Source organism: Streptomyces natalensis ATCC 27448 (genome assembly GCF_000935125.1).
Lineage (GTDB): Bacteria > Actinomycetota > Actinomycetes > Streptomycetales > Streptomycetaceae > Streptomyces > Streptomyces natalensis.
Genome location: NZ_JRKI01000003.1, coordinates 513,941 through 571,291, shown reverse-complemented (window position 1 = coordinate 571,291; position 57,351 = coordinate 513,941). Strand labels below are relative to the sequence as shown.

Genomic DNA, 57,351 nt, shown 5'->3' with positions numbered 1-57,351 from the left:
AGAGTGATCTCCGCCTTCGACGGCTCAGGCTCTTTGAGGATGCGCGCCACGCTGCCGATCGCCATCGACAGATGCGCGGCCAGCTCGCGCACCGTCCACTCACCCAGCCTGGTAGGCAGCGCGAGCTGACCAGGCGTCAGATCGCTTACGGCCGCGTGCACATGGTCGAGCTGCGCGACCACGGCGGCACGGGTCTTGGCGGAGTCGTACGTGCGGGTGCGGGACTTGCTGCGGGTGGGAGCCATGTGCCGAGGCTACTGCGGCCGTACGACACCCACGGAGTTATCCACAGCCCGAAGCCACACCGGCCCACCGTCACACCCCGAAGCCGCCCACCGGCCCACCGTCACAGGTCGAAGCCGGCCACCGGCCCGGCGTCACAAGCCGTGGCTGCCGCGGCCCGCAGGGCGGCATGGTGCGCGCCGTGGCCGCTCGTCTGCGGCCGCTCGTCTGCCGCGGCGGCTCCGCCGCCGCAGACGCTCAAGCGCGCCCCCCGCCCCCTCCCCCTCTCCCCCTTCGGGGGAGGGGGCGGGGGTGGGGTTTGGGGGTGGGGGGGGAGGAAGCGGCACCGCGCAAACAGGCACCGCCCCCAAACGCGTCCCACGAGCGAAGCCCTCAGGCACGCCCCCAAACGCGTCCCACAAGCGAAGCCCTCAGGCACGCCCACAGACGAGGCCCTCAGGGTCAGCCGCCCCGCCCGTCCTCGGGCGATCAACTCAGGCAATCAACCCGGGGATCGTCCCCTCATACGACTCCCGCAGCTCGCTCAGCGAGATGCTGAACTGCCCCTGGACGTCGATCTCCGCGCCGTCGATCACGCCGATCCGGGTGGCCGGCAGCCCCCGCGCACCGCACATGTCCGTGAAGCGGAGCTCCTCGCTGCGCGGTACGGCGACGATGGCGCGGCCGGCCGACTCGGAGAAGAGGAACACGAAGGGGTCCAGCCCGTCGGGAACGACCAGCCGGGCGCCCTTGCCGCCGCGCAGACACGACTCCACCAGGGCCTGGACCAGGCCGCCGTCGGAGAGGTCGTGCGCCGCGTCGACCATGCCGTCGCGGGAGGCCGAGATCAGGATCTCGGCGAGCAGCTGCTCCCGGGCCAGATCGACCTGCGGCGGCAGACCGCCGAGGTGGTCGTGCACGACCTGCGACCAGGCCGAGCCGCCCAGCTCCTCGCGGGTGTCGCCGAGGACGTAGATCAGATGACCCTCGTCGGCGAACGCGATCGGCGTACGGCGGTTGACGTCGTCGATGACGCCGAGCACCGCGACCACCGGGGTCGGGTGGATGGCCACCTCACCCGTCTGGTTGTAGAGCGAGACATTGCCGCCGGTCACCGGCGTGCCCAGGGTCTGGCAGGCGTCGGCCAGACCACGGGTGGCCTCGGCGAACTGCCACATCACCGCCGGATCCTCGGGCGAACCGAAGTTCAGGCAGTCGGAGACGGCCAGCGGCTTGGCACCGGAGGCGGCGACATTGCGGTACGCCTCCGCCAGGGCCAGCTGCGCCCCGGTGTAGGGGTCGAGCTTGGCGTAACGGCCGTTGCCGTCGGTGGCCACCGCCACGCCGAGGTCGGAGTCCTCGTCGATCCGCACCATGCCGGAGTCCTCCGGCTGCGCGAGCACGGTGTTGCCCTGCACGAAACGGTCGTACTGGTCGGTGATCCACGCCTTGGAAGCCTGGTTGGGCGAGGCCACCAGCTTCAGGACCTGCGCGCGCAGCTCCTCGGCGTTCGCCGGCCGCGCCAGCTTGTTCGCGTCGTCCACCTGGAGGGCGTCCTGCCAGGACGGGCGCTCGTACGGACGGTGGTACACCGGACCCTCGTGGGCCACGGTCCGCGGCGGTACGTCCACGATCTGCTCGCCGTGCCAGAAGATCTCCAGCTGGGAGCCGTCCGTCACCTCACCGATGACGGTGGCGATGACGTCCCACTTCTCGCAGATCTCCAGGAAGCGGTCGACCTTGCCGGGCTCGACGATCGCGCACATCCGTTCCTGCGACTCGCTCATGAGGATTTCCTCGGGCGAGAGGGAGGAGTCGCGCAGCGGCACGGTGTCCAGCTCGACGCGCATCCCGCCGGAGCCGGCCGAGGCCAGCTCGGAGGTGGCGCAGGACAGCCCGGCGCCGCCGAGGTCCTGGATGCCGGTGACCAGGTTCTCCCGGAAGATCTCCAGGGTGCACTCGATGAGCAGCTTCTCCTGGAAGGGGTCGCCTACCTGGACGGCGGGGCGCTTGGCGGGCTTGGTGTCGTCGAAGGTCTCGGACGCGAGGACCGAGACGCCGCCGATGCCGTCGCCGCCGGTGCGGGCGCCGTAGAGGATGACCTTGTTGCCGGTGCCGGACGCCTTGGCCAGGTGGATGTCCTCATGCTTCATCACACCCACGCACAGGGCGTTGACCAGCGGGTTTCCCTGGTAGCAGGGGTCGAAGACGACCTCGCCGCCGATATTGGGCAGGCCCAGGCAGTTGCCGTAGCCGCCGATGCCCGCGACGACCCCGGGGAGCACCCGCTTGGTGTCGGGGTGGTCGGCCGCGCCGAAGCGCAGCGGGTCCATCACGGCGACCGGCCGGGCGCCCATCGCCAGGATGTCGCGGACGATGCCGCCGACTCCGGTGGCCGCGCCCTGGTAGGGCTCGATGTACGAGGGGTGGTTGTGCGATTCGACCTTGAAGGTGACCGCGTAGCCCTGCCCGACGTCGACGACACCGGCGTTCTCGCCGATCCCGACGAGGAGGGCGTCGTTCTCCGGGGCCTTCTCGCCGAACTGCTTCAGGTGCACCTTGCTGCTCTTGTACGAGCAGTGCTCCGACCACATGACGGAGTACATGGCCAGCTCGGCCCCGGTGGGACGGCGCCGCAGGATCTCCCTGATCCGCTCGTACTCGTCCTGCTTGAGACCCAGTTCGGCCCAGGGCTGCTCGGCGTCCGGGGTCTGCGCGGCGTGCTTGACCGTATCGAGCGTCATGCGTTGACCAGCCTCTTCAGGATCGAGGTGAAGAATCCGAGGCCGTCGGTACGGCCCGTACCGACCAGCGGTTCGACGGCGTGCTCGGGGTGCGGCATGAGGCCGACGACGTTGCCCGCCTCATTGGTGATGCCGGCGATGTCCCGGAGCGAGCCGTTGGGGTTGCCGTCCAGGTAGCGGAAGGCGACGCGGCCCTCCGCCTCCAGCATGTCGAGCGTGCGCTCGTCGGCGACGTACCGGCCGTCGATGTTCTTCAGCGGTACGGAGATCTCCTGGCCGGCTTCGTAGTCGGTGGTCCAGGCGGTGTTCGCGTTCTCCACCCGCAGCTTCTGGTCGCGGCAGATGAAGTGCAGATGGTTGTTGCGCAGCATCGCGCCGGGCAGCAGGTGGGTCTCGGTGAGCACCTGGAAGCCGTTGCAGATACCGAGGACCGGCATACCGGCCTTCGCCTGCTCGATAACGGTCTCCATGACCGGCGAGAAACGGGAGATGGACCCGGCCCGCAGGTAGTCGCCGTAGGAAAAGCCGCCGGGCAGAACGACGGCGTCGACCTGCTTGAGGTCCTTGTCGCGGTGCCACAGCGGCACCGCTTCGGCCCCGGCCACCCGGACCGCGCGCTGGGTGTCGCGATCATCGAGCGTGCCCGGGAAGGTAATGACTCCAATACGAGCGGTCATGATCCGGCCTCGGCGGGTTCATCGACGCGAACGGTGAAGTCTTCGATAACGGTGTTTGCGAGGAAGGTCTCGGCCATCTCGTGGATGCGAGCGAGGGCGGCTTCGTCGACCGGACCCTCCACCTCGAGTTCGAAACGCTTGCCCTGACGGACGTCGGCGATCCCCTCGAATCCCAGGCGTGGCAGTGCGCGCTGCACCGCCTGCCCCTGCGGGTCGAGGATCTCCGGCTTGAGCATGACGTCGACTACGACGCGTGCCACTGGCACTCCCGGTGGTGTGGTGCGTAAGGCGGTGTCCTCACAGTACCGTGTTCGAAAATCTACGCGCATAGATATACGAACCGCCCATCACGGTCAGGCATCGGCCGCAGTACGCCGCGAGAAAAATCCTCGAAAAGATCTAGGGTCCGGATTGCACAGGACACGCTGAGAAAATTAACTGGGCTTCACAATGCAATGCTCATCGCTGTACAAATGAAAAAGCATTGATCCCAATCAGCCGGATCTGCAGCATCACCCCATGTCAAGGCGGGTTGCTGCACGAAAGGACCGATATCCGTGGCGCAGCGCGTAGTAGTAACGCTCTCCGATGACATCGACGGCGGAGAAGCCGCAGAGACGGTCACCTTCGGATTGGACGGGAAGTCGTACGAGATCGACCTCAATCCCGCCAATGCGAAGAAACTGCGCGATGCCCTGGCTCCGTTCGTCGACGCGGGCCGCAAGCGGGCGAAGTCCGGCAAGGCCTACCACCGCACGGCGGTGACCCCCGACCCCGCGGCGGTCCGGGCGTGGGCCCGCTCCCACCAGATGGACGTCCCCCCGCGCGGCCGGATCCCCAAGAAGGTCTACGAGGCCTTCAACGCCGCCAACCACTGACCGACTTGCCGGCGCTCCGCGACCGCACGCAGCCGACTTGCACAGCACCCCTACTGATCAGCTAAAGTCTGGAGCACGCCGAGGGGCGAGGCCGAAAGGCCGGACCTCACGGAGTCGCGCGGGTGTAGCTCAGTAGTAGAGCGCCCCCTTTCCAAGGGGGAGGCGCAGTGTGCAATCCCTGTCACCCGCTCTGACTGCTCTGTCGGCCTCTGGTCATAAGAAGCCAAAGGATCAGGTAGAGTAGCTGTCGCGCCACCTGGTGAAAGCCGAGTGGATGCCTGCGGACGTAGCTCAGTTGGTAGAGCGCAACCTTGCCAAGGTTGAGGTCGCGAGTTCGAGCCTCGTCGTCCGCTCAGAGAAAGAAGACCCCGGTCCTTGTGGCCGGGGTCTTCTTCGTTTTTCGGCGACTCTCCGCTTACCGGCCCGAGCCGTTTCCGTAGGGCCGGGCGCTTACCGGCGTGTTCTTACCGCGAGCCCCGCGCGCGTGGCTCGTCGCCGCGAGGTTCGTCGCCGCGTGGCCCCTAACCCCGGATCTCCCCACCACGTATCTACTCGCCGCGCATCCCCTTCCCGGCTTCCGTCCTTGCGCAACTGACATTTGTCATCAGCTGCGATGACAGGACGCACTGCCGCATGCGCGGAAGCGGCGGAACGCTGGAGCCATGAACGACGGGGAGAAAAACAGCGAGCGCGGCGGGGGTGCCGACCACGGGGGTGCCGGCACCCCCGCCGCGGACGACAACGTGATCGATGTCACGGGACTGCGCAGGCGGTATGCCGGCCGTGGTCGGCGCGCAAAAGCGAGGGAGGGCTTTGAGGCGGTACGCGGGGTCGACTTCTCCGTGGCGCGCGGGGAGCTGTTCGCCCTGCTGGGGACGAACGGCGCGGGCAAGACCTCCACGGTCGAGCTTCTGGAGGGCCTGGCCGCGCCGACGGCGGGCCAGGTGCGGGTGCTCGGCCGCGATCCGTTCACCGAGCGGCACAGTGTGCGGCCGCGGATCGGCATGATGCTTCAGGAGGGCGGCTTTCCGTCCGAGCTCACGCCCACGGAGACGCTGCGGATGTGGGCGGGGTGCACCAGCGGGGCGCGGCCGGTCGCCGATGCCCTTGAGTCGGTGGGGCTGACGGGGCGGGCGGATGTCCGGGTCAAACAGCTCTCCGGGGGCGAGCGACGGCGGCTGGATCTTGCGCTGGCGCTGCTGGGGCGGCCCGAGGTGCTGTTCCTCGACGAGCCGACGACGGGGCTGGACACCGAAGCGCGGCACCAGACCTGGGAGTTGGTGCGCGAGCTGCGCGACAGCGGGACGACGATCGTGCTGACCACGCACTATCTGGAGGAAGCCGAGGAGCTGGCGGACCGCCTCGCGATCTTGCACCACGGCCGGATAGCGGCGGCGGGGCGGGTCGCGGATGTGGTGGCCGCCCAGCCCTCGCACATTTCCTTCGAGCTGCCGGCGGGATTCCACCTCGGTGATCTTCCGCCGCTGGGAGAGCTCGGCGTCGTCGGGCACGAGAAGGCGGGGCGCAGGGTCCGGTTGCGTACGGACGAACTCCAGCGGGCCGCCACCGGGGTGCTGGTGTGGGCGCAGGAGAAGGGGATAACGCTGCGCGGCCTGGATGTCCGGTCCGCCTCCCTCGAAGAGGCATTTCTGCACATCGCAAAGGAAGCGGCGGAGCAGGGCGAGTTGGCGGGCGCGAGGGAGACGGAAGGGGCGGCGGCATGAGTACGGCTGTATTGGACGCGGATGCCATCGAGCGCGAGGAAGGACGTGGGGAAGTGCGTGCGGAAACCGGTGCGGGAGCGCGGCTACTCGCCCTCGGGCGTGCGGAGTTGACGCTTCTCGGCCGCAATAAAACCGCGTTGTACATGATGCTGGTGATCCCCGTCATGCTGGCGATCGCCATGAAGCAGACCCTGGTGGGAACGAACTCGCCGGGTATGGGCCTCTCGGTGGCCGCGGCGCTGTTGCCCGCGACGCTCGGTTATGTGCTGCTCTTCGGCATCTACTCGAACATGACCGGCGCCTATGTCGCCCGGCGTGAGGAACTGGTCCTCAAGCGGCTGCGTACCGGCGAGCTGCGGGATCTGGAGATACTCGCGGGGACCGCGCTGCCCGCGGTGGTGCTGGGGCTGGCGCAGTGCGTGCTGCTGGTCCTGCTGGGCGGGATGGTGCTGAAGGACGGTCTGCCCAAGGCCCCGCATCTGCTGATCGCCGGGGTGCTGATCGGGGCGGTCGTGGTCGTGGCGTTCGCCGCGGTGTCGTCCGCCCTGGCCCGGACGACCGAAGCCGCCCAACTGGTCGTGCTGCCGCTGATGATGCTGTCGCTGGGCGGATCCGGGATGGTTGTTCCGCTGGATGCTCTGCCGGATCTGCTCGGCTCGCTGCTCGAACTGCTGCCGCTGTCACCGGTGATGGCGCTGATACGCGTCGGCTGGACCGGCGGGGCGGGTACCGGAGAGATCCTCAAGCACCTGGCCGTCGGCTTGGTGTGGGCAGGAATAGCGGTGTTTGCTGTGCAGCGGTGGTTCCGCTGGGAGCCGCGGCGTTAGCGGCGTACGGCGACGAGCGGAGCGTACGCCGACGGGGATGTGAACGGGGGCAGCGCGCATGATCGGACGGTTTCTGACGAACTGGCGGAAGCGCACCAGGGTGCAGCAGGTGGATGCGTACTTCCGCTGGACCCTGAACGCCATTCCCTGGCTGCCGGTGTTCGCCTGCCTCCAGCCGGTCGCCGATGCCGCCGAGGACCGGCCGTCGGCGCTCGCTCTGGCCCTGGTCGCTCTGGGGGCGAGCGTGGTGCAGGGATGCGTCATGATCAAGGTGCTGCGGCATGCGCTGCTGCACTACGTCGGCAAGGGCCCGGCGCCGCGTCGGCTGCCGGCCGTCTCGGCCGCGCTGACCGTGGTCGTCAGTGTCGCGCTGGGCGCGCTGATGGCGCTCACGGTGATGCACGGCAGGGACGACCGGCTGCCCATGATGGCGCTTGCGGCGATGGCCGCGGTGACACCGTTCTTCCTGGGCTACAGCCTCATCGTGTCCAAGCAGCGGTTCATGGCGACGCTGGGGCTCGTGGGCGTCGTGCTGACGGCGCTGGGCGGCCTGCTGACGCAGATGTGGGGATGGTCGCTGTTCTTCGGTGCCTATGTGGTCGGCGCCGGTCTGTGGAGCTTTGTCATAGGGCGGCCCTCGGGGTGGACGCTCAAGGTGTTCTGGGAGCTGGACGCGGCGCGCAGTACCCAGGCGCGGCTTGCGGTCGCCGAGGAACGGCTGAGGTTCGGCCGTGATCTGCATGACGTGATGGGCCGGAATCTGGCGGTGATCGCCCTGAAGAGCGAACTGGCGGTCCAACTGGCGCGGCGGGGGCGGCCGGAGGCGGTGGATCAGATGGTGGAGGTGCAGCGGATCGCGCAGGAGTCCCAGCGGGAAGTGCGCGAGGTGGTGCGCGGGTACCGGAAGGCCGATCTGGGGGCGGAGTTGGCCGGTGCACGTTCGATCCTGCGGGCGGCGGGGGTGGACTGCCGGATAGAGGGCGAGGAGGGCCTGCGGCTGGAGCCGGAGAGGGAGTCGGCGCTCGGCTGGGTCGTCCGCGAGGGCACCACGAATGTGCTGCGGCATGCCGCCGAGGTGCGCCGCTGCACCTTCCGGACCCATGTCGATGCGCAGCGGTCCGTCCTGGTGATGACCATGGAGAACGACGGTGTCGCGCCTCCCTCGTCGGCCGCGCTCCACGCCTCGCCGGCCAGTGGCCTCAAGGGGCTGCGGGAGAGGCTGGAGCCCCTGGGCGGGACGTTGGCGGCGGGGCCGCAGGACGGTGGCCGGTACCGGCTGACCGTCGAGCTGCCGGTGCCCGACGAGGCGAGGGGCGGCGACCAGGGCCGTGGCGGTGGCCCGGTCGGCACGGGCGCGGGCGCGGGTGTGGGTGTGGGCGTAGGCGCGGGTGTGAGCCTCGGAGCGGGTGACGGGGCGATAGGCGGGGTGAGTGACGGATGAGCGAGCGGGCTATTCGGGTGCTGCTGGCGGATGACGAGCATCTGATCCGGGGCGCGATGGCGGCGCTGTTGTCGCTGGAGGACGATCTGCTGGTGGTGGCGGAGGCCGCGTCGGGGCCGGAGGCCCGGGCGATGGGGCGGGCGCACCGTCCGGATGTGGCGGTGCTGGATCTTCAGATGCCGGGGGCGGACGGTGTGTCGGTGGCCACATCGCTGCGGGACGAGGTGCCGGGATGCCAGGCCATGATCGTGACGAGTCATGGGCGGCCGGGCCATCTGAAGCGGGCGCTGGAGGCCGGGGTGCGGGGGTTCGTCCCGAAGACGGTCTCGGCGCAGCGGCTGGCAGAGATCATTCGTACCGTGCACGGCGGAAACCGTTATGTCGACCCGGAGTTGGCGGCGGATGCGATAAGTGCCGGGGATTCGCCGCTGACGGTGCGGGAGGCGGAGGTGCTGGAGTTCGCCGAGGCCGGGGCGTCGGTCGCGGAGATCGCGGAGCGGGCCGCGCTGTCGCCGGGGACGGTGCGCAACTACCTCTCGTCGGCCACCGCGAAGCTGGCTGCGGAGAATCGTCATGCGGCGGCACGCCTCGCACGCGAGCGGGGTTGGCTATAGTGGACCCCGCACCGCACGCTTCGGCGGCGGGCAGGCGGACGTAGCTCAGTTGGTAGAGCGCAACCTTGCCAAGGTTGAGGTCGCGAGTTCGAACCTCGTCGTCCGCTCAGGGAAGCAACGAAAGGCCCCGGCCGGTAGTGATACCGACCGGGGCCTTTTGGCATGCCCGTGGGTGCCCGCCCCCGGCGGACCGGGGGGCGGGTGGACCGGCTTACGACCAGGTCAGGCCGGTGAGGCGCTCGTATGCCTCGATGTACTTGGCGCGGGTGCGGTCGACGATCTCCTGCGGGAGCTCGGGCGGCGGGAGCTCGCCCGTACGGTCCCAGGCGGCGGCCGGGGAGGTGAGCCAGTCGCGGACGAACTGCTTGTCGAAGGACGGCTGGGCGCGGCCCGGCTGCCACTCGTCGGCCGGCCAGAAGCGGGACGAGTCGGGTGTGAGGACCTCGTCGGCCAGGGTCAGCACCTTCTCGCCCCCGGCGCGCTCGTCGAAGCCGAACTCGAACTTGGTGTCGGCGAGGATGATGCCGCGCTCGCGGGCGATGTCGCGGGCCCGGCCGTAGATGTCGAGGGTGGTCCGGCGGAGTTCGGCGGCGACATCGGCGCCGACCTGGTCGGCGACCTCCTCGTAGGTGACGTTCTCGTCATGGTCGCCGACGGCGGCCTTGGTGGCCGGGGTGAAGATCGGCTCGGGCAGTTCGGAGCCGTCGACCAGGCCCTCGGGCAGCGCCAGGCCGCAGACCGTACGGGACTGCCGGTATTCGGCGAGGCCGGAGCCGGTGAGGTAGCCGCGGGCCACGCATTCGACCGGGACCATGGTCAGGGAGGCACAGACCAGGGTGCGGCCGGCCCAGTCGGCCGGGGCGCCGGCCGGGACGTCGGTGGAGATGACGTGATGGGGGGCCAGGTCGGCGAGCTGCTCGAACCACCACAGGGACAGCTGGGTCAGCACGCGGCCCTTGTCCGGGATGTCGCTGGGCAGCACCCAGTCGTACGCGGACTGGCGGTCGCTGGCAACCATGATCAGGTTGCCGTCGGCGTTCTGGTAGAGGTCGCGCACCTTGCCGGTGTGCAGGTGGGTGAGACCCGGGACCTGCACGGGCTCGGGCTTTTCTACGAAACCGGACACGCTGCCTCCGCGTAGGTTGATCCAGGAGTCGCCTCGATTCTCGCGTATGCGACAGCCGATCTTTGCCTCAGGGTCGGCAGGCGGGGCGGCCGGGGCGGCTGAGGCGCTCCTCGGCCCCGGCCGTGCCCGTCAGTCCCGTTTGCAGATGCGGTCCAGGAGGTTGGCGGTGGCGCGTTGGACCCGGGGGTCGATATGGCCCGGGCGGTCGAGGGCCGGGGACCAGGCGAAGGTGCCGGAGGCGAAGACCAGGGCGCCGCTGGGGGCGCGGTAGAGGGAGGTCTCCTGATGGCGGACGGCGCCTTCGCCGTCGCGGTACGGGGAGTGCGCGAGCAGGATGCGACGGGTGTGGTCGGGGAGGGCGGTGCGCGGGAAGTAGCGGTCGGCCTCGCCCGCGACCAGACCGGGGAGTTCATCGCCTTCGTGGGCTCCGGTGGCCTCCCACAGCCAGTGGTCGGCGTTGCGCACGACGAGCGACACCGGTTCGGGGACCCGGCCCGCGTACTGGATGCCCATCAGCCGCTGCTCGGGGTCGCCCAGCTCGCGCCAGAGGGAGGGCCGGCCGGGGCCCTGGCGCTTGCGGCAGTTGAGGAGGGAGTCCGGGCCGGAGGGCGAGGGCGTCAACTCGACCTGCCAGTACATGGTGTTGGCGGAGAGGAAGACCAGGGACGTGCCGGTGTCGCGGGCGCGCTCGGCGGTGCGGCGCATGGGCAGCGACCAGTACTCGTCGTGGCCGGGGAAGACCAGACCGCGGTAACGGGACGGGTCGACGCGGCCGGCGTGCAGATCGCGGGCGTCGGCGTAGGCGAGGTCATAGCCGTAGCGCTCGGCCCAGCGGATGAAGTCGTAGGCGTGGCCGACATGCAGGGGCAGTCCGGCGCCCGCGTAGGGGCGGTCGAAGGAGACGGTGGTGGCAGCGTCCTGTTCGCCCAGGAGCGCGCCCTTCTCGTCCCAGGCGTGGTAGAGGCTGGCACCCGTACGGCCGTCCTCCGGATAGAGGTTGTACGCCTGCCAGGTGATGTCCGGCAGGAGCAGCAGGAGGTCGGCGGGGTGGTCGTCGCGGACCGTGAACGGGATGTGGGAGCGATAGCCGTCGGCGGTGGTCAGCACGGCGACATAGGCGCCGAGCTGCCAGTAGGTGGGGACCTGGAGGCGCCAGGAGAGCCACCAGTGGTGGCAGGAGACGGTGCGGTCGACGGTGAGCGGGGCGGGCTGGACGATGCCGGCCAGGCGCGGGCTAGTGGTGATCTTGGAGGCGCCGGCGCCGGAGTAATGGCCGATGCGGTACACGTCGATGCTGAACGGCTGCGGCGGATCGACCGAGACGCGGAAGTCGATGGCCTCTCCGGGGGCCACCGCGCCCGTACTGGCGAAGCCCTTGATCTGCCGGCGGACGTCATCGGCGGTGCGCGGGCCGTTGTGCTTGCGCGGTGCGGGGACCCGCAGATCACCCTGGGCGACGGCGGGATCGACGTACCAGGGCACCACCCGGCCCGAATCGAAGTAGTTCTCGCTGCCTCGCAGCCAGGGCAGCGGGCCTTGCCCGAACGGGTCCGTGACCGCGTGGGCGAGTGCGCCCGACTCCCAGCGCCTGATCTGTTCCGTGCCCACCTTCCGCTCCCCTCCCGCGTCCCCCAATGGCCGCGGCCGACAACGGCCGTTTCGTTCCGACGGGTTGCGTTATGTCCCGCCGCGCGTAGACGGCCCCACGTCCAGCACATCACATTACGCACCCACTCCGTCACCCTTCGTCGTGAATTTAGAGGGCCTTGGCCCGAAACACGAACTGATGGGGAACATTCAGCCGGGGCGGCCGGGGCGGGGCGACCCCGGCTCAGACCAGCCGGACCGGCTTTTCCGGGCGTACGCCGACCGTCGTCAGCCAGCCCCGGAGCGGTTCGGCGTCGCCGTCGTCCACCAGGCTGAGCACCGGAACGCCCAGGTCGGCGCGGCGGGCGCCGTCGACCAGCAGGGCCGGGCCGTCCAGCCAGTCCAGACCCGGGGCGGCGCCCGCGGTGTCGACGGCCGCACAGCACACCATGGCGGTGAGGTGGTCGGCTAGCAACTCGCGGCCCGTACGGGGAGGTTGCAGCGGGAAGAGCGGCAGGCCGCTCTCGGCCAGGCCGTCGCCCCAGGCCACGCCCGCGGCGGCGTCCTGCGCGACGGTTCCGCGGGCCGCCTGGCGGGCCGCTTCCTCGCGCTCCTCACGGGCGACCTCCGCGCCGAGGCGGGCGGCGACAAGATCACCCGCACGGTTGTCGCGGGCCAGCCGGTCGATGACCCAGGCGAGGGTGGGGCCGGACGCGACCGCCGCGAGATCGCCGGGGGCGGACGAGGTACCGGGGGCGGACGAGGCGCCCGCGGCGAGCGGCGTGGCCTCGGTCAGCGCGGCATCGGCGGTCGGGCGGGTGCCGGGGGCGGGGGCCGTACGGGCCGGGGCGCGGGCGTACGAGCGGGCCGTGTCCGCCACGGCAGCCGTACCGGCGGCGGTCGCTGCGGCCGGGCCTGAGGCCGTGCCGGAGGCCGTGGCCGTGCCGGAGGCCGTACTGGCGGCCGTGGCCGTGCCGGAGGCCGTACCGGCAGCCGTCACCGCGGCCGTGCCGGGTACGGGGCCCGTTCCCTGGTCCGCGGCCGGGAGGTCCGCGGCGGACAGGTCTGCGGCGGACAGGTCCGCGGCCGGGAGCGCGTCCAGGACCCGGTGCAGCCGGGCGGCCTCCAGGCGCCATTTACGGTCCACGACCTCCTCCGGGTACTGCTGCCAGCCCACCGGGGACCAGTCGGGGCCGGGCTCGGCCGGGCCGCCGTGGAAGAGCCGGGCGGCCAGCAGGGAGGCGGCGCGGTCGATGGCGCCGGGCTCCTCCAGCAGATCGCAGGCGGGGCGCTCGCCCAGCCGGGAGGTGAAGCCCTCGGCGAGGCGGTCGCGGCGGGAGAGCTCGGTGAGCGCGGAGACCACCCCGGCGTCCAGCCGTGAGGGCCAGCGGCCCATCCGCCAGGCGGGCAGCGCCACCCGGGTCAGCAGCCGGTCCCAGCCCGCATACGCCAGGCCGACCTGCTCCTGGGCGACGATCCGCAGGCCGTAGTCGACGCCCTGGGCACGCTCGGAGGCGGCCGCGGCGACCCCGCGTTCCATGATCATGGCGTGATCGCGGCAGGAGCGCAGCAGCAGGCGCGCCACCTTGCCGACGAACCGCATCGGCAGCCTGCGCAGCGGCCCCTTGGCGCGGGACGAGACCGCGACGGCGGCGTCCAGGCCCCGGATGAAGCGGCGGGCGGCGGCTATGTCGGGGTGCGCGGAGGGGCCCGTACCGGCCACCACCGGGGCGAGCAGGGCGCGCAGCTCGGCCACCCGCATCCACCACAGGAACGGCGAGCCGATGACCAGGACCGGCGCCTGGGGCTCGCGGCGGCCGTCGGTGCGACGCGGCGGGCCGGTGGCGCGGTGCGTACGGTCCTCCAGCCAGCTGTCGCAGTCGGGGGTGAGCGCTATGGCCGACGGCGCGGGCACCTCCAGGCGCTCGGCGAGATCACGTACCAGACGGTAGAGATCGGGGGCCGACTCCTCGGAGACCGGCACGGACGGGCTGAGTGCGGGTCTGGCGCGGGCGATGACGGCAGCGACCAGCGCCGCCAGCAGCAGCGCCGGCACCGCGAGGCCGACGGCCGCCCAGCGGGCGGTGTCCCAGCCGCCGCCCGCGCCGAGATGGCCGGTCGCGCGGCCGGTGTACAGCACCACGGCCACCGCCGCGGGCAGCAGCGCCACGGCCATCGCCGTGCTGCGGATCCGCAGCACGGCGAGAGCGCGGGCGCGCGCCGCCAGGACGCCTGTTTCCGGACTTGCCACGAGCCTGTACACCCCCTGCTGTCCTGATCGAGCCGGACGGAGAGAACGCGGGACGGACGGTGAACCGCGCAGTGCGCGGGGCAAGCGGACTCGCTCGGGCTCACGCGGGGCGAGCTCACTTCACCACCACTGTGGCACCCGCCACTGACATCGCAATGCCGGTGAGCCACTTGCCGGACGCCGCCACGGCAACCGTGCCGGATTCCGGCGCGGCCACCGCAGGACGCTTGCGCGGCACCCTAGTTGGGGGTGTGGACTCCGTCAGCGGATACCTGGCGTCGTCACTCGATGGAATGGCTTTGGGCAAAGCCGGGAACCAAGCCGGGAAACGGGACCTCCCTGCGTACGGAGCTGCCTACGGAGCGACGTCCCCCACGGGCTCCCCGGCGGCCTCTCCCGCCACCTTGGCGGCGATGTCCGTACGGTGCTGGGAGCCGTCCAGCGCGATCCGGCCTACGGCGCGGTAGGCGCGCTGCCGGGCGATGGTCAGGTCGGCGCCGGTGGCGGTGACGGACAGCACCCGGCCGCCCGCGCTGAGCACCGCGCCCGTCTCGTCGCGCTTGGTGCCGGCGTGCAGCACATAGGCGTCCGGGGCGTCCTGCGCCGCGACCTCGGCCAGGCCCTCGATGGCGTCGCCGGTGCGCGGGGTGTCCGGGTAGTTGTGCGAGGCGATGACGACCGTGACGGCGGCGTCGTCGCTCCAGCGCAGCGGGGGCAGGGCGGCGAGGTTGCCGGTGGCGGCGGCGAGCAGCAGACCGCCGAGCGGGGTCCTGAGGCGGGCGAGGACGACCTGGGTCTCCGGGTCGCCGAAGCGGGCGTTGAACTCGATCACCCGCACACCGCGCGAGGTGATCGCCAGACCCGCGTAGAGCAGCCCGGAGAACGGGGTGCCGCGGCGGCGCAGCTCGTCGACCGTGGGCTGGAGCACGGTGGCCATGACCTCGTCGACCAGCTTGGGATCGGCCCAGGGCAGCGGGCTGTACGCGCCCATGCCGCCGGTGTTGGGGCCCTGGTCGCCGTCGTAGGCGCGCTTGAAGTCCTGGGCGGGCTGGAGCGGGACGACGCTCTCACCGTCGGTGATGGCGAAGAGGGAGACCTCCGGGCCGTCGAGGAACTCCTCGATCACCACGCGGTCGCAGGCCCGCGCATGTGCGCGGGCGGCCTCGACGTCCTCGGTGACGACGACCCCCTTGCCCGCGGCCAGGCCGTCGTCCTTGACGACGTACGGCGCCCCGAAGGCGTCCAGGGCCTCGTCGATCTCTTCCGGGGTGGTGCAGACATAGCTACGGGCGGTGGGGACGGCCGCGGCCGCCATCACGTCCTTGGCGAAGGCCTTGGAGCCCTCCAGCTCGGCGGCGCGGGCCGAGGGGCCGAAAACCGGGATGCCGCGTTCGCGCACGGCGTCCGCGACGCCCGCCACCAGGGGCGCCTCGGGGCCGACGACCACCAGGTCGGCCTCCAGACGGGCGGCGAGGTCGGCGACGGCCTGGCCGTCGAGGGCGTTGACCCCGTGCAATTCGGCCACCTCGGCGATACCGGCGTTGCCGGGAGCGCAGTGCAGCGCGGTGACGTCGGGATCGAGGGACAGAGAGCGGCACAGGGCGTGTTCGCGGGCGCCGCCGCCGATGACGAGGACCTTCACGAGGGCAGCCTAGACGAACGCACCAGACGGCCTGACGTCGGCCGTCGCCTGATCGCACAAGGCCCGTGCGGCGGCCGGAAACCGTCCGTGACCGCGGCGGCGGCCCTTGGCGGCCCTTGGCGGCAACTCTTTCGGGTGAGACGCGGTCGCCTTATACCGGATCCACCACCACTTCTGGGCGGAAATCAGGCGATCTTGCGAGGGACGCCAACCGTTCGGCGGTAGGAATGGGGGCTGCGTGCAACGGCCGTCTCGTACTCCCCCGTAGCCCCAAAGGCACGGGAGGGACCCCCATCGCGCGCACCGCACGGATCCGTATCGAGGGAGCACGGGTGAGTCAGCCGGAGATGCAGCCCGAGGGGCTTCCCCGGAGGGAGGGTGAGCAGAGGCGGGGGAACGGCCGCGAATGGCGCTGGGACCGGTACCGCGACCGGGAGCGCAGTCGTTTCCGGTACCGGGGGGCCGGCCGCGACCGGGGCCCGTACGACGGCTGCGGAGGGGAGTACGGCGGCCCGGTCCGGGGCCGCGAGGACCTTTCGGGGCGGCTGTTCCCGCTGGGCGACTGGGGGGAGCCGGCCGACCGCCTGGACGCGCTCTACCTGTGGACGGAGGAGGGCGCGCTGCGCGCCGCCGACTGGTACCTGCGCGACCGGCAGGCCAAACGCCGCGGGGCGCGGGCGCTGCGGCTGGGCGCCGCGGCCGGGGTGTCGGTGGGCGGGCTGCTGCCGCTGCTGGACTTCGCGGGGGCCTGGAAGGGCGGGGCCCCGTGGGGCTATCTGTCGCTGCTGGTGGCGGCGGTGTGCGTGGGCTGCGACCGGTATTTCGGGGTGACCGCAGGGTGGATGCGGGATCTGGCGACCGCCCAGGCGATCCACCGGCGGCTGGAGGCGTTGCAGTTCGACTGGGCGTCGGAGAGCGTCCGCGAGGTCCTGGGCCCGACCGACGGCACGGCGAGCGAGGCGGCCGAGCGGTGCCTGGGGGTGCTGCGGCGGTTCAACGAGGACCTGGGGGAGCTCGTACGGGCCGAAACGGCGGACTGGATGGCGGAGTTCCGGGCCGGTCCTGCGCCGTCGACGGCGCAGGTCCTGGGCCCGTGGTCGCCGCCGCGGCAGGAGAGCGTGGAGCCGCCGGCGCGGTTCATGCTGCCTCCGGGGACCCGGCCGAACATGCCGCGGCAGCGGCCGCCGGAGCCGGGGCGCTGAGGGCCGGGGCCCCGGGGCGGGCCCTAGCTGAAGACGATCATCGAGCCCTGGCCCAGGCTCCTGGTGGCGGCCGCATGCAGGCCCAGCCATACGTGCCGCTCCCTGGCGAAGGGTCCGTCGTCCTGGGGGACGGCCGCCCGTTCCTCCAGGGAGGTCGGTCCGGCCGGGGGGTCCGGCGCGGCCGGGGGGTTGGCCGGATCGATGCCCAGGGACGGCGCGACGACTTCGAGTTCGCGCAGCAGCCCGTGCGAGGAGCCCAGCGGGCCGCCGCCCTCCAGCAGTTCGTCGTTGGCGAGCGGATGGGGGAAGTCGACCGGGACGTAGGCGCCCGCGTGGTCGTAGTGCCAGACCAGATGCGACTGCTGCGCCGTCGCCTCGAACATCTCCAGCAACTGCTCGTAGTCACCGCCCAGTTCGTCCACCGGGGTCACCTCCAGGCCGCACAGGCGCAGGAGATAGGCGCGGCGCAGGAAATGCAGCGCGTCGTAGTCGAACCCGGCGACCGGCGCGACATCGCCGGTCAGGCCCGGCATATAGCTGAAGACCGGGATCGGCGGCAGACCCGCGTCCGTCAGGGCCTTGTCGTAGGCGGCGATCTCTTCGGAGAACGGGTTGTCGGGGCTGTGGCACAGCACGTCTACGAGGGGCACCAGCCACAGGTCACATGCCACGGGTGAGGACTCGCTTCCGGTCGGGGACGGGGCGCCGGCGGGCACGTACCAGGGGCGGCACGGGCACGGGGACGGTACGGATACGGATGCGGTACGGCTCACAGGGCCGAGTCGGGACAGCGTAGTGCCCGTCGCGCTTTACCAGTAGTACTAGCCGGAGTGCTCGCCGCGATTGCCCACCAGGGCCAGGGAGTGCTCGTTGTACTCGGCGATGAGGCGCTGCGCCTCGGCGATGTCGTACTGGACGAGGGCCTTGGCCAGCTGGCTGTGGCCGTGCCAGAGACGGGCGCCGAGGTCGTCCATGCCGCGCAGCAGCGGCACCGCGAACATCCAGGTCTGGACGCGGACCCGGTCGAGGAAGTCGCTGATGTACGGATTGCCGACGATACTGCCCAGCTCGCGCCAGAAGCGCAGGTCGTAGCCGATCAGCACATCGAGGTCGCCGGCGCGGGCGGCGCGCTCGGCCTCGTCGGCGCGGCGGCGGATGGAGATCAGTACCTCGGCGGGGGTGGCGCGCAGCGCGTGTTCGGCGCCGCTGCGGAAGATGCCCTCGATGATCAGGGTGCGGGCCTCGACCATGGCGACGAAGTCGCCGGCGCTGAAGGCGTGCACCTTGAAGCCGCGGTGCTGTTCGACGTCGAGCAGGCCCTGGGCGCACAGATCGAGCAGCGCCTCGCGGACCGGGGTGGCGGAGACGCCGTACTGTTCGGCGATCTCCTTGACCGTGAAGGGATGGCCGGAGGGCAGCCGGCCGGCCAGGACCTCGTCGCGCAGCGCATCGGCGATCTGCTGGCGCAGCGTGCTGCGCCGTATGAATGAGCTGTCTCCGCCGGCGGGCATCGTGTCCGTCTCCTTCGACGACTCGACTTTCCTGACCGCGCAGATGGGAAGCGGCCCTGGCCAACGATAGGCGAGGGCGGCGGCGGCCACGCACCGTACCTGGGACGATACGCCCAGGGCAGGGCGCGCGGCCGCCGCCTCACGGATTCGCTACGGGTCCCGTACGCGGCTGCCGGCCCCCCTCAGGCGGCGTCCGTGTGCGCATCCGCCGCGGTCAGGGCCTCGTCGAGGGCGGCCAGGCCCTCCTTGGCCTCCGCCTCGGTGATCGTGCAGGCGGGGACCACATGGGTGCGGTTCATGTTCACGAACGGCCACAGACCGCCGCGCTTGCAGGCCGCGGCGAATGCGCCCATCGGGGCGTTGGCGGCGCCGGAGGCGTTGTACGGCACCAGGGGCTCGCGGGTCTCCTTGTTCTTGACCAGGTCGAGCGCCCAGAAGACGCCCAGACCGCGGACCTCACCGACGGACGGGTGCCGCTCGGCGATCTCCCGCAGGGCGGGGCCGATGACCTTCTCGCCGATCTCCGCGGCGTTCTCCACGATCCGCTCCTCGGCCATCGCGTTGATCGTCGCGACGGCGGAGGCGCAGGCCAGCGGGTGGCCGGAGTAGGTCAGACCGCCCGGGTAGGGCCGCTGGTCGAAGGTGGCGGCGATCTCGGCGCTGATCGCGACGCCGCCCAGCGGGACATAGCCGGAGTTGACGCCCTTGGCGAAGGTCAGCAGGTCGGGGGTGACGCCGAAGTGGTCGGCGGCGAACCACTGGCCGGTGCGGCCGAAGCCCGCCATGACCTCGTCGAGGATGAAGACGATGCCGTGGCGGTCGCAGATCTCACGGACGCCGGCGAGGTAGCCGGGCGGCGGGACCATGATCCCCGCGGTGCCGGGCACGGTCTCCAGAATGATCGCCGCGATGGACTGCGGACCCTCGAAGGCAATGGTCTGCTCGAGATGAGCGAGGGCGCGCTCGCACTCCTGCGCCTCGTTCTCGGCGTGGAAGGGCGAACGGTAGAGGAACGGGCCCCAGAAGTGGACGACGCCCGCCGAGGCGGTGTCGGAGGGCCAGCGGCGCGGGTCGCCGGTCAGGTTGATCGCGGCAGCGGTGGCGCCGTGGTACGAGCGGTAGGTGGACAGCACCTTGCTGCGGCCGGTGTGCAGGCGGGCCATCCGGACCGCGTTCTCCACGGCCTCCGCGCCGCCGTTGGTGAAGAAGATCTTGTCGAGGTCGCCGGGGGTGCGCTCGGCGATCAGCCGGGCGGCCTCGGAGCGGACATCGACGGCGAAACCGGGCGCGAGGGTGCACAGCTTGGCGGCCTGCTCCTGGATCGCCGCAACGACCTTGGGGTGCTGGTGGCCGATGTTGGTGTTGACCAGCTGGGAGGAGAAGTCGAGGTAGCGATTGCCGTCGTAGTCCCAGAAGTACGAACCCTCGGCCCCGGCGATCGGCAGCGGGTCGATCAGACCCTGCGCGGACCAGGAGTGGAAGACATGCGCGCGGTCGGCGGCCTTGACTGCGGCCCCGGCGGCGGGGTCGGCGGCGGAAGCGGAGGGCGTCGTGCTCACGGTCAGTACCTCGGATCGGTCGCTCGGGCCGCCGGTGGACAGGCCCGGCGGACACCTCTCAGCGTAAGGATCACCGTCCGCTGACGGGTACCGACAGTGTGTATGGCGCTCACCACGCGCTCGGACAGAATGTCTACGGGACGGGCGGATCGTCTGCGGGGTTGGAGGAAGCTCCGAGGGGGCGGCCGAGGCCATGGGCATGATCGGCATGAGGAAGATCGACGGCGCCCGGACCGGGCCCGAGGCGGTGGCTGGTTGCGCGGCAGATCGTCGCCCCCTGGCCGGACCGCACCGGTCCGGGCGCCATCCGCTGCGCCGCCCCAACGGCCGGGGGGTGTTTCACGTGAAACATTGCCGAGGATGCCGGTTTCACGTGAAACATCGGCCCCTGCCCGGCGCTCCCCTCAAGCCGCGGTGGGAAATGCCGTACGCACCGCCCGCTGCCAGTGGTGGGCGGTGAGGTCCGGGCGCAGGGCCGACAACCCGCCGCAGTATTTGGTGAATTCGGCGGCGTGGATGCCGTAGCCGCGCAGCAGCCGGTCGGCCTCGGTCAGGTGGCCGGTGGTCTTGGTCTCGACGAGGAGCAGCCCGCCGTCGGCCCGTACCGTGTGGCCGGTCTCCAGGTCGCGGCAGACCAGGGCCGCATCGCAGGTGATGCGCTGACCGTTGGCGACGAAGGTGGCCCGGGTGTACTCCGTCTCGATGGAGCGGCCCAGCTCGGTGGGGGCCGCGATCCCGTACGAACGGTCCAGTACGGAGGCGAGGAAGCCGCGCGGGGCCGCGCCGAGGGCCGCATCGCCCGGCATCAGCGGCTGCCGGTGCTTGACCGTCTCGCCGCGCCGCCCCTTGAGCTTGATCTCGAACTGCCGCTCCCCCGTGTCCGCGTACAGCCGCTCGCGGATCTTGTAGCGCAGCCGGCGACGCTGCCGGTCGTCGTGGAAGGAGCGCAGGTCGGGGGTGTCGTAGTAGACGGAGTGATAGCGGAACCAGCGCCTGCCGTTGATGCACAGGACGGCGAACGGGCCGCCGGGGCGGCGGCGGTCGGTGAGCTCGGCCGCGAATGCGGCGAAGACCTCGACCGGGACGAGATAGGTGTTGTCGAAGCGGGCGAGGAGTTCGGCCCGTGCCTGGACGTCGGCGAGCGGTACCGGGCGCGCGGCCATGGCGGCGCGGGCGAGGGCTCGTACGGCGGGAATCACACGGTCTCCTTGGCAAGGAAGTGAGGACGGGGGATCGTGCGGGACCGGGCGGTGCTTACGGTGCTGTGCTGCGCGGTGTGGTGCAGTGCGCTGGGTGTGGTGCGCGTCGGTGCGGTGAGGTGCGCCGGGGCTCTGCGGGAGCCGCAGGTCGTGCGTGGTGCGGTGCGCCGTGCCGCACACGCCACCGTGGTATGCGTAGCGGTACGGGATACGTAGCGGTACGCGTTCTACGTTCCGCACCCCGGGAAAGTTCCGGGACGCGGAATCAGGCATCCACCACCGTCAGGTTCCGGACACGGTCCGGCCGTTGGACCGCCCGCGCGAACCCGGCGTGACAGAGCCCGTGGCGATTCAGGGGCGCTCCGCCTGCCCCGGCCCGCCGGCCCCTGGATATCCTCACCGCGGACACGGGGACGCGGGCAGGGCGGATTCGGGGGAAAGGGCGACGGATCGTGGAACAGCCGGGACATGCTGGGCAGCAGGGACACTCGGGGCGGACGGGGCGGGCGGGCGGGCTGACACCGCTCAACGCCGGGGACCCCAAGCGCATCGGGGACTACCGCCTGATCGCGCGGCTCGGCGAGGGCGGGATGGGCAAGGTGTTCCTGGCCCGCTCGGACCGCGGCCGTACCCTCGCCGTCAAACTCGTGCGCGGCGAACTGGCCGGCCAGGAGGAGTTCCGCGCCCGCTTCCGGCGCGAGGTGCGGGCCGCGCAGCAGGTCGGCGGGGAGTGGACCGCGCCCGTACTGGACGCGGACACCGAGGCCGAGACGCCCTGGGTCGCCACCGGCTATATCGCCGGCCCCTCCCTCCAGCAGGTGGTCTCCGGCGGCACCCCGCTGCCCGAGCGGACGGTACGGATCCTGGCGGCCGGGCTGGCCCGCGCGCTCCAGGCGATCCACGCCGCCGGCATCGTGCACCGGGATCTCAAGCCCTCCAACGTCCTGATCACCATCGACGGCCCCCGCGTCATCGACTTCGGCATCGCCCGAGCGCTGGAAGCGGTGGCCGACGGCATGACCCGCACCGGTGCGACGCTCGGCTCCCCCGGCTTCATGGCGCCCGAGCAGGTACGCGGCGAGCCGATCGGCCCGGCCTGTGACGTCTTCTGCCTCGGATCGGTCCTGATGTACGCGGCCACCGGCCGGCAGCCGTTCGGGACGGCGGAGAGCGGGGTGCATGCGCTGATGTACCGCATCGCCCAGGAGGAGCCCGACCTCACCACCCTGCCGGCGGGTCTGCACCCCCTGGTCGCCGCCTGCCTGACCAAGGACCCGGCCCAACGTCCCACGCCGGCGCAGCTGGTGGCGATGGCGGAGGATCCCCTGGCGGGCGTTGCGGACGAGGACGAGCCCTGGCTGCCGGGGGCCCTGGTCGCGCGGCTGGGACGACACGCCATCGAGCTGCTGGAGGCGGAGAACCCGAGCGACACGGGGGTGCACGCCATGCCCACCGTTGTCACGCCCGCGATCGCCCCGCACACGCCTCCCCCGCACCACACACCGCCCGGTCAGCGCACACCGCCCGGTCAGCGCACACCGCCCGGGCCGCCGCCCGGGCCGCCGCCCGCCCCGCTGCCGTCGCCCGTCCCCCAGGGCCCGGCCCCGTACCCGCCCCAAGGGGGGTACGGGTACCCGCCGGCGGCCCAGGCACCGGCCTCGGCGCCACAGCCGCCCGCCCCGATGGCACCGCGGGCGTCCCGCCGCCGACAGCGGCGCGTCGGATCGACCCTGGCGGCCGTCATCGCGCTGGTCGCCTGCGCAGCCGCTGCGGTCACCGGGTATTTCGTGCTGAGCGAGGACACCGACGGCGTACGGGCGGAGGGCGCACAGGGCAAGAACGGCCGGGGCTCGGCAGCGCACGGGAGCGGGCACATCCCGGCGGGCTATCTGGGCACCTGGGAGGCCACGGGCGGGGCCGGCGACGTCCACCGCATCACGCTCAAACAGGGCGCGACCGGCGACATCGTCCTGCGGATGACGGTGACCGGGGAAAACTACCGCTGCGCGTTCTCGGCCGCCCTGAAGAAGGCCGGACCGCCGGTCCGCCTCGGCCCCTCCCAGGTCGACGGCGGGCGGACCCCCAGTTGCAGCCCCGGCTCGCCCAGCACCCTGAGGCTGGTGGGCGGACAGCTGGAGCGCTCCATGGCGGGCGGCAAGGCGCCCCTGATGTACCGCAAGACCGGCTGACCCGGGCGGCTTCGGCGCGCGGCGCCGCCCTCCAAGGCCGTACGCAACAGGGCCCGCGCCCCGTCCATGAGAACGGTGCGCGGGCCCTGTCCGTCCCGGCTCCCGGGAGACCTACAGCAGACCTGGCAACGGGCCTACGACAGGAACGAGTTGATCTCGATCGTCTCGTCGCGGCCGGGGCCGACGCCGATGGCCGAGATCGGGGCGCCGGACATCTCCTCCAGCGCCTTGACGTACGCCTGCGCGTTCTTCGGCAGGTCGGAGAAGGACTTCGCCTTGGTGATGTCCTCGGACCAGCCCGGCAGCATCTCGTACACCGGCTTCGCGTGGTGGAAGTCGGTCTGCGAGTACGGCAGTTCCTCGACGCGCTTGCCGTCGATCTCGTAGGCGACGCAGACCGGGATCTGCTCCCAGCCGGTGAGGACGTCCAGCTTGGTGAGGAAGAAGTCGGTCAGGCCGTTCACCCGGGTCGCGTAGCGCGCGATGACCGCGTCGAACCAGCCGCAGCGGCGGTCGCGGCCGGTGGTCACGCCCCGCTCGCCGCCGATGGTGCGCAGCGCCTCGCCGTCCTTGTCGAACAGCTCGGTGGGGAACGGGCCGGCGCCGACGCGGGTGGTGTACGCCTTCAGGATGCCGATGACCCGGCTGATCTTCGTCGGGCCGACGCCGGCACCGGTGCAGGCACCGCCGGCCGTCGGGTTCGAGGACGTGACGAAGGGGTACGTGCCGTGGTCGATGTCCAGCAGGGTGCCCTGGCCGCCCTCGAAGAGCACGACCTTGTCGTCGTCGAGGGCGTTGTTGAGGAGCAGGGTGGTGTCGGCGACGTAGCCCTTGATCTGCTCGGCGTAGCCCAGCAGCTCCTCGACGACCTGGCCGGCCTCGATGGCGCGGCGGTTGTAGAGCTTGGTGAGCAGCTGGTTCTTGACGTCGAGGGCCGCCTCGACCTTCTGGTGCAGGATCGACTCGTCGTAGAGGTCCTGGACCCGGATGCCCACGCGGTTGATCTTGTCGGCGTAGGTCGGGCCGATGCCGCGGCCGGTCGTACCGATCTTGCGCTTTCCGAGGAAGCGCTCGGTCACCTTGTCGACGGTGATGTTGTACGGCGTGATCAGATGCGCGTTACCGCTGATCAGCAGCTTGGACGTATCGACGCCGCGCTCGTTGAGTCCGCTCAGCTCGGAGAGCAGGACCGCCGGGTCGACGACGACTCCGTTACCGATCACCGGGGTGCACCCCGGGGAGAGGATTCCGGAAGGGAGAAGGTGCAGTGCGTACTTCTGGTCGCCGACGACGACCGTGTGGCCGGCGTTGTTGCCGCCCTGGTAGCGCACTACGTAATCAACGGATCCACCGAGCAGATCGGTGGCCTTTCCCTTGCCCTCATCACCCCACTGAGCACCGAGCAGCACAAGTGCGGGCACAGGCGTACACCCCTTCCGGGCGGGGCATGTCCAACGTGCGTGGCTGGTGTCGGCGTGCGTGTTCACACGTCCGTCATCGCCAGATCCGTCGGACCGGTGCCCCGGAATAGACGAAGCCCCTGGCGCAATAGCGCAAGGGGCTCTTGCACCGAGATGCTACCTGAGGAAGGACCGAGGTGTCGGCGCAGCCTTCTGGGCACACTCCCGCGGACTCCGTTCGGGGGTACCCCCTGCTCGTGGTCATCGATCCGGTCGCGCGCCGGACGGACGGGGAATCCGTACGGATTGCGCGGGATGTCCTGTGTGCGGGGGCGGCGGGAGCCGGGGCGAAGATCTGCCTGCCGGAGGGGCCGGAGGAGTTTGCGCGGGCGCTGGCACGGCGCGGGCAGCGGCGCCCGGTGGTGATCGGGGACGACCGGGCGCTGCTGCGGGCCGTGGGGCTGCTGCACAAGGAGCGGGAGCTGGCGCGGGTGCCGGTGTCGGTGGTCCCGGTGGGGGCGCCGGCCACGCTCGCGCTGAGCCGGTTGCTGGGGGTGCCCACGGACACGGTGGCGGCGGCGCGGACCGTCCTGGACGGCGGGGAGCGGGCCATGGATCTGCTCACGGACGACAGCGACGGGATCGTGCTGGGCGGGCTGCGGATCCCGTGTGCGGACGGCGCCCCGGTGGCGGGGCTCGCGCCCCTGGTGGAGCGCGCGGGGCCGGTGGCGGACCACCGGTCCTGGTGGGAGCCGGCCGCGCGGACGGCCCGTACGGCGCTGGCCCTGCTGGCCCCGGGGGCGGGACGGGGCCTCGGGCTCGGGCTCGGCGGGCGGCGCGGCCAGGCCCCGGAACACCGGCTGCGGATCGAGGCGGACGGGGTGCTCCTGGCCGATCTGGACCGGCCGGTGCGGGGGGTCTCGGTGACGACAGGACCCGAGCCCGAGGAGGACCGCGGGGGCGCCGGGGCGAACGGGGGCCCCCGGCCCAACGGCCGCGGCAGGCCCGACGCCCGTAGCAGCGGCGGTCTGGCCGAGATCGAGGTGCGCTGGCCGGACGGGGCGCGACCCGTCCGGGCGCAGGCGCGGGCGGTGACGGTGTCCGGGGCCGACTTCCACTACCGGGCGGACGCGGTGGTGGGCGGACCGGTGCGGACGCGTACGTGGACGGTGCAGGCGGGGGCGTGGCGGCTGATGGTGCCGCGGTGAGGGGTTGAGGGTGCCGCGGTGAGGGGCTTGAGGGTGCCGCGGTGAGGGGGCGCCGTGCCCGGCGGCTCCCGCCTCCCCGTCAGCCCCTGCTGTCCAGATAGGTGAGCACCGCCAGCACCCGCCGGTGCCCCCGGTCGTCCACCGGGAGCCCGAGCTTGGCGAAGATGTTGCCGATGTGCTTGTGCACGGCGTTGTCCGTGATGACCAGCCGCTCGCCGATCTCCCGGTTGCCCAGACCGCGCGCCATCAGGGTGAGCACCTCGCGCTCGCGCGGGGTGAGCGCATCGACGGCGGCATGGACCGCGGCATTACGGCCGGTCCCGGTCATGAGCTGGTCGACGACCTCGGGGTCCATGACGGTGCCGCCCCGGGCCACCCGGTGCAGGGCGTCGACGAACTCGCCGACCCGGCTCACCCGGTCCTTGAGCAGATAGCCGACGCCCCCGGAGCCGTCGGCGAGCAGCTCATGGGCGTACACCCGCTCCACGTACTGCGACAGCACCAGGACCGGCAGCCCGGGATGCGCGCGCCGGACGGCGAGCGCGGCCCGGATGCCCTCGTCGCGGAACGACGGGGGCAGCCGTACGTCGACGATCAGGGCGTCCGGTCGGTGGCGGGCCGCGGCGTCCAGCAGGCCGGGGCCGTCCGTGACGACGGCGGCCACCTCGATGTCCTTGGTCCCCAGGATCAGTTCCAGGCCCGCCGAGAGCAGCACATTGTCCTCGGCGATCACGACCCGCACGGCAGCTCCACCACGACGGCGGTCGGCCCGCCGACGGGGCTGGTGACCCGGACGGTGCCGTCCAGCGCGGCCGCGCGGCGGCGGATGCCGACGAGGCCGGTGCCCCGCGTCTCGTCGGCGCCGCCGGTCCCGTCGTCGGTGATCTCGATCAGCAGCCCGGCCTCGTCGCGGGTCAGCCGGACCACGACCCGGGTGGCGCCGCTGTGCTTGGCGGCGTTGGTGAGCGACTCCGTGACGATGAAGTAGGCGGCGGCCTCCACGGCGGCGGGCAGCCTGCCCAGTTCGCCGAGCTCCACCTCGGCGGGGATGCCGGCGCCCGCGGCCACGGCGGTGAGCGCGCCTTCCAGCCCGCGGTCCGTGAGGATCGGCGGGTACATCGTGCGGATCACCTCCCGCAGCTCGGTCATCGCCTCCTCGGCGCCTTCGTGGGCCTCCTGGAGCAGCTTCGCCAGCGCTCCCGACTCCTCGGGTACCGTTTCCCTGGCCACCCCGAGCCGCATCGCGATCGCCACGAGCCTGGCCTGCGTCCCGTCGTGCAGATCACGCTCGATACGGCGCAGCTCCGCACCGTGCGCATCCAGCACCCCGGCCCGGCTCTCGGTCAACTCCCCTACTCGCTCGGCGAGTTGGGCCTCCATGGACGGGGCCAGCGCCGTCAGACAGCTCCGTGCGTGCCGGCGCGCCAGCCGCGGCACCGCCCACCAGGCCACCGCCCCGGCGACGGCGGTCTGCACGGCCCCCAGGCCGAGCGCGGCGCCCCATCCGGCCACCGGGACGCTCCCCAGCAGCCGCAGCGGCTCGCCCTCCGGGAACAGCCACCACACGGCGGTCACGGCCACGGTGCCCAGCGCCCCGCCGATGCCGGCGAGCGCGACCAGCCCGGCCGGAATCCCGGTCAGCACCTGCCGGCACAGCCAGCGCAGGTCCTGCCGCGCTTCGGGCCCGCGGACGGCCTGCCGCCACTGGGCGCCGATCCCCTTGGGCAGCCCCGTAGGCCGCGCGGCGACCGAGACCCCCAACAGCGCGGCGGCGCGCCCCCGGTGCCATTCGCTCCACCACCGCACCGCCACCACCATCCGCGGGAACACCACCAGGCCCAGCCCGCCCACCGCCGTACTCAGCACCCCCACGACCAGCAGGGGCAGCATCAGCAACGACACCAGCCCCGACACCAGCCCGACCAGCAGATATCCCCCGCCCCGCCAGACCCGGGCCCCACCGCGGTCGCGCCCCTGACCCGGGTCGCTTTCCTGGCCCCGTCTCCGGTCCTGCCCCCGACCCCGCCCCGCTGTCGTCATGTTCCCCGTCCCCCCGCGTCGTTGTGCCGCGATCACGGGATGCGCCCGCGATCGCCCCGGATGCGGATCAGTCTGCGGTACGGGGCCGGGCGGGGGCACTACAGCAGGCTGCACCACGGCGGGCCGCACGTCCGGCAGCCGGGATACGGGCCGATCGCCGTACGGCCGGGCGGAGTTGAGCCGTCAGCCCTCAGCCGTCGGCGTCGCCCTCCCGCAGCTGGTCGCGGTGGTGGCGCCAGCGCTCCATCATGCCGCCGAGCTCACCCTGCATGAACTCGAAGAAAGCGAGGGTCTCGCCGATGCGGTGGGCGGCGGGGGAGGTGTCGCCGAGGCTTGCCAGGCCCTCGCGCAAGGTGGCCTCCCAGCGGCTGAGGACGTTGTCGCGGCGGGCCAGGGCCTCGTACCACTGGTCGCTGTGGACGCGGTAGCGGTCGCGGCGGGAGCCGGGCTCGCGTTCGCGGCTGAGCATGTTGACCTGGGAGAGGTAGCGCACGGCGCCGGAGACGGCGGCGGGGCTGATCTGGAGGCGTTCGCTGAGCTCCGACGAGGTCAGGACGCCGGACTCGGACGCCAGCAGGCAGGCGAAAACGCGCGCGGGCATCCGTGGCATACCGGCGTCGACGAGCTGTGCGGCGAACCGCTCGACGAACTCCCCGACGGCCTCGGTGCCGCGCCGCTCCCCGACGCTCGGCCGCTCCGGGGAGCGCTCCTGCTCCTGTCGCCCGCGCTGCTCGTGGTCGCTGTGGCGCTGGTCGGCCATGTCCGCATCATCTCCCCTGATCAGAAACGCGGCTCCAACTTATTACGGTTTCTTAGCTTCACAAATTTGTGAATCTAGCGTATCTTCACAAGCATGACGACGGCAATCTCCTCCTCTGTCGCGATCCGGGTGGCCGGCCTGCACAAGTCGTTCGGCCGCACCCACGCGCTGGACGGCCTCGACCTCGACGTCGAGGCCGGTGAGGTGCACGGCTTCCTCGGGCCCAACGGCGCCGGGAAGTCCACGACGATCCGCGTCCTGCTGGGCCTGCTGCGCGCCGACGGCGGCACCGCCCGGGTGCTGGGCAAGGACCCCTGGCGCGATGCGGTCGCGCTCCACCGGCGGGTGGCCTACGTCCCCGGGGACGTCACCCTGTGGCGCAATCTCTCCGGCGGAGAGGTCGTCGATCTCTACGGCCGGCTGCGCGGCGGCCTGGACGGCGCCCGGCGCGACGAACTGCTGGAGCGCTTCGAGCTGGACCCGACCAAGAAGGGGCGGACGTACTCCAAGGGCAACCGTCAAAAGGTCGCCCTGGCCGCCGCCTTCGCCTCCGACGTCGATCTGCTGATCCTGGACGAGCCGACCTCCGGGCTGGACCCGCTGATGGACGAGGTCTTCCGGAGCTGCGTCGCCGAGGAGCGCGACCGCGGCCGTACGATCCTGCTCTCCAGCCATGTGCTGTCCGAGGTCGAGGCGCTGTGCGACCGGGTCAGCATCATCCGTCAGGGGCGGACCGTCGAGTCCGGCTCGCTCGGGCAGCTGCGGCATCTGACCCGCACCTCCATCATCGCCGAACTGGCAAGCCCGCCCAACGGCCTGGCCCAGCTTCCCGGGGTGCACGGCCTCACCAGTCAGGCGGCCGAGGACGGCCAGGGCGTGCGGGTCGCGCTCCAGGCCGACACCGACCGGCTCGATGCCGTCCTGCGCGCGCTCAGCGCATCCGGCGTCCGCAGCCTGACCAGCACCCCGCCCACCCTGGAAGAGCTGTTCCTACGGCACTACCAGGACGAGACCGGCGCCGGCCGGGCGGCCGGGGCCGGCGACCGCGGCGAGGAGGCGAGCGCGCGATGACCGCCGTATCGGCCGGGGCCGCCCTGGCGCCGGCCCGCGGGCCCCGTCATCTGGCGGGCACCGGCGTGCTGTTGAGGCTCGCGCTGCGCCGCGACCGGGTGATGATCCCGGCCTGGGTGCTGGCCCTCGGACTGCTCGTCGCCGCGATGGGCTCGTCCTTCCAGGCGCTGTACGACACCGCCGCCAAACGGGCCGAGCTGGCCGCGTCGATGAACGCCAACGCCTCGCTGCGCGCGCTGTACGGACCGGTCTTCGGCGACACCATCGGCGGCCTGGTCACCTGGCGGATGGCCGGCTTCGGCGCCGTCCTCGCCGCCGTGATGAGCCTGCTGATCGTCGTACGGCACACCCGTGAGGAGGAGGAAACGGGGCGTCAGGAGCTGCTCTCCGCGGGCATGGTCGGGCGTCGTGCGCCGCTGACCGCCGCGCTGCTCGCGGCCCTGATCGCCGATATCGCGCTGGCCGTGCTGATCGGGGGCGGGCTGGCCGCATCGGGGCAGCCGGCGGCCGGTTCATTCGCCCTGGGCCTCGCCATCGGGGGCACGGGCCTGCTGTTCGCCGCGCTGGCCGCCATCGCCGCGCAGTTCACCGAGAGCGCCCGGCTCGCCAAGGGACTGACCGGCGCGGTCCTCGGCCTCGTCTTCGCCCTGCGCGCCGCGGGAGACGCCGCGACGGCGGATGCCTCGTCGCCGCTCACCTGGATCTCGCCGATCGGCTGGGCCGAGAACGTCCGCGCCTACGCCGGCGACCGCTGGTGGGTGCTCCTTCTCCTCGCCGCCGGTACGGCCCTCGCCCTCGCCGCCGGCTACGTCCTGACGGCCCGTCGCGACATCGGGATGAGCTTCCTGCCCGCCCGCCCCGGCCCGGCCCGCGCGCCCCGGTCGCTGAGCGGCCCGTTCGGCCTGGCCTGGCGCCTCCAGCGCACCACCGTGCTGGGCTGGACGCTCGGCTTCCTCTGCGCCGGCGGGATCTTCGGCGGTATCGCCAAGGGCGCCGCCGACCTGGTCGGCACCAACCGGCAGGCCCTGGAGATCTTCCGGCGGATGGGCGGGCAGCAGGCGCTGACCGACGCCTTCCTGGCCACGATGACCGGGATGCTGGGCATGGTCGCGGCGATCTATGCGGCCGGGTCGGTGCTCCGGCTGCGCAGCGAGGAAACCGGCGACCGCGCCGAACCGGTCCTGGCCTGCGCCGTCGGCCGCCTGCGCTGGGCCTGTGGCCATCTGGCCGTCGCCTACGTCGGCGCGGCCGTGATCCTGGCTTTCGGCGGCCTGGCCCTGGGCCTCGGCTACGGCGTCTCCGCCCATGACGTCACCGGGCGGCTCGGCCCGGTGCTCGGCGCCGCGCTCGCCCAGGTCCCCGCCGTCTGGGTGCTCACGGGCCTGGCCGTCTGCGTCTACGGGCTGGTGCCCAAGGCCACCACCGCCGTGTGGGCCGTGGTGGGCGGCTGCCTCGCCATCGGCTGGATCGGCCCGGCCCTGAAATTCCCGCAGTGGGCGATGGACCTCTCCCCGTACAGCCATCTGCCCAAGCTCCCGGGCGGCGAGGCCACGGCCGCCCCGTTCCTCTGGCTGCTCGGCCTCGCGGTCCTGCTCGCCGCGGCCGGTCTCGTCGGCTTCCGCCGGCGCGATATCGGCTGACCCGGGGCGGTCGTCCCTCAGGGGACGGCCGCCCCCTGGTACGTGCGCCGCCGGAGCTGTAGCGGACTCCGGCGGCACACTCCACTTTCTCCACAGGCTGTGGACAACGACGCGGACCGCCGGGCGGGCGCGCGCCGGGCGGGGGTCAGCCTCCCGGTGTGACCAACCGGGCCTCGTACGCGAACACCGCCGCCTGGGTCCGGTCGCGCAGCCCCAGCTTGACGAGAATCCGGCTGACATGGGTCTTCACCGTGGATTCGGCGACGACCAGATGCTCGGCGATCTCGCCGTTCGACAGCCCCTGGGCGACCAGCACCAGCACCTCCGTCTCCCGTTCCGTCAGATCACCGATCCGCTCCTGGGCGGGGGCGCGCGGGGTGCCGAGGCGGGAGAACTCGGAGATCAGGCGCTTGGTGACGGTGGGGGCGAGCAGCGCCTCGCCCGAGGCGACGATGCGGACGCCCTCGGCGAGCTGGCCGGCCGAGGCGTCCTTGAGCAGAAAGCCGCTGGCTCCGGCCCGCAGCGCTTGGTAGACGTATTCGTCCAGGTCGAAGGTGGTCAGCACGAGGACCTTGGCCTCGGCATCGGCGGCCACGATCTCGCGGGTCGCCTCCAGGCCGTTCATCTCCGGCATGCGGATGTCCATCAGCACGACATCCGGCTTCAGCTCCGCGACCTTGGCCACCGCCTGGCGGCCGTCGACGGCCTCGCCGACGACCTCGATGTCCGGCATGGCGTTGAGCAGCACGGAGAAGCCCTCGCGGACCATCACCTGGTCGTCGACGATCAGTACGCGGATCATGCCTTGGCCTCCCCCGCCGCATTCTTCCCGGCCGCCGGCTGCGCCGGGGCGTGCGCCACGGGTATGAACGCCGCGACCTCGAAGCCGCCCTCCTCGGTGTGGTCGGCCGTCATCTCGCCGCCCAGCATCTGCACGCGCTCACGCATCCCCAGGACGCCGTGTCCGGCGCCCGGAGAGGGCTTGGCCAGGCGGCTCGGGGCGCCGTTGACGATCCGCAGGCCGATCCCGCCCAGGACGTACGAGATCTCCACCCGGGCTTCGGCGCCGGGCGCATGCCGCAGGGTGTTGCTCAGCGCCTCCTGCACGATCCGGTAGGCGGAGAGCTCCACGCCCTGGGGCAGCGGCCTGGGCGATCCGGTGATCACCGCCTCGACGGTCAGCCCGGCGCCGCGGACGCTGGTCAGCAGCGCATCGAGGCTGGCGAGGGTGGGCTGCGGGGCCTCCGGGTCGGCCTCGGCGAAGGCGTCCGGATCCTCGGAGCGGACCACGCCCAGGATGCGCCGCAGCTCGGTCAGCGCGGCCACGGCGTTCTCACGGATCGTCGCGAAGGAGGTGGCCAGCTCCGGCGGGGTGTCCTTGACGCGGTAGGGGGCGGCCTCGGCCTGGATGGCGATGACCGACATATGGTGCGCGACGACATCGTGCAGTTCGCGGGCGATCGTGGCGCGCTCCTCCAGCAGCGTGCGCCGGGAGCGCTCCTCGGCGGTGGCCGTCTGCGTCTCGACGACCTGCTGACGCTCCTGGCGCCAGGCGCGGACCGCGGCCGCGGCGACCAGCATCAGCCCGGAGAAGAACGCCACCGGCGGCAGATCGCCCGTGCCGTAGCCGACGAGTACGGACGGCACCGCCGCGACGGCGAAGGTGACCAGCCACATCTCCACGGCCAGGCGGGGGCGGGTGCGCAGCACGACCAGGGTCATCACGGCGAGGTGGGCGGGGTACGCGATGCCGTTGAAGAGGCTGCCCCCGTACGAGCCGAAGAGGAGATTGCCGCCCAGCGTCACGACGAACACCATCAGCGACAGCCAGAAGGCGCCCACCGGGCGGAAGAGGGTGAGCACCGGCGGCACGGCGACCAGCACGCAGAGACCGACGATCAGGACGCCGCGCAGCGGGCCCAGGGAGTAGCCCGCGGTGAAGCAGGCCAGAAACACGCACAGGGAGAAGAAGCCGACGACGCAATGCGGAAGCCAGCGCACCCAGTGCCGCACCCGCTCCGGCATCCATGGCACCCACCGGGACACCTTGGCGTCGTCCAGCGGCGGCATCGGGCGGAAGGCGAAGGCATCGACGAACAGGTCCTGGCGCAGCCGGTGCAGCGCGCCACGGACTATTCGTGCCTCCGAGCGCAGGGTGCTCTGCGTCTGGGTCGTCTGGCTCGTCTGGTTCACGTAGACCACGGTAAGCAAAACCGGCCGGTCGGGCGTCCGCTGCGGCGCGTATCTTCCGCGTCCACCCCAGGTACTACGCCTGGTCAGCCCTGGGAGCGTGGGTGGACAGGCGCGAGGAGGCCCACGAGGGTGCGGCAGGCCGCGGTGCCGGGTGTGACGGGCGCGTAGTGGCCGACGCCGGGCAGTTCGCGCAGGTCCGTGGCGGCGCGGTGCGCGGCGGCGTAGCGGCGGGAGAGGTCCGGGGGGACGTCCGGGTCGTCGGTGCCGTGCAGGATCGTGACGGGAATGCCGGGGGACGGCGGCAGCCGCAGCGGATCGGCCGCGGCCAGCCGCTCCGCGAAGGCGGGCCCGTCACCGCCGCCGAGCAGCTCCGCCACCGCACCGTTGCTCAGGCCCAGCTCATGGGCGCGGGCGAGATCGGCGACCGGCGAGACGGCCAGGACACGGGTGACCGGCGTACCGGGGCGGGCCGCTGCGAGCAGGGCGAGATGCCCGCCCGCGGAGTGCCCGACGAGGACGAGGCCCCGGCCCCCCGCTGCCCCGGGGTCCTCCGCATACCCGCCCGTCCCCGGTGCTCCCGCCTCGTACGCCACCGCCTCGACCGCCGCCGCCACGTCCTCGAACGTGCGCGGCGCGCCCCCGCCGGCGCCCACCCTGCGGTACTCCGCGAGCGCGACCGGCAGCCCCCGCCCGGCCAGCTCGGCGGCGAGCGGGGAGAGATGCCGGCGGTCGTACGCGGCGCGCCAGAAGCCTCCGTGCAGCAGGACCACCGGCGGACCGGCGCCCGCGCCCCAGGTCCCGTACAGGTCGACGAGCTGGTCCGGATGGTCCCCGTACGCCACCGTCCGGACCGGCGCCGCCGGGGCGAGCCCCAGCAGCGCCGACTCCTCGTCCGGTGCGCTCACCCGCCGGCCCCGGGCGCCGCGTCCTCCTCGGGCAGCTCCCGCAGCACTTCGCCGAGCACCCATGCCGCCCGCTCCGCGTCCGCGAAGGAGGTGTAGAGCGGGGTGAAGCCGAAGCGCAGCACGTCGGGCCGGCGGAAGTCGCCGATCACCCCGCGCCGGATCAGCTCGGCCATCACCTCGGCCGCGCCCGAGCACTCCAGGGACACCTGGCTGCCGCGGCGGCCGTGGTCGTACGGCGTGATCGAGCGGACCCGGCCGGGCGGCGCATAGGCGGCCACACAGTCGAGGAAGAAGTCCGTCAGGGCGAGGCTCTTGGTGCGGACGTCCTCGACGGCGACGCCGTCCCAGGCGTCCAGCGCCGTCTCCAGCGCGAGCAGCGACAGGATGTCGGGGGTGCCCACCCGGCCGCGGACGATGCCCTCGGCGGCGGCGTAGTCGGAGGTCATCCCGAACGGATCGGCGTGCGAGTTCCAGCCGGGCAGCGGAGAGTCGAACCGCTCCTGGAGGCTTTCGCGCACATAGAGATACGCGGGCGATCCCGGCCCGCCGTTGAGGTACTTGTAGGTGCAGCCGACGGCCAGATCGACGCCGTACCGCTCGACCCCGACCGGCAGCGCACCGGCGCTGTGGCACAGGTCCCAGACGGCCAGCGCGCCGGCGGAGTGCAGCGCGTTGGTGATGCCGGGCAGGTCGTTGAGTTCGCCGGTGCGGTAGTCGACATGGTTGACCAGCGCCAGCGCGGTCCGCTCGGTGACCTCGTCGGCGATCCGCGTGGGCTCGACCGGGCGCACCGCAAGGCCCGTCATCCGGGCCGCCGACCTGGCGATATAGCCGTCGGTCGGGAAGGTCGTGGCATCGACGAGGATCTCCGTACAGCCCTTCCCGGCCATCCGTATGCCGCCGACCACGGCCTTGAACACATTGATGCTGGTGGAATCGCCGACCACCACCCGGCCCGGTGACGCGCCGATCAGCGGCGCGATCTTGTCGCCGATCCGCTCGGGCGCGGTCCACCAGCCGGCCTCGTCCCAGGAGCGGATGCGCAGCTCGCCCCACTCGTGGGAGATGACCTCGGCCAGCCGGCCGGGCACCGCGCGGGGCAGCGCGCCGAGCGAATTGCCGTCGAGGTAGACGGTGTCGTCCAGGACGAAGCGGTCGCGGACGGCCGCACCGAGCGGGTCGGCGGCATCCAGCTGCCCGGCCTGCGCGGCGTGGTCGCGGGCGCCGGGAGCGTTCTCGGTGGCCTCGTGCGGGGTCTTGTTCTCGGAGTTCTCAGACATGGCTGCGCGCCGTCCACAGCTCGGGGAAGACGTTCTTACGGGCCCGCTTCTCCAGCCAGGCCACGCCCGCGGAGCCGCCGGTGCCCATTTTCGAGCCCATCGCCCGCCGGGTCGCGACGAGGTGGTCGTTGCGCCATCGCCACACCAGCTCGCCGACATCGGTCAACGCCTCGCCGAGAAGGACCAGTTCGGACTCCTGCGGGCCCGCGTAGATCTCGGCCCATACGGCCTCGACGCCCGGGTCCGACTCATAGCGCAGCCCCAGGTCCCGCCGGAGCACGGCCTCAGGGACCGCATGGCCACGGCGCGCGAGCAGCCGCAGCACCTCGTCCCACAGGCTCGGCTCCTGGAGCGCCTTCTCCAGCTCGGCGTACTCGCGCGGAGCGCCACGGTGCGGCACCAGCATCGCCGCGGACTTCTCGCCCAGCAGGAACTCCAGCCGCCGGTACATCGCGGACTGGAACCCGGAGCCCTCGCCGAGCGCGCTGCGGTAGGCGTTGAACTGCTCCGGGGTCAGCCGGGCGAGCGGCTTCCAGGCGGCGTTCAACGCCTCCAGCTCGTAGGTGGAGCGGCGCAGGGCGTCCATGGCCACCGTCAGATCGTCGCGGCGCAGCGCCTCGGCGGCCGTGCACCACTCGTGCACGATGACCGTGAACCACAGCTCCATCACCTGAGTGGTCACCAGAAAGACCATCTCGCCGGGATCGTCGGAGAGCGGGTGCTGGAGGTGGGTGAGGACGCTCGCCTGGACGTAGTCCTCGTACGGGGTCGTGGTGGTGCTGCCGATGCTCAGATCGGGGGCCACGAGGGCCACGGGGGCCTTGGGGGCCGCTACGGCCGCGCCGGCGGCCGGTGTTTCACGTGAAACATCGTCGGCGGCGAATGCGAGGGTTTCACGTGAAACATTGCCGCCGGAATCTTCGGTCACGGCGGGAGAAAGAGGAAATGGCTGCGACATGAGGGACTCCTCAGGTGCGAACTACCGGGTAGCGGTCCGCTCCTTCCTTGTCGGCTCGGGAGCCCCGGTCCCCTCAGGCGCGGGTCTGACCCGGCCCACCTGAAATCATCGGTGCTGGGCTCCGGCCGCGCAAGGGCCGACCGCGATCATGCGGCCGGCCCTGGAGATCGCAGCCGTCAGGACAGCATGTCGGCCGCGGTCGGCGAGGACTCACGCAGGAACGTCGAGCAGCGCTCGTACTCCTCCTGCTCGCCGATCGCCTGCGCGGCGCGGGCGAGCGCGTGCAGGGCCCGCAGGAAACCGCGGTTGGGCTCGTGCTCCCAGGGCACCGGGCCGTGGCCCTTCCAGCCGGCCCGGCGCAGCGCGTCCAGACCCCGGTGGTAGCCGGTGCGGGCGTAGGCGTACGACTCGACGGTCCGGCCGCCCTGGAACGCATCGTCCGCGAGCTGCGCCCAGGCCAGCGAGGACGTGGGGTACTTGGCGGCGACATCGGTCGGAGCCGTGCCCGACGCGAGCAGCTCGCGGGGCTCGGGCTCGTCGGGCAGCTGGGTCGGGGGCGGTCCCCCGAGGAGGTTCTCGTGAATGGGCATGGCTTCAGTCTGCCAAGAGCTGCGCTGTGCTTCCTCCCCACGTTGTCGGCTTTCCCGCCGTGGGGGTTCTTCGCCGTGGCTCCCCCAGCTGACGCTGGGAGGTACCCCCAGCGGCGGGCGTGGTGTGTCGGGAGCGGGGGCGACCCTGCGGACTTCGTCCTACGTGGGTGGGGAGGAGGAGGTCGGTGGGGGTGGGCGTGGCGCTTTCCGCTCGCCTGGTGGTCACCCTCCGTCCGGACTTCCGGCGCCCGGGTCCCGGGCCTCGCCGGGGTCCAGGGGTGGGGCGCTCACCCCGCAGTGGTACTGGCACTCCGGGTGGCATGGCTCGGGTTCGGCGCGTAGCGCGTCGCTGCGGACGGTGAGCCAGGCGATCAGGGCTCCGGCCAGCAGGATTCCGGCGCACAGGGGCATGGCGCGGCGGAAGGCGGCCGCGAAGACATCCGGGGAGCGGTAGGCCTCGGGGCCCATTCCCGCGAGCAGGGGCAGCGCGGCGACCGCGACCAGGCTCGCGGCGCGCGCCGCCGCGTTGTTGATACCGCTGGCCAGACCCGCCCGGTCGACGTCCACGGCCGCCAGCACCGTCGAGGTCAGCGGCGCGACCAGCGTCACCATGCCGATGCCCAGCACCACCAGCGCGGGCAGCACCTCGGCCGGATACGACGCATGCGCCCCGACCCGCATCATCAGCAGCATCCCGGCGGCGCAGAGGACGGGCCCCACGGTGAGCGGGATCCGCGGCCCGATGCGCTGGCCGAGTTCGCCGGAGCGGGCGGACAGCAGCAGCATCAGCACGGTCGTGGGCAGCAGCGCCGTACCGGCCTCCAGCGCCGAGTAGCCCGCCACGACCTGGAGCTGGAGCACGGAGAGGAAGAAGAAGCCGCCGAAGGCCGCGTACACACAGACCGTCACGGCGTTGACGGCGGTGAACTGGCGGATGGCGAAGATCTCCGGGGGCAGCATCGGGTCGGGGCGCCGCCGCTCGACCCGGACGAACGCCGCCCCGAGCAGCAGCCCGATCACCGCCGGGACGACCACCGCGGGCGAGGCGCCCCGGTCCGGCGCCGCGATCAGCGCATACGTCACCCCGGCCAGCGCCAGCGCCCCCAGCACCGCGCCCGGCACATCGAACCCGCGGTGCTCGCGGACACCCCGCTCGCGGGTCTCGGGCACATGCCGCAGCGCCACCGGCACACACACCGCCGCCAGCGGGACATTCACGAAGAACACCCAGCGCCAGCCCGGCCCGTCCACCAGCCAGCCGCCGAGGAACGGCCCGACCGCCGCGGCCACCCCGCCGAGCCCCGACCACGCGCCGACCGCCCGCGCCCGGTCGTCCGGATGGAAAACCGCCTGCATCAGCGCCAGCGACCCCGGCGTGAGCAGCGCCCCGCCCACCCCTTGCAGCGCACGGGCCGCGATCAGCACCCCGGCGTTCGGCGCCAGCCCGCACAGCAGCGAGGCCGCGGCGAACCACACCACGCCGATGACGAACACCCGCCGCCGCCCGTAGAGGTCGCCGAGCGAGCCGCCGAGCAGGATCAGCGAGGCGAGGGTGAGCATGTAGGCGGAGACGGTCCACTGGAGCACGCCCAGACCGGCCTGGAGGTCCCGGCCGATGGTGGGCAGCGCGACGTTGACGACGGTGCTGTCGAGCATCGCCATGCCCGACCCCAGCACGGCCGTCATCAGCACCCAGCGCCCCCGCCCCGACGCCAGCCGTACCCCGCCGGGAAAGCCCGCTTCGCTCATACGGCGAGCATGCCCCTCCCGGCGCGTGCTTGCCCGGCGACGCGGAAGGGCCCCGCATCCCGGACGGATGCGGGGCCCTTCAAAGCCCGTACGGACTTACTTGATCTTGGTGCCCGTGGAGCGCAGGTTGGCGCAGGCCTCGGTCACGCGCTTGGCCATACCGGCCTCGGCCAGCTTGCCCCAGCTGCGCGGGTCGTAGGTCTTCTTGTTGCCGACCTCGCCGTCGACCTTCAGCACGCCGTCGTAGTTGCGGAACATGTGGTCCGCGACCGGGCGCGTGAAGGCGTACTGGGTGTCGGTGTCGAGGTTCATCTTGACCACGCCGTTCTCCAGCGCGGTGGCGATCTCCTGCTCGGTGGAGCCGGAGCCGCCGTGGAAGACGAAGTCGAACGGGTTCTGCTTGCCGAACCGGTCGGCCACGCCCTCCTGGAGGTCCCTGAGCAGCTCGGGGCGCAGCACGACGTTGCCCGGCTTGTAGACGCCGTGGACGTTGCCGAAGGAGGCGGCGAGCAGGTAGCGGCCCTTCTCGCCCAGGCCCAGCGCCTCGGCGGTACGGATCGCGTCGTCGACCGTGGTGTAGAGCTCGTCGTTGATCTCGTGGGTGACGCCGTCCTCCTCGCCGCCGGTCGGGGTGATCTCGACCTCAAGGATGATCTTGGCGGCGGCGGCCTTGGCGAGCAGCTCCTGGCCGATGGACAGGTTGTCGGCGAGGGTCTCGGCCGAGCCGTCCCACATGTGGGACTGGAAGAGCGGGTTCAGACCCTTGGCGACGCGCTCCGCGGAGACGTCCAGGAGCGGACGGACGTACCCGTCGAGCTTGTCCTTGGGGCAGTGGTCGGTGTGCAGCGCGACGGTGATGTCGTACTTGGCGGCCACGACATGCGCGAACTCGGCGAGCGCCACCGCACCGGTGACCATGTCCTTGTTGTACTGGCCGCCCAGGAACTCCGCACCGCCGGTGGAAATCTGGATGATGCCGTCGCTCTCGGCCTCCGCGAAACCACGCAGTGCGGCGTGCAGGGTCTGGGTCGAGGTGACGTTGATGGCCGGGTAGGCGAACTTGCCTGCCTTCGCCCGGTCGAGCATCTCGTTGTAGACCTCGGGAGTTGCGATGGGCATCTGTCCGCTCCTTGTGTAGGCGGGTGTGCGTTCTTCCCTGACCAGGGGGCGAGGACTTTCGCCGGGGCCATCCTCCCAGACTCGGTTGTTCGCTCCACATCGCCCGTCCGGCCTTCATGCAAAAGGGCGGTCGGTTTCACGTGAAACCGACCGCCCCTTGCGAAAGCCGCAGGTCAAAGCGGTGCGACCGTCAGGCAAGATCGCTTAGGCCAGGCCGAGGTCGCCGAGCTGGTAGCCGGTGATGTACGGGAGGCCCGCCTCGGCGATGGCCGAGGCCGCGCCCCGGTCCACGATCGTCGCAACCGCAACGACCTCGGCGCCCGCCTCGCGCGCTGCCTCGACGGCGGTCAGCGGCGAGCCGCCGGTGGTGGAGGTGTCCTCGACGACCAGCACCCGGCGGCCCTTGATGTCCGGGCCCTCGATACGGCGCTGCATACCGTGCGCCTTCTGCGCCTTGCGGACGACGAAGGAGTCCAGCCGGCGGCCACGGGCGGCGGACGCATGCAGCATCGAGGTCGCGACCGGATCGGCGCCCAGCGTCAGCCCGCCCACCGCGTCGTAGTCCAGGTCGGCGGTGATGTCCAGCATCAGCCGGCCGACCAGCGGCGCGGCCTCGCCGTCCAGGGTGATCCGGCGCAGGTCGATGTAGTAGTCGGCTTCCTTGCCGGAGGAAAGCGTCACCTTGCCGTGCACCACGGCCTTGTCCTTGATCTGCTGCAGCAGCTCGCCGCGCACGTCGTCACTCATGGCCATGAGCTTAGAGCCTGCCCCAGGGCCCGGACCGGGCGCTCAGGACAGCGTCCGCCAGCTCCAGGTCGTGGAGACCTCCAGCGGATCGATGGGCGTGACCAGGTGCGGCAGCGTATTGAGCCCGTTGGGCGGGCCCGACTGCGGCTCGATGCAGACCGCCTCCGCCTGCTCGTCGTAGACCACGACCCACTCGGCGCGGCTGGCCACCGTCAGCTGGAGCCGTCCCGGCCAGGTGAGCGTGACATGCACGCCCTGCGGCATCCCGAAGCAGTCGTCCCAGGGCCCCGGCTTCGGCGGGATCCGGCGGCCGGTCGGGAGATGGTCCGCGCCGCGCTCCTCCTGCCACTCCGCCGCGAAGTCGACGGTGACATCCGCCCCGCCGTCGCCCAGATTCCGCCGGAACCACGGGTGCCAGCCGGCCTGCGCCGGGAAGGAGTCGCCGATCGTCTCGACACCCAGGGTCAGGGTGAGCGAGCCGCCGTCCTCGGCCAGCTCGACCTGCTGGGTCACCGTGCCCGGATACGGCCAGGGGGCGGCCGGATCGGCCAGGCGGTAGGTGAAGACGGCCTCCCTCGCGCCCGCCCGCGCGGTGCGCCAGCGCAGATCGCGGCCGGTGCCGTGGATGGCGTGCGGTGCGGCGTTGACCGGCATCTGGTGCAGCGCACCGCCGTTGCGGAAGCGGCCGTGGTCGATCCGGCCGCACCACGGAACCATCGGGAAGCTGCCGTAGGTGTCGCCCTGCCGCAGCAGCTCCACGCCGCCGACGCGCAGGCTGCCCAGGCGGCAGCCGAGGTCCGGACGGACGGTCACTTCGGCGTCCCCGGCGGCCAGTCGTACGTCGTCCGCCCGCGTCGGCGCCGCGCTCCGGGTGGTGTTGTCGGTGCTCACGCCACGACCCTAACGGTGGGCCCGCGGACGGCTGCGACGCCACCGCCGACCGCCACGGCCGTCCCGCCGCAGTCCGCCCCGCTCAGCGCCGGCGGCGCAGCACCCGGCCGACGACCACGGCGGAGGCCAGCACCACCGCCGCCGCGGGTGCCGCCCAGCGCAGCGTCGCCGAGGCGGTGTTCACCTCCGGCGGCGGCACCGGCGCATACCGCCCGCGCGGCGGTGCGTGGTCGACCTCCTCGGCGCTGCGCCCGATCATCGTCCGGCGCGCATGTGCGGCCTCGGCCGGCACCTCACCCAGCTCGTCCTCGCCGTCGCCGTCCAGGTCCGCCTCGCGCACCAGGTCGCCGTCGAGCGCGGCATCCACCTCGTCGAGCTCCTGGTCGTCCGCCTCCTCAAGATCCCCCGCGTCCACCTCGCTACCGGCGTCGAGCGACGGCGGCGGCACCTCGGTCTCGAAGATCCCCCGCCCGGCGGGCTCACCGGACGGCGCCTCAGGCGCGGTCCCGGACGGCTTCTGGGGCGGGTCCTCCACCGGATGCCGCTCCAGATCCGCCGCGAGGTTCTCCGCGAAACGGTCGAGGAGGCGGCGGCCCGCGGCCTCGGCGGCCTGGTCGGTGGCCTCGGCCAGGCGGCCGTCCCCGCGCAGCGCGCCGGTGCAGGCCAGCGTCGTACCGGGGGCGGGCTCGGTGGCCGGCACCAGACGGACCGTCAGCGTCAGGGCGACCGCGCCGTCGCCGCGCGACTCCGTCCCCTTCGCCTCGAAGACCAGCTCGGCGTCCTCCTGCGAGGAGGCACCGCTGGCGATCGTCAGCGTGCCGCGATAGGTGATGGTGGAGCTGCCGATACGCAGCCGGAGGCGGCCCTCGGGAATGTGCGGGGCCGCGTCGGCGTCGAGCTGGACACCGGGCACGCAGCGCGCCACGCGCTCCGGTTCGGTGAGCGCCTGCCGCACGGTCCCGGCGGGAAACGGAACGTACACCTCATGCTCCATGGCAGGGAGCCTAATTCGTTTCCCGGCGCTGCGGGCACCCCCCGGCGGGAGTCCGTGGTCCTGGCGGCGGGACCGCCGCGCCTCAGCCCTGGTAGCGCGGATGCATCAGGGTCGACGGCCGCAGGAACGGGATGCGGTCGGCGGCCGCGCCGCGTTCGTCGGCGCGGAGTCCGGCGCGGGTGACGGAGGCCAACGGCGGGGCGTCCGGGGCCAGGTCCAGCCGGGGCGGGCGCCGCGCGGCCAGGACGAAGCCCCAGAACGTGTTGCCGCCGGGGGCCGGCACGGCGGAGCAGCGCCCCGGCGGGAGGGAACCCTCCGGGCCGGTTGCGCGGTCCGGGGCGCCGGAGAAGTCGGCGGGCTGTCCGGGGACGCGGTAGGGGACGGTCGCCAGGCCCACCGACCGCATCGTCGCCTCCACCGTCCAGTACGACCGCGGCCGCTCCGTCGGCGCCCCGGCGTGCACCACGAGGCGGCCGCCGGGGGCCAGCAGCCGCGCGGCGAGCCCGTAGAACTCCTGGGAATAGAGCTTGGTGCTGGCGGTGATCCCGGGGTCGGGGAGGTCGGAGACGATCACGTCGTACGGTGCGCTCTCCCCGCGCCCGCCCGGCGGCCCGCGTCGGGGGGACCCCGGCAGCCGGCCGCCGGAGGCCGCGGCGCGCCGCTGCCGCAGCCAGTCGAAGGCGTCCGCCGTCACCGTATGGACCCGGGGATCGCGCAGCGCGTGATGGTTGAGGCGGGAGAGGCCGGGGTCCGTACGGGCCAGGTGCAGGACGCCGGGGTCCAGTTCGACGACGGTGACCGAGCGGACCGCGCGATAGCGCAGGATCTCGCGCACCGCCAGGCCGTCGCCGCCGCCGAGGACCAGCACCCGGGCATGCGGCCCGCCCGCCATCGCCGGATGCACCAGCGCCTCGTGGTAGCGGTATTCGTTGACCTCGCTGACCCGCAGCCGGCCGTCCAGATACAGCTCCAGCGGCCCGCCGGAACCTTTCCTCCCCCGTCCCGCACCGGCTCCGCCGCCCGTGCCGCCGGTCATCACCACCTCCTGGACGCCGGTCTGCACCGCGACCCGCACCCCCGGCCCGTACACCGCGCGCCGGGCGGCCCGTTCGAAGGGCGAGGCCAGCAGCGTCCCCGTGGCGAGCAGGGCGAGCACCAGCACATTGACCAGGAGCAGCAGCCAGCGCGTACGCGGACTCAGATCGCGGCGGAAGAGCCACAGCACCAGCGCGCCGCCGGCCACCGCATTGACCGCGCCGGTGACCAGCGCACCGGTCAGCTGGCCCAGGCGGGGCAGCAGCAGGAAGGGGAAGGCCAGTCCGCCGACGAGCGCGCCGACGTAGTCCGCGGCGAAGAGGTCGGCGACCGCACCACCCGCGTCCTGCCGCCGGATCCGCTGGATCAGCGTCATCAGCAGCGGCACCTCGGCGCCGATCAGCACCCCGATGGCCAGGGAGAAGCCGACGAGCGCGGAGCGCGACTGGCCGAACCAGGCGAAGCACGAGTAGAGCGCCATCGCGGAGCTGCCGCCGACCAGCGCGAGCAGCGCCTCGACCACGCCGAAGCCGACCGCCGCCCGGCAGCGCATCCGCTTGGCGAGCAGGGCGCCGATGCCCATGGCGAAGACCATGACGGACAGCACGACCGACGCCTGGGTGACGGAGTCGCCGACCAAGTACGTGGCCAGCGCGACCAGTTCGAGTTCGTAGACCAGACCGCAGGCGGCGCAGACGAAGACGACCGCGAGGACGAGCAGACGGCCGAGCCCGGACGGCACGGGCAGCCGCGCCGCTTCCAGGGTCTCCGGCGGCCCGAGGGCGCCGGGAACAGCGGGCTCTGACGGGTCGATCATGAAATGAACGCTACGTGACGGTTCCGTACGCTTTTGTCACCCACACGAGTGCAGTCTCCGCTTTACACACGGCAGTTGAGGTCATCGGCACGGCGCACGGGGGCATGTCACCGATGTCGCCATGCAGGGGGCATATGTAAGCGTCCTGCTCGGAGCCCCAGGACAGCGCGCCCCGGGCGAACAAGGGGCGACGAAAGGCGGCACGCCCCCTGTCGGATGCGCGTCTAGACGGCCGCGACCGCCGCCCGTACGCCTACCCGCGTGCGGGTGGCCACCAGCCGGCCCTCCTGCGGATACGCGTGCCAGGTCCGCCAGTTCACCTGACCGTGCTGACGCTGCGCCAGCATCGCGGTGAAGGCGTACGGCGAGCCGGGGAAGGTCCCCGCCAGACCGTGCGGATGTTCGGCGACCAGCGCCAGCAGCTCCTGCGCCCGCCCCGCGAAGGAGCCGCGCGAAAGCGTCTCGACATGGGCGGCGAATTCGTACTCCCAGTCGCCCAGCCGCTTGGCCACGCCGAGCGGCAGCGGTGTACTGCTGCCCGGCATACAGGCGACGGTCTCGGAACACGTACCGTGCTCCTCTTCGAGAAGCACCTGATGAGAGGCGCCCAGCAGCCTCAACTGCACCTGGGCGTCGTCGAGTTGGAGGTCCAGCACCGCCAGCGCCGGCAGGGGTTCCCTGCCCAGGGCCCAGGCGAGGTCACAGGCACGGGTATCGGTGTACGCCGTCTTCAGAGTGGTGAGCATGGGTCGGCTCCGCAAGCACGCAGTGGATGGTGGGCCGGCCCGCCCGAGAAGGAATCAGGGATGTACGACTGCCTGCCGGCTCGTGCCCACGTGGGATGCGAGAACTGGGGGATTCTCTAAGGGAGAGGGAATCACGGATGGCAGGTCGACCACAGTCGTTTTACCCATCTACGTTGGGTTTCCATCCCCTAGAGGGCCCCTCAGTTCAGTTGTTCAACGACCAAGCGCCCAGCGGCCGTTGGCCCTCGGCCCGCGGCCCGCCGGGCGCATATGCGGTACGGCATGAGCCGTGTGCATGTGTACGACATCCGTGCAGCTCGGGAGGGCAGGGACGGCCATGCGACACGGCCACCGGGAGAGGTCAGGAGCCTCCGCCGCCACAGCCTCCCCCGCCACCGCAGCCACCACCGCCGCACGACGAGCCGCCCCCGCAGCCGCCGTGATGACCACCGCCGCCATGGTGGCCACCGCCACCGCCGTGGTGGTGACCGCCGCTCGATCCGCAGCTGCTGACGCCGCCGCCGGCGGCCCACCAGCTGCCGCCGCTCGACTTCGCGTAGCCGCGCCCGCGCTTCCGGCCGCCTCCGTCGCCCCGGGCAGCCCAGGACACCAGTGCCACCACCAGCAGAACAATCACCATGAAAATCACGGCACCAACCATCTGCCTCACACTCCTTTCCGTCCCCCGAAGCGAGGCACGCTCCGTCCGGCGCCGTGTGCGCCGCTGACCGCCCTCGTCGGCGGCCGTCCGTGTCTGTTGTGCGAGGCGCATGCCCGGGGCCCGTCGGGCTCAAAGCACAGTTGAGGAACTCCAGAGGTTCGGACGAGGATGGCGCGCATGGACCGACCGCTGCTCAATCGTCGCCTCGCCGAATTCGGCACCACGATCTTCGCCGAGATGTCCGCACTCGCCGTACGGACCGGCTCCATCAACCTGGGCCAGGGCTTCCCCGACACCGACGGCCCGGACGAGGTCAGAGAGGCGGCGGTCCGCGCCCTGCGCGACGGACGCGGCAACCAGTACCCGCCCGGCCCCGGCGTCCCCGAACTGCGCGCCGCCGTCGCCGCCCACCAGCAGCGCTTCTACGGTCACCGCGGTCTGTCCTACGACCCCGACACCGAGGTCCTGATCACCGCGGGCGCCACCGAGGCCCTCGCGGCGTCCCTGCTGGCCCTGCTGGAGCCCGGCGACGAGGTCATCGCACTGGAGCCGTACTACGACTCCTACGCCGCCTGCATCGCGATGGCCGGCGCCCGCCGCATCCCGGTCACCCTGCGCCCGGACGCCTCGACCGGCTCCTACGGCCTCGACCTCGACGAACTGCGCGACGCCGTCACCGACGACACCCGGCTCATCCTGCTCAACACCCCGCACAACCCCACCGGCACCGTCCTCACCCGCGACGAACTCGCCGCCATCGCCGAACTGGCCGTGGAACGGAACCTCCTCGTCATCACCGACGAGGTCTATGAACACCTGGTCTTCGAAGGCGAGCACATTCCCCTCGCCTCCTTCCCCGGCATGCGCGACCGCACGGTCACCATCTCCTCCGCCGGCAAGACCTTCTCCTTCACCGGCTGGAAGGTCGGCTGGGTGACCGCCACCCCGGACCTGATCGGCGCCGTCCGCTCCGCGAAGCAGTTCCTCACCTACGTCTCCGCGGGCCCCTTCCAGTACGCCGTCGCCGAGGCCCTCGCCCTCCCCGACACGTACTACACCGCCCTGCGCGACGGCCTGCGCGCCAAACGCGACATCCTGGCAGCCGGCCTCACCAGCGCCGGCTTCCAGGTCTTCCGGCCCTCCGGCACGTACTTCATCACCACCGACATCCGCCCCCTCGGCGCCGCCCTGTCCCAAGAGGGCGACGGCTTCGCCTTCTGCCGCGCCCTCCCCGAACGCGCCGGCGTCGTCGCCATCCCCAATGCCGTCTTCTACGACCACAAGGACCGCGGCGCACCGTATGTCCGCTTCGCCTTCTGCAAGCAGGAAGAGGTGCTGCGGGAGGCGGCCGCGCGGCTTCAGAAACTCTGAGGCGGCGGCCGGGAGTCCGGGGTCTGCCCACACGGCACACACCGAGAGACGGACAGACGGACGCGGGCCCCGGAGCGAAGTGCTCCGGGGCCCGCGCAGCCGGGTGGGGTGTGCCGGGGCTCAGGCCTCGTCGTCGCCCGGCTTCTCGTCCTTGCCTTCGATCTCGGCTTCGAGGCCGAGCTGCTCGACGAGCCACTTGTCGAATTCGATCGAGGCACGCACCCAGCTGACCGTGCTCGACACAAAGTGTTCGAGCGAGACACCGGTGCCGATCAGCATCGATGCCTCACCGATCAGACGGACCGAGCCGTCGTCGTGGGTGTGGGTGTAGGCCTTGGGCCACAGCGTCCTGCGGTTCCAGTCGTCGATCGCTTCCAGGAGCTTCGACTTTTCGTCGATGCCGTGGACGCGGTCGTAGAACGTACGGACGGAGAAGATCTGCTGCTCCTCCTCGCCACGGAACATGAAGTACGTGCGGAACTGCTCCCACGGCGCGGCGAGGTCACCCTCCTCGTCGACGACGTACTTCAGCTCCATCTGATCGAGGAGCTGCTTGACCAGGTCCTGGTCGGGCACGACGGGACCATCAGGCCCCGACGGCTGGGGTTCGGGCTGGCCCCCGAAATTCGGAATCGAGGACGGGTCGATGCTCACCGTGGAATTCCCTTCGTATGGTCTCTGCCATCCTCCCCCACATCCGCCCCGTCCTGGCAAGTGCCGGAGGACGGGGCACGGCCGGGTGCTGTGGGCCGTCGGCCCACGGACCGGCGGTCAGGACCGGGCCGCGGCCCTTTCGGGCGCCACGGACAGGCCCTCGCCGTCCACGTCGACCCGGACGGTGTCGCCGTCCAGCACCTCGCCCGCCAGGATGGCGCGGGCGAGCTGGTCGCCGATGGCCGTCTGGACCAGGCGGCGCAGCGGGCGGGCGCCGTAGGACAGGTCCGGGGCCGGGGCGTCGACGACGGGCTCCTGGCCGAGCCAGGCGAGCCAGGTCAGGGCGCGGTCGGTGACGTCCAGGGTGAGCCGGCGGTCGGCCAGGCGACGCTGGAGGTGGTCGATCTGGATGCGGGCGATCCGCTGGAGCTGGTCGGTGCCCAGGGGATGGAAGACCACCACGTCATCGAGGCGGTTGAGGAACTCGGGGCGGAAGGCCGCCCGGACCGTCTCCAGCACCTTCTCCTTCTTCTGCTCCTCCTTCAGCAACGGATCCATCAGGAAGTTCGAGCCGAGGTTGGAGGTCAGGATGAGGATGGTGTTGCGGAAGTCGACCGTGCGGCCCTGGCCGTCCGTCAGACGCCCGTCGTCCAGCACCTGGAGGAGCACGTCGAAGACCTCCGTATGGGCCTTCTCCACCTCGTCCAGCAGGATGACGCTGTACGGGCGGCGGCGGACGGCCTCGGTCAGCTGGCCGCCCTCCTCGTAGCCGACGTAGCCGGGGGGCGCGCCGACCAGACGGGCGACGGAGTGCTTCTCCCCGTACTCGGACATGTCGATGCGGACCATCGCCCGCTCGTCGTCGAAGAGGAAGTCCGCGAGCGCCTTGGCCAGCTCGGTCTTGCCGACGCCGGTCGGGCCGAGGAAGAGGAAGGAGCCGGTGGGACGGTCCGGGTCGGCGATCCCGGCGCGGGTGCGCCGCACCGCGTCCGACACCGACCGCACGGCCTCGGTCTGGCCGATCAGCCGCTTGCCGATCTCCTCCTCCATCCGCAGCAGCTTCTGGGTCTCGCCCTCCAGCAGCCGGCCGGCCGGAATGCCGGTCCAGGCGCCGACCACATCGGCGATGTCGTCCGGGCCGACCTCCTCCTTGACCATGGACTCCTTTGCCGCCTCCTGCTCGGCCTCGGCGGCCGCGGCCTCCTCCAGCTCCCGTTCCACACCCGGGATCTCGCCGTAGAGCAGCTTGGAGGCGGTGTCGAAATCGCCGTCGCGCTGGGCGCGCTCGGCCTGCCCGCGCAGCTCGTCCAGCTTCTCCTTCAGCTCACCGACGCGGTTGAGGCCCTGCTTCTCCTTCTCCCAGCGGGCGGTCAGGCCGCGCAGCTCCTCCTCCTTGTCGGCGAGGTCCTTGCGCAGCTTCTCCAGGCGCTGGACGGAGCCGGCGTCGGTCTCGTTCTTCAGCGCCAGCTCCTCCATCTTGAGGCGGTCGACGGCGCGCTGGAGTTCGTCGATCTCCACGGGCGACGAGTCGATCTCCATACGGAGGCGGGAGGCGGCCTCGTCCACCAGGTCGATGGCCTTGTCGGGCAGGAAGCGGGAGGTGATGTAGCGGTCGGAGAGGGTCGCGGCGGCGACCAGGGCGGAGTCGGCGATCTGGACCTTGTGGTGGGCCTCGTAGCGGCCCTTGAGCCCGCGCAGGATCGCGACGGTGTCCTCGACGGTCGGCTCGGCGACCAGCACCTGCTGGAAGCGCCGCTCCAGCGCCGGGTCCTTCTCGATCCGCTCGCGGTATTCGTCCAGCGTCGTCGCGCCGACCATCCGCAGCTCGCCGCGGGCCAGCATCGGCTTGAGCATGTTGCCGGCGTCCATGGACGAGTCGCCGCCGGCGCCCGCGCCCACGACGGTGTGCAGCTCGTCGATGAAGGTGATGATCTGGCCCTCGCTGGACTTGATCTCCGCGAGGACGGTCTTGAGCCGTTCCTCGAATTCGCCGCGGTACTTGGCGCCCGCCACCATCGCACCCAGGTCCAGCGCGACCAGCCGCTTGTTGCGCAGCGACTCGGGGACGTCGCCCTTGACGATGCGCTGGGCCAGGCCCTCGACGACGGCCGTCTTGCCGACGCCGGGCTCGCCGATCAGCACCGGGTTGTTCTTCGTCCGGCGGGAGAGCACCTGCACCACGCGGCGGATCTCATGATCGCGGCCGATCACCGGGTCGAGCTTGCCCTCGCGGGCGGCGGCGGTGAAGTCCGTACCGAACTTCTCCAGCGCCTTGTACGTGCCCTCCGGGTCGGCGTTGGTCACCCGCTGCCCGCCCCGGCTCGCCTCGAACGCGGCCGCCAGCTTCTCGGCGCTCGCGCCCTGCTGCGCCAGCAGCTCGCCGGTGCGCCCGCCCTTCGCCGCGATACCGATCAGCAGATGCTCGGTGGAGACATAGGCGTCGCCGAGCTCGCGGGCGCGCCGGGTGGCGTCGGCGATGGCGGCGAGCAGCTCGCGGTCGGGCTGCGGCGGCGCGACGGTCGAGCCCTGGACGCTGGGCAGCCCGGCGAGCTGGCGCTCGGCGCCGTTGCGCAGCGCGGCGGCGTCGGCCTCGACGCTCGCCAGCAGATCCATGATGTTCTCGTTGTCCTGCCCGGCCAGCAGCGCGAGCAGCAGATGCGCGGACGTCATGTCCGCATGCCCGGCGGTGACCGCCCGCTCGTTGGCGGCAGCCAGCGCTTCCCGGCTCTTGTTGGTCAGCTCGGCGTCCACGGGCTCGTGCTCCTCCTTGTGCGCGGTGTCCTGTTGCTCTTGCAGTTACCAACCTACGATAAGTTGAGTCTATTCCACTCAAGGCTGCTCGTACGAGTGAACGGCGACGAACGCCCCTTCGCCGCTGACATTGCCCGGTGACACTGGCCTTCGACCACAAGGAGGTGCAGCATGACGGCTATGGCACACGAGCCGATGGCCACCGACGAAGACACCCTCCTGGAGGGCTTTCTGGCCCTGGACACGCCTACCGGCTTCAGGGCCGAGCTCATCGAGGGGGAGATCGTTGTGACACCGCCGACGGACGGCGATCACGAGGACTATCTGAGCATCATCTCGAGGCAGGTGACGCGAGAGTCCGCGACCGACATGCAGATCTCGGGCTACAAGGGACTCGTCCTCTCAAGTGCAGATGACCAGCCCGCGGACCACGTGATCCCCGACGCCACCATCGCCCCTCTTGCCCTGCGCCTCTTCCGGGGCGCGCCCCCTTGGATGCCCAGCGACGGCGTCTCCATGGTCATCGAGGTGACATCGACCAGGCCCCGCAACGACCGCGAGGGCAAACGGCGTGCCTACGCCCGTGGCGGCATTCCGCTCTACCTCCTCGTCGACCGCGACAAATCCACGCTGACACTGTTCAGTGAGCCGCAGGAGGGCGACTACTGCAAGACTCACTCCGCCCTCTTCGGCAAACCCCTCCCCCTCCCCGCCCCCTTCTCCTTCGACCTGGAGACCACCGACTTCCTCTGACTTCCGCTGGCTTCCTCCGGCTTTCCAGAACGGCCCGCGAACCCCCAAGGGGCGCGGGCCTACCCTTGCCCCCATGGCCCACGACCTGAACGCCCTCAGCCCCGAGTACGTCGCCTTCTGGGGCGAGTACCTGATGCCGACCCTCACCACGCTGCGTGCGAACGGGACCCCGCATGTCGTCCCGGTGGGCGTCACCTACGACGCCGGGCAGCGGATCGCGCGGATCATCACGCGCAAGGACAGCACCAAGGTCAAGAACATCCTCGCCGCCGGGGCCGACGGGGCCACCGTCGCCGTGTGCCAGGTGGACCGCGGCCGCTGGGCGACGCTGGAGGGCATCGCCCGGGTGCGCACGGACGCCGAGACGGTGGCCGATGCGGTGAACCGGTACGCCGAGCGGTACGGGCGGACGCCGGAGCCCAACCCCGACCGCGTCATGATCGAGATCGCGGTGAACCGGGCGATGGGGCGGGCCTGAGCGCCGTACCGACGCCGCTGCGTACCCCCTCCGGTCCGAAGCTGGCCTGAAACGGCCGGTCCGTATCCGCCGGGGGCCGGTCGCCTGGTACCCAGGAAGCGGACACAGAACGAAAGTAGAGCGAAAAGAAGCGGCAGGCACCGAACAGTTCCGCACTCAAGCGATATCCAAGTGACATCCAAGCGGACCTTCTCGGCCCTCCTTCGCGCACATCACGGCAGCTGGAGGCCCGTATGGCGCAGGCGCTGCGCACCTCGACGACCGTTCCACGCCGTCGGCGGCCCACCCGCCCGCACCCGCGTGCGGAGTCCTGCCCGCGGTGCGGCGGACAGCTCGCCATCAACCAGGACGGCTGGAAGATCTGCCACGCCTGCGGCTATGCCTCGCCACCCGGCGCCACCCCTCCACCCAGGGGCGGCTGCGGGGTATCGTCGCCCCCACAATCGCCACGCCCCGGAGGGCACGATGAACTCGGTCCGAGTGACGGCGATCGCCTGCCTGATGCCGCTGTCCGAGCTGGACGAGGATCCGTTTCTGGTCGACGACCGCAGCCAGCACGACATGTGCAAACAGTGGGCGGCAGCCCGTGATTACCACCTGACCTGCCGGCTGAGCCTGCACCAGCTGCGCGCCGACCACAGCGCGCTGTGGAGCGATGTCGAAGAGGGCCTGGTCGATGTGTTCGTGGTCCCCAACCGGCGGGCGCTGGAGAACGCCATCGCCGGGGCCGAGGAGTTCGGCGCACGGTGCGCGGCGGCGGGCGTACGGCTGGAGACCGCCGACCTCGACGAGCCGGTCTACACCCTGGCGATGAAGTCCCAGGTGCACCGGCGGCTGTCGATGCCGACGGCGGGCTACAACGGCTGCTGAACCCCGGCACGCGGGGACGGCGGAGGGGCCGGGGACAGCATCCCCGGCCCCTCCGCCGTACAAGCCACGGCGCGCCACCGACGGCGCTGCGCCGTACTACTCCGACCGCTTGGGCCGCCACACCACCAGCGCGCTGGTCTGCTGGACGTCCTGGTACGGCACCAGATCGCGGCGGTAGGAGGCGTGCACCGCCGCCTCCCGCTGCTGCATGGCGCTGGCCGCGCCCTCCAGGGCGCCCTGGAGCTCGGCGACCCGCTGCTGGAGGGCGGCGACCTGGTTCTCCAGCTCGATGATGCGCTTGATGCCGGCGAGGTTGATGCCCTCCTCCTGCGACAACTGCTGGACGGTGCGCAGCAGTTCGATGTCGCGGGCGGAGTAGCGGCGGCCCCGGCCGGCCGTACGGTCGGGGGAGACCAGACCCAGGCGGTCGTACTGCCGCAGGGTCTGCGGATGCAGGCCGGAGAGCTGGGCCGCGACGGAGATGACGTACACCGGCGATTCTTCGGTCAGTTCATACGGGTTACGACGCTGCCCGCCCCGGCTGTCCATCTCAAGCTCCCTTCGCGGCCTGGAACAGCTCTGCCCGCGGATCCGGTCCCGCGGTCGCCTCGCGATAGGACTCCAGCGCTTCCTGCGCCTTGTCGCCGAGGTCCTTGGGAACGACCACCTCTATGGTGACCAGCAGATCACCACGGGTGCCGTCCTTACGGGCCGCGCCCTTGCCGCGGGCCCGCATGGTGCGTCCGTTGGGGGTGCCGGCCGGCAGCTTGAGCGTGACCGGCGGGCCGCCCAGTGTCGGCACCTTGATCTCGCCGCCCAACGCGGCCTCCGGGAAGGTGACCGGCACCGTGACGGTGAGGTTGTCGCCCTTGCGGCCGAAGACCGGGTGGGGCTTGACGTGCACGACGACATACAGATCGCCCGCGGGGCCGCCCTGCTCGCCCGGACCGCCCTTGCCGCGCAGCCGGATGCGCTGCCCGTCCGAGACGCCCGCGGGGATACGGACCTGCATGGTGCGGGCGCTCGTCGCGCGGCCGCTGCCCTTGCAGACGTCGCAAGGGTCCTGCGCGATCAGGCCCCGGCCCTTGCAGTCGGCGCACGGGTCGGTGAGCGAGAAGCCGCCGCCCGCGCCCCGGCTGACCTGGCCGGTGCCGACACAGGTCGGGCACACCCGCGGCGTACCGTTTTTGTCGCCGGTGCCCGAGCACGCCTTGCAGGGCTCCCTGCTGGACATCCGCAGCGGGACCGTGGCCCCGTCGACCGCCTCGGTGAAGCTGAGCGTCACCTCGGACTCGATGTCCTGGCCCCGCCGCGGCTGCGTACGGGTGCCCGCGCCGCCGCGGTTGAACAGGCCGCCGAAGACGTCCCCGAGGCCGCCGCCGAAGCCACCGCCTCCCTGGCCGCCGCCCTGGGTGGTGCCCCCGAACAGGTCGCCCAGGTCGAAGTTGAAGCTGCCGCCACCGGCACCGGGACCGGGCCGGAACCCGCCGTTGCCGAACAGCGCACGCGCCTCGTCGTACTCCTTGCGGCGCTTGGGATCGCCCAGGACGTCGTTGGCCTCGGAGATCTCCTTGAAGCGCTCCTCGGCCTTGTCGTCGCCCTTGTTGGCGTCCGGGTGGTTCTCCCGGGCGAGCTTGCGGTACGCCTTCTTGATCTCCGCCTCGGTCGCGTCCTTCGGGACGCCGAGAACCTTGTAGTAGTCCTTCTCGACGAAGTCCTTGGTGCTCATCCCCGACGTCCCTCCTTCCGCGCGGGTATCTGCTGCGTCGTCACGTCAGCCCTCGTCCGGGCCACCGCTCTCCTCGTCCGAAGCCTTGGTGTCCTCTTCGGCGGCGGACTTGGCGTTCTGCGCGCCCGGCTGCGGCTCGGCGACGGCGACCCGCGCGGGGCGGATCGTTCGCTCACCGATGCGATACCCGGGCTGCAGGATCGCCACGCACGTGGTCTCCGTGACGTCCGGTGCGTACGAATGCATCAGCGCTTCGTGGATCGTCGGGTCGAAGGGCTCGCCCTCCTTGCCGAACTGCTGGAGACCGAGCTTGGCGATCACGGTCTCCAGCGATTCGGCCACCGACTTGAAGCCGCCGACCAGTTCGCCGTGCTCACGGGCGCGTCCGATGTCGTCGAGGGTGGGCAGGAGCTCGGACAGGATGTTCGCCGCGGCGATCTCCTTGACCGTGATCCGGTCCCGTTCCACTCGGCGGCGGTAGTTCTGGTACTCCGCCTGGAGCCGCTGGAGGTCCGCGGTGCGCTCGTTGAGCGCCGCACGGGCCTGGTCCAGCTGCGCCGCGAGGGACACGCCCTTGCGGTTCTCGCTGTCGTCCCCGGCCGGGGCCGAGCCCGCCTTGTCGGCGGACTCGGCCTGCGCCGCGTCTTCGGGAGCGGCGTCAGAGGGGACGTCAGGCTTCTCGTCGAAGCCCGGGGTCTCCTCCGTCACGCGGCACCATCCTTCTTCGGCTTGTCCTCGTCGACGATCTCGGCGTCGACGACGTCGTCCTCGGCCTTGGGCTGCTCACCGGCAGCGGCGCCCTCGGCGCCGCCGGCGGCCTGCGCGGCCTGGGCGTCGGCGTACATGGCCTGGCCGAGCTTCTGCGAGACGGCCGCGACCTTCTCCGTGGCGGTGCGGATCTCGGCGGTGTTGTCGCCCTCGGCGGACTCGCCCTTGAGCTTCTCCTTCAGCTCGCCGACGGCGGACTCGACCTCGGTCTTGATCTCGCCGGGGACCTTGTCCTCGTTGTCCTTGAGGAACTTCTCGGTCTGGTAGACCAGCTGCTCGCCCTGGTTGCGGGCCTCGGCGGCCTCGCGGCGCTTGTGGTCCTCGTCCGCGTAGCGCTCGGCCTCCTCACGCATGCGGTCGACCTCGTCCTTCGGCAGCGAGGAGCCGCCGGTGACGGTCATCTTCTGCTCCTTGCCCGTGCCGAGGTCCTTGGCCGTGACGTGCATGATGCCGTTGGCGTCGATGTCGAAGGACACCTCGATCTGCGGGACACCGCGCGGGGCCGGCGGCAGACCGGTCAGCTCGAACATCCCGAGCTTCTTGTTGTACGCCGCGATCTCGCGCTCGCCCTGGTAGACCTGGATCTGGACGGACGGCTGGTTGTCCTCGGCGGTGGTGAAGATCTCGGACCGCTTGGTCGGGATCGTCGTGTTCCGCTCGATCAGCTTGGTCATGATGCCGCCCTTGGTCTCGATACCGAGGGACAGCGGCGTGACGTCGAGCAGGAGGACGTCCTTGACGTCACCCTTGAGGACACCGGCCTGGAGGGTGGCACCCATGGCCACGACCTCGTCCGGGTTGACGCCCTTGTTGGCCTCCTTGCCGCCGGTCAGCTCCTTGACGAGCTCGGCGACGGCCGGCATACGGGTCGAACCGCCGACCAGGACCACGTGGTCGATCTCGGACAGGTTGATACCCGCGTCCTTGATGACGTTGTGGAACGGGGTCTTGCAGCGGTCCAGGAGGTCCGCGGTCAGCTGCTGGAACTGCGCCCGGGTGAGCTTCTCGTCCAGGTGCAGCGGACCCTCGGCGGAGGCCGTGATGTAGGGCAGGTTGATCGTCGTCTCGGTGGACGAGGACAGCTCGATCTTCGCCTTCTCCGCGGCCTCACGCAGGCGCTGGAGGGCCATCTTGTCCTTGGACAGGTCGACGCCGTGGCCGTTCGCGAACTGCTTGACCAGGTACTCGACGATGCGCTGGTCCCAGTCGTCACCACCGAGGTGGTTGTCACCGTTGGTGGCCTTCACCTCGACGACGCCGTCGCCGATCTCCAGCAGCGAGACGTCGAAGGTGCCGCCACCGAGGTCGAAGACCAGAATGGTCTGGTCTTCCTTCTCCAGGCCGTAGGCCAGGGCGGCCGCGGTCGGCTCGTTGACGATGCGCAGGACGTTCAGGCCCGCGATCTCGCCGGCCTCCTTCGTCGCCTGGCGCTCGGAGTCGTTGAAGTAGGCAGGAACGGTGATGACCGCGTCCGTGACCTTCTCGCCCAGGTACGCCTCGGCGTCGCGCTTCAGCTTCTGCAGGATGAACGCGCTCATCTGCTGCGGGTTGAAGGCCTTGCCGTCGATGTCCATCTTCCAGTCGGTGCCCATGTGGCGCTTGACCGACCGGATGGTCCTGTCGACGTTGGTCACCGCCTGGCGCTTGGCGACCTCGCCGACCAGCACCTCGCCGTTCTTGGCGAAGGCGACGACGGACGGCGTGGTCCTGGCGCCCTCGGCGTTGGTGATGACGGTGGGCTCACCGCCTTCGAGAACACTGACGACGGAGTTCGTCGTGC

At 71.7% G+C, this 57,351-nt stretch carries 49 protein-coding genes and 3 tRNA genes (2 of these 52 only partly in view); 17 read left to right on the top strand and 35 right to left on the bottom strand.

Annotated features, from left to right (window positions below; all coding sequences use genetic code 11):
• The 4 genes from SNA_RS03535 to purS all read right to left on the bottom strand — a co-directional run.
• A protein-coding gene (locus tag SNA_RS03535) for a maleylpyruvate isomerase family mycothiol-dependent enzyme (RefSeq protein WP_044362989.1) crosses the window boundary here: on the bottom strand, positions 1-245 show its 5' portion. Its footprint begins 553 nt before the window's first position; 245 of the gene's 798 nt are visible here — the first part of the coding sequence; its start codon is at positions 243-245; its stop codon lies off the left edge, out of view.
• A gap of 471 nt (positions 246-716) precedes the next feature.
• Positions 717-2,966 carry a phosphoribosylformylglycinamidine synthase subunit PurL gene (gene purL / locus SNA_RS03530; protein ID WP_037792128.1) on the bottom strand — a complete coding sequence of 750 codons (2,250 nt, stop codon included), beginning with the start codon at positions 2,964-2,966 and terminating at the stop codon, positions 717-719.
• Entirely contained in the window at positions 2,963-3,643 is a 681-nt protein-coding gene (gene purQ, locus SNA_RS03525) for a phosphoribosylformylglycinamidine synthase subunit PurQ (protein ID WP_030068620.1), read from the bottom strand. The genes purL and purQ overlap by 4 nt, the downstream gene beginning before the upstream one ends.
• A complete protein-coding gene (purS, locus tag SNA_RS03520) occupies positions 3,640-3,903 on the bottom strand; it encodes a phosphoribosylformylglycinamidine synthase subunit PurS (protein WP_030068622.1) in 264 nt (87 codons plus the stop codon). Before purS ends, purQ begins: the two co-directional genes overlap by 4 nt.
• Before the next feature lie 297 nt (positions 3,904-4,200).
• Here purS and SNA_RS03515 point away from each other — a divergent pair, with 297 nt between their 5' ends.
• From SNA_RS03515 to SNA_RS03480, 8 genes are all read left to right on the top strand, one after another.
• Positions 4,201-4,521: a histone-like nucleoid-structuring protein Lsr2 gene (locus SNA_RS03515; protein WP_030068623.1), complete on the top strand. Its 321-nt coding sequence runs from the start codon at positions 4,201-4,203 to the stop codon at positions 4,519-4,521.
• A 118-nt stretch (positions 4,522-4,639) separates the two neighbouring features.
• Positions 4,640-4,711 (top strand) — tRNA-Gly (locus tag SNA_RS03510).
• Positions 4,712-4,801: 90 nt separating this feature from the next.
• Positions 4,802-4,874 (top strand) — tRNA-Gly (locus SNA_RS03505).
• Between the two features lie 309 nt (positions 4,875-5,183).
• The gene (locus tag SNA_RS03500) at positions 5,184-6,245 is read left to right on the top strand and encodes an ABC transporter ATP-binding protein (RefSeq protein WP_078969640.1); all 1,062 of its coding nucleotides are present in this window, start codon (positions 5,184-5,186) and stop codon (positions 6,243-6,245) included.
• A complete protein-coding gene (locus tag SNA_RS03495) occupies positions 6,242-7,072 on the top strand; it encodes an ABC transporter permease (protein ID WP_078969639.1) in 831 nt (276 codons plus the stop codon). The genes SNA_RS03500 and SNA_RS03495 overlap by 4 nt, the downstream gene beginning before the upstream one ends.
• 58 nt (positions 7,073-7,130) lie before the next feature.
• Positions 7,131-8,513: a sensor histidine kinase gene (locus tag SNA_RS03490; protein WP_052808868.1), complete on the top strand. Its 1,383-nt coding sequence runs from the start codon at positions 7,131-7,133 to the stop codon at positions 8,511-8,513.
• The gene (locus SNA_RS03485) at positions 8,510-9,127 is read left to right on the top strand and encodes a response regulator transcription factor (protein ID WP_030068628.1); all 618 of its coding nucleotides are present in this window, start codon (positions 8,510-8,512) and stop codon (positions 9,125-9,127) included. Before SNA_RS03490 ends, SNA_RS03485 begins: the two co-directional genes overlap by 4 nt.
• Before the next feature lie 34 nt (positions 9,128-9,161).
• Positions 9,162-9,234 (top strand) — tRNA-Gly (locus SNA_RS03480).
• 104 nt (positions 9,235-9,338) lie between these two features.
• On the opposite strand, the gene SNA_RS03475 is transcribed toward SNA_RS03480, so the two are convergent.
• The 4 genes from SNA_RS03475 to purD all read right to left on the bottom strand — a co-directional run bounded on the left by SNA_RS03475 (position 9,339) and on the right by purD (position 15,733).
• Complete coding sequence (locus SNA_RS03475) at positions 9,339-10,253, bottom strand: phosphoribosylaminoimidazolesuccinocarboxamide synthase (protein ID WP_030068629.1); 915 nt, start codon at positions 10,251-10,253, stop codon at positions 9,339-9,341.
• 129 nt (positions 10,254-10,382) lie between these two features.
• The gene (locus SNA_RS03470) at positions 10,383-11,861 is read right to left on the bottom strand and encodes a N,N-dimethylformamidase beta subunit family domain-containing protein (RefSeq protein WP_030068631.1); all 1,479 of its coding nucleotides are present in this window, start codon (positions 11,859-11,861) and stop codon (positions 10,383-10,385) included.
• Between the two features lie 223 nt (positions 11,862-12,084).
• A complete protein-coding gene (locus SNA_RS03465; RefSeq protein ID WP_241779531.1) occupies positions 12,085-14,016 on the bottom strand; it encodes a hypothetical protein in 1,932 nt (643 codons plus the stop codon).
• 430 nt (positions 14,017-14,446) lie between these two features.
• The gene (purD, locus tag SNA_RS03460; RefSeq protein WP_030068635.1) at positions 14,447-15,733 is read right to left on the bottom strand and encodes a phosphoribosylamine--glycine ligase; all 1,287 of its coding nucleotides are present in this window, start codon (positions 15,731-15,733) and stop codon (positions 14,447-14,449) included.
• Between the two features lie 332 nt (positions 15,734-16,065).
• Here purD and SNA_RS03455 point away from each other — a divergent pair, with 332 nt between their 5' ends.
• Positions 16,066-16,935 (top strand): SLATT domain-containing protein, encoded by an 870-nt coding sequence (locus tag SNA_RS03455; RefSeq protein WP_044362986.1) that lies wholly within the window; start codon positions 16,066-16,068, stop codon positions 16,933-16,935.
• A 23-nt stretch (positions 16,936-16,958) separates the two neighbouring features.
• Here the strand turns inward: SNA_RS03455 and SNA_RS03450 are convergent, their stop codons facing one another.
• The 4 genes from SNA_RS03450 to SNA_RS03435 all read right to left on the bottom strand — a co-directional run bounded on the left by SNA_RS03450 (position 16,959) and on the right by SNA_RS03435 (position 21,204).
• Entirely contained in the window at positions 16,959-17,606 is a 648-nt protein-coding gene (locus SNA_RS03450) for a hypothetical protein (protein WP_030068637.1), read from the bottom strand.
• A 150-nt stretch (positions 17,607-17,756) separates the two neighbouring features.
• The gene (locus SNA_RS03445; RefSeq protein WP_030068639.1) at positions 17,757-18,446 is read right to left on the bottom strand and encodes a GntR family transcriptional regulator; all 690 of its coding nucleotides are present in this window, start codon (positions 18,444-18,446) and stop codon (positions 17,757-17,759) included.
• A gap of 182 nt (positions 18,447-18,628) precedes the next feature.
• Positions 18,629-20,005 carry an aspartate aminotransferase family protein gene (locus tag SNA_RS03440; protein ID WP_030068640.1) on the bottom strand — a complete coding sequence of 459 codons (1,377 nt, stop codon included), beginning with the start codon at positions 20,003-20,005 and terminating at the stop codon, positions 18,629-18,631.
• 404 nt (positions 20,006-20,409) lie between these two features.
• Complete coding sequence (locus tag SNA_RS03435) at positions 20,410-21,204, bottom strand: polyphosphate polymerase domain-containing protein (protein ID WP_030068641.1); 795 nt, start codon at positions 21,202-21,204, stop codon at positions 20,410-20,412.
• 452 nt (positions 21,205-21,656) lie between these two features.
• Between SNA_RS03435 and SNA_RS03430 the strand changes: the two genes are divergently transcribed.
• Positions 21,657-23,393, top strand: a complete 1,737-nt coding sequence (locus SNA_RS03430) for a serine/threonine-protein kinase (protein ID WP_078969638.1) — start codon at positions 21,657-21,659, stop codon at positions 23,391-23,393.
• Between the two features lie 134 nt (positions 23,394-23,527).
• On the opposite strand, the gene SNA_RS03425 is transcribed toward SNA_RS03430, so the two are convergent.
• Entirely contained in the window at positions 23,528-24,814 is a 1,287-nt protein-coding gene (locus SNA_RS03425; RefSeq protein ID WP_044362981.1) for an adenylosuccinate synthase, read from the bottom strand.
• A 236-nt stretch (positions 24,815-25,050) separates the two neighbouring features.
• Here SNA_RS03425 and SNA_RS03420 point away from each other — a divergent pair, with 236 nt between their 5' ends.
• Complete coding sequence (locus SNA_RS03420; RefSeq protein WP_104531889.1) at positions 25,051-26,001, top strand: diacylglycerol kinase catalytic domain-containing protein; 951 nt, start codon at positions 25,051-25,053, stop codon at positions 25,999-26,001.
• A gap of 79 nt (positions 26,002-26,080) precedes the next feature.
• Here the strand turns inward: SNA_RS03420 and SNA_RS03415 are convergent, their stop codons facing one another.
• The 3 genes from SNA_RS03415 to SNA_RS03405 all read right to left on the bottom strand — a co-directional run bounded on the left by SNA_RS03415 (position 26,081) and on the right by SNA_RS03405 (position 28,801).
• Complete coding sequence (locus SNA_RS03415) at positions 26,081-26,743, bottom strand: response regulator transcription factor (protein ID WP_030068648.1); 663 nt, start codon at positions 26,741-26,743, stop codon at positions 26,081-26,083.
• Positions 26,731-28,041 (bottom strand): sensor histidine kinase, encoded by a 1,311-nt coding sequence (locus tag SNA_RS03410; protein ID WP_078969637.1) that lies wholly within the window; start codon positions 28,039-28,041, stop codon positions 26,731-26,733. Before SNA_RS03410 ends, SNA_RS03415 begins: the two co-directional genes overlap by 13 nt.
• A 190-nt stretch (positions 28,042-28,231) precedes the next feature.
• Positions 28,232-28,801 (bottom strand): GbsR/MarR family transcriptional regulator, encoded by a 570-nt coding sequence (locus SNA_RS03405; protein ID WP_030068650.1) that lies wholly within the window; start codon positions 28,799-28,801, stop codon positions 28,232-28,234.
• A 93-nt stretch (positions 28,802-28,894) separates the two neighbouring features.
• On the opposite strand from SNA_RS03405, the gene SNA_RS03400 reads away from it, so the two are divergent.
• Both SNA_RS03400 and SNA_RS03395 read left to right on the top strand, forming a co-directional pair.
• Positions 28,895-29,872 carry an ABC transporter ATP-binding protein gene (locus SNA_RS03400; protein ID WP_037792131.1) on the top strand — a complete coding sequence of 326 codons (978 nt, stop codon included), beginning with the start codon at positions 28,895-28,897 and terminating at the stop codon, positions 29,870-29,872.
• Positions 29,869-31,512 carry an ABC transporter permease gene (locus tag SNA_RS03395; protein WP_044362979.1) on the top strand — a complete coding sequence of 548 codons (1,644 nt, stop codon included), beginning with the start codon at positions 29,869-29,871 and terminating at the stop codon, positions 31,510-31,512. Before SNA_RS03400 ends, SNA_RS03395 begins: the two co-directional genes overlap by 4 nt.
• A 145-nt stretch (positions 31,513-31,657) precedes the next feature.
• Here SNA_RS03395 and SNA_RS03390 read toward each other — a convergent pair whose 3' ends face one another.
• The 13 genes from SNA_RS03390 to SNA_RS03330 all read right to left on the bottom strand — a co-directional run bounded on the left by SNA_RS03390 (position 31,658) and on the right by SNA_RS03330 (position 45,536).
• On the bottom strand, positions 31,658-32,314 hold the full coding sequence (locus SNA_RS03390; RefSeq protein WP_030068653.1) for a response regulator: 657 nt from the start codon (positions 32,312-32,314) through the stop codon (positions 31,658-31,660).
• The gene (locus SNA_RS03385; RefSeq protein ID WP_044363168.1) at positions 32,311-33,705 is read right to left on the bottom strand and encodes a sensor histidine kinase; all 1,395 of its coding nucleotides are present in this window, start codon (positions 33,703-33,705) and stop codon (positions 32,311-32,313) included. Before SNA_RS03385 ends, SNA_RS03390 begins: the two co-directional genes overlap by 4 nt.
• Positions 33,706-33,788: 83 nt before the next feature.
• A complete protein-coding gene (locus SNA_RS03380; RefSeq protein ID WP_030068655.1) occupies positions 33,789-34,610 on the bottom strand; it encodes an alpha/beta hydrolase in 822 nt (273 codons plus the stop codon).
• Positions 34,607-35,890, bottom strand: a complete 1,284-nt coding sequence (gene kynU, locus SNA_RS03375; RefSeq protein ID WP_030068656.1) for a kynureninase — start codon at positions 35,888-35,890, stop codon at positions 34,607-34,609. Before kynU ends, SNA_RS03380 begins: the two co-directional genes overlap by 4 nt.
• Positions 35,883-36,848 carry a tryptophan 2,3-dioxygenase family protein gene (locus tag SNA_RS03370; protein ID WP_420823453.1) on the bottom strand — a complete coding sequence of 322 codons (966 nt, stop codon included), beginning with the start codon at positions 36,846-36,848 and terminating at the stop codon, positions 35,883-35,885. The genes kynU and SNA_RS03370 overlap by 8 nt, the downstream gene beginning before the upstream one ends.
• 176 nt (positions 36,849-37,024) lie before the next feature.
• The gene (locus SNA_RS03365) at positions 37,025-37,438 is read right to left on the bottom strand and encodes a DUF3151 domain-containing protein (RefSeq protein WP_030068658.1); all 414 of its coding nucleotides are present in this window, start codon (positions 37,436-37,438) and stop codon (positions 37,025-37,027) included.
• Positions 37,439-37,660: 222 nt separating this feature from the next.
• On the bottom strand, positions 37,661-39,187 hold the full coding sequence (locus tag SNA_RS03360; RefSeq protein ID WP_030066142.1) for an MFS transporter: 1,527 nt from the start codon (positions 39,185-39,187) through the stop codon (positions 37,661-37,663).
• Between the two features lie 96 nt (positions 39,188-39,283).
• Positions 39,284-40,306 carry a class II fructose-bisphosphate aldolase gene (gene fbaA, locus SNA_RS03355; RefSeq protein ID WP_030066141.1) on the bottom strand — a complete coding sequence of 341 codons (1,023 nt, stop codon included), beginning with the start codon at positions 40,304-40,306 and terminating at the stop codon, positions 39,284-39,286.
• 204 nt (positions 40,307-40,510) lie between these two features.
• Positions 40,511-41,053, bottom strand: a complete 543-nt coding sequence (pyrE, locus tag SNA_RS03350; protein ID WP_030066140.1) for an orotate phosphoribosyltransferase — start codon at positions 41,051-41,053, stop codon at positions 40,511-40,513.
• A gap of 42 nt (positions 41,054-41,095) precedes the next feature.
• Positions 41,096-41,944, bottom strand: a complete 849-nt coding sequence (locus tag SNA_RS03345; RefSeq protein WP_030066139.1) for an aldose epimerase family protein — start codon at positions 41,942-41,944, stop codon at positions 41,096-41,098.
• Positions 41,945-42,026: 82 nt separating this feature from the next.
• Positions 42,027-42,938 carry an SRPBCC family protein gene (locus tag SNA_RS03340; RefSeq protein ID WP_044362976.1) on the bottom strand — a complete coding sequence of 304 codons (912 nt, stop codon included), beginning with the start codon at positions 42,936-42,938 and terminating at the stop codon, positions 42,027-42,029.
• A gap of 82 nt (positions 42,939-43,020) precedes the next feature.
• On the bottom strand, positions 43,021-44,790 hold the full coding sequence (locus SNA_RS03335) for a polyamine aminopropyltransferase (RefSeq protein WP_044362974.1): 1,770 nt from the start codon (positions 44,788-44,790) through the stop codon (positions 43,021-43,023).
• 224 nt (positions 44,791-45,014) lie between these two features.
• Positions 45,015-45,536, bottom strand: coding sequence for a DUF2617 family protein (locus tag SNA_RS03330; protein ID WP_030066137.1), 522 nt, complete (start codon positions 45,534-45,536; stop codon positions 45,015-45,017).
• Between the two features lie 838 nt (positions 45,537-46,374).
• Here SNA_RS03330 and SNA_RS03325 point away from each other — a divergent pair.
• Positions 46,375-47,568 carry a pyridoxal phosphate-dependent aminotransferase gene (locus SNA_RS03325; RefSeq protein ID WP_030066248.1) on the top strand — a complete coding sequence of 398 codons (1,194 nt, stop codon included), beginning with the start codon at positions 46,375-46,377 and terminating at the stop codon, positions 47,566-47,568.
• 120 nt (positions 47,569-47,688) lie between these two features.
• Here the strand turns inward: SNA_RS03325 and SNA_RS03320 are convergent, their stop codons facing one another.
• Positions 47,689-48,222 (bottom strand): YbjN domain-containing protein, encoded by a 534-nt coding sequence (locus tag SNA_RS03320; RefSeq protein WP_030066249.1) that lies wholly within the window; start codon positions 48,220-48,222, stop codon positions 47,689-47,691.
• A gap of 117 nt (positions 48,223-48,339) precedes the next feature.
• Entirely contained in the window at positions 48,340-50,973 is a 2,634-nt protein-coding gene (gene clpB / locus SNA_RS03315) for an ATP-dependent chaperone ClpB (RefSeq protein WP_044362971.1), read from the bottom strand.
• A 171-nt stretch (positions 50,974-51,144) separates the two neighbouring features.
• Here clpB and SNA_RS03310 point away from each other — a divergent pair, with 171 nt between their 5' ends.
• The 3 genes from SNA_RS03310 (at position 51,145) to SNA_RS03300 (ending at position 53,074) form a co-directional block, all read left to right on the top strand.
• Positions 51,145-51,726, top strand: a complete 582-nt coding sequence (locus tag SNA_RS03310) for a Uma2 family endonuclease (protein ID WP_198534970.1) — start codon at positions 51,145-51,147, stop codon at positions 51,724-51,726.
• Positions 51,727-51,799: 73 nt separating this feature from the next.
• Positions 51,800-52,204: a pyridoxamine 5'-phosphate oxidase family protein gene (locus tag SNA_RS03305; RefSeq protein WP_030066252.1), complete on the top strand. Its 405-nt coding sequence runs from the start codon at positions 51,800-51,802 to the stop codon at positions 52,202-52,204.
• Between the two features lie 465 nt (positions 52,205-52,669).
• A complete protein-coding gene (locus tag SNA_RS03300) occupies positions 52,670-53,074 on the top strand; it encodes a hypothetical protein (RefSeq protein ID WP_030066253.1) in 405 nt (134 codons plus the stop codon).
• 96 nt (positions 53,075-53,170) lie between these two features.
• On the opposite strand, the gene SNA_RS03295 is transcribed toward SNA_RS03300, so the two are convergent.
• The 4 genes in view from SNA_RS03295 to dnaK are tightly spaced (at most 45 nt apart) and all read right to left on the bottom strand, a layout consistent with a single transcriptional unit that may run on beyond the window.
• Entirely contained in the window at positions 53,171-53,623 is a 453-nt protein-coding gene (locus tag SNA_RS03295) for a heat shock protein transcriptional repressor HspR (protein WP_030066254.1), read from the bottom strand.
• A 1-nt stretch (position 53,624) separates the two neighbouring features.
• Positions 53,625-54,803: a molecular chaperone DnaJ gene (dnaJ, locus tag SNA_RS03290; protein ID WP_030066255.1), complete on the bottom strand. Its 1,179-nt coding sequence runs from the start codon at positions 54,801-54,803 to the stop codon at positions 53,625-53,627.
• 45 nt (positions 54,804-54,848) lie between these two features.
• On the bottom strand, positions 54,849-55,511 hold the full coding sequence (gene grpE / locus SNA_RS03285; RefSeq protein ID WP_030066256.1) for a nucleotide exchange factor GrpE: 663 nt from the start codon (positions 55,509-55,511) through the stop codon (positions 54,849-54,851).
• Positions 55,508-57,351 carry the 3' portion of a molecular chaperone DnaK gene (gene dnaK / locus SNA_RS03280; protein ID WP_044362968.1) on the bottom strand. The gene runs 28 nt beyond the window's last position, so 1,844 of the gene's 1,872 nt are visible here — the last part of the coding sequence; the start codon falls outside the window, past its right edge; it ends in the stop codon at positions 55,508-55,510. The genes grpE and dnaK overlap by 4 nt, the downstream gene beginning before the upstream one ends.

What these genes read in the sequence shown, in the direction of transcription:
- purL (WP_037792128.1), bottom strand. Translation starts at nt 2,966, where the DNA reads ATGACGCTCGATACGGTCAAGCACGCCGCGCAGACCCCGGACGCCGAG.
- purQ (WP_030068620.1), bottom strand. Translation starts at nt 3,643, where the DNA reads ATGACCGCTCGTATTGGAGTCATTACCTTCCCGGGCACGCTCGATGAT.
- SNA_RS03500 (WP_078969640.1), top strand. Translation starts at nt 5,184, where the DNA reads ATGAACGACGGGGAGAAAAACAGCGAGCGCGGCGGGGGTGCCGACCAC.
- SNA_RS03495 (WP_078969639.1), top strand. Translation starts at nt 6,242, where the DNA reads ATGAGTACGGCTGTATTGGACGCGGATGCCATCGAGCGCGAGGAAGGA.
- SNA_RS03490 (WP_052808868.1), top strand. Translation starts at nt 7,131, where the DNA reads ATGATCGGACGGTTTCTGACGAACTGGCGGAAGCGCACCAGGGTGCAG.
- SNA_RS03485 (WP_030068628.1), top strand. Translation starts at nt 8,510, where the DNA reads ATGAGCGAGCGGGCTATTCGGGTGCTGCTGGCGGATGACGAGCATCTG.
- SNA_RS03465 (WP_241779531.1), bottom strand. Translation starts at nt 14,016, where the DNA reads ATGGCCGTGGCGCTGCTGCCCGCGGCGGTGGCCGTGGTGCTGTACACC.
- SNA_RS03445 (WP_030068639.1), bottom strand. Translation starts at nt 18,446, where the DNA reads ATGCCCGCCGGCGGAGACAGCTCATTCATACGGCGCAGCACGCTGCGC.
- SNA_RS03410 (WP_078969637.1), bottom strand. Translation starts at nt 28,041, where the DNA reads ATGACGACAGCGGGGCGGGGTCGGGGGCAGGACCGGAGACGGGGCCAG.
- SNA_RS03405 (WP_030068650.1), bottom strand. Translation starts at nt 28,801, where the DNA reads ATGGCCGACCAGCGCCACAGCGACCACGAGCAGCGCGGGCGACAGGAG.
- SNA_RS03400 (WP_037792131.1), top strand. Translation starts at nt 28,895, where the DNA reads ATGACGACGGCAATCTCCTCCTCTGTCGCGATCCGGGTGGCCGGCCTG.
- SNA_RS03395 (WP_044362979.1), top strand. Translation starts at nt 29,869, where the DNA reads ATGACCGCCGTATCGGCCGGGGCCGCCCTGGCGCCGGCCCGCGGGCCC.
- SNA_RS03390 (WP_030068653.1), bottom strand. Translation starts at nt 32,314, where the DNA reads ATGATCCGCGTACTGATCGTCGACGACCAGGTGATGGTCCGCGAGGGC.
- kynU (WP_030068656.1), bottom strand. Translation starts at nt 35,890, where the DNA reads ATGTCTGAGAACTCCGAGAACAAGACCCCGCACGAGGCCACCGAGAAC.
- SNA_RS03370 (WP_420823453.1), bottom strand. Translation starts at nt 36,848, where the DNA reads ATGTCGCAGCCATTTCCTCTTTCTCCCGCCGTGACCGAAGATTCCGGC.
- SNA_RS03365 (WP_030068658.1), bottom strand. Translation starts at nt 37,438, where the DNA reads ATGCCCATTCACGAGAACCTCCTCGGGGGACCGCCCCCGACCCAGCTG.
- SNA_RS03360 (WP_030066142.1), bottom strand. Translation starts at nt 39,187, where the DNA reads ATGAGCGAAGCGGGCTTTCCCGGCGGGGTACGGCTGGCGTCGGGGCGG.
- fbaA (WP_030066141.1), bottom strand. Translation starts at nt 40,306, where the DNA reads ATGCCCATCGCAACTCCCGAGGTCTACAACGAGATGCTCGACCGGGCG.
- pyrE (WP_030066140.1), bottom strand. Translation starts at nt 41,053, where the DNA reads ATGAGTGACGACGTGCGCGGCGAGCTGCTGCAGCAGATCAAGGACAAG.
- SNA_RS03340 (WP_044362976.1), bottom strand. Translation starts at nt 42,938, where the DNA reads ATGGAGCATGAGGTGTACGTTCCGTTTCCCGCCGGGACCGTGCGGCAG.
- SNA_RS03335 (WP_044362974.1), bottom strand. Translation starts at nt 44,790, where the DNA reads ATGATCGACCCGTCAGAGCCCGCTGTTCCCGGCGCCCTCGGGCCGCCG.
- SNA_RS03330 (WP_030066137.1), bottom strand. Translation starts at nt 45,536, where the DNA reads ATGCTCACCACTCTGAAGACGGCGTACACCGATACCCGTGCCTGTGAC.
- SNA_RS03325 (WP_030066248.1), top strand. Translation starts at nt 46,375, where the DNA reads ATGGACCGACCGCTGCTCAATCGTCGCCTCGCCGAATTCGGCACCACG.
- SNA_RS03310 (WP_198534970.1), top strand. Translation starts at nt 51,145, where the DNA reads ATGACGGCTATGGCACACGAGCCGATGGCCACCGACGAAGACACCCTC.
- SNA_RS03305 (WP_030066252.1), top strand. Translation starts at nt 51,800, where the DNA reads ATGGCCCACGACCTGAACGCCCTCAGCCCCGAGTACGTCGCCTTCTGG.
- SNA_RS03300 (WP_030066253.1), top strand. Translation starts at nt 52,670, where the DNA reads ATGAACTCGGTCCGAGTGACGGCGATCGCCTGCCTGATGCCGCTGTCC.
- SNA_RS03295 (WP_030066254.1), bottom strand. Translation starts at nt 53,623, where the DNA reads ATGGACAGCCGGGGCGGGCAGCGTCGTAACCCGTATGAACTGACCGAA.
- dnaJ (WP_030066255.1), bottom strand. Translation starts at nt 54,803, where the DNA reads ATGAGCACCAAGGACTTCGTCGAGAAGGACTACTACAAGGTTCTCGGC.